Source organism: Myxococcales bacterium (genome assembly GCA_022184915.1).
Taxonomy (GTDB): Bacteria; Myxococcota_A; Polyangia; order Fen-1088; family Fen-1088; genus JAGTJU01.
Window position 1 is genome coordinate 287,902 of the sequence record JAGTJU010000002.1, and the last position, 57,671, is coordinate 345,572.

General features: G+C 65.0%; 47 protein-coding genes (2 of these 47 only partly in view). 23 read left to right on the forward strand and 24 right to left on the reverse strand.

The annotated features are described in order from the left end of the window. Positions 1 to 637: the 3' portion of a WYL domain-containing protein gene (locus tag KA712_08805; protein ID MCG5053043.1), read on the forward strand. Its footprint begins 98 nt before the window's first position; only the last 637 of its 735 coding nucleotides appear in the window; its start codon lies off the left edge, out of view; it ends in the stop codon at positions 635 to 637. Positions 638 to 664: 27 nt separating this feature from the next. Here KA712_08805 and KA712_08810 read toward each other — a convergent pair whose 3' ends face one another. The 5 genes from KA712_08810 to KA712_08830 form a co-directional block, all read right to left on the reverse strand. Beyond that, positions 665 to 2,284, reverse strand: a complete 1,620-nt coding sequence (locus KA712_08810; GenBank protein MCG5053044.1) for an ATP-binding cassette domain-containing protein — start codon at positions 2,282 to 2,284, stop codon at positions 665 to 667. 144 nt (positions 2,285 to 2,428) lie between these two features. Then, entirely contained in the window at positions 2,429 to 4,786 is a 2,358-nt protein-coding gene (locus KA712_08815; protein MCG5053045.1) for an MMPL family transporter, read from the reverse strand. A 49-nt stretch (positions 4,787 to 4,835) separates the two neighbouring features. Next, positions 4,836 to 6,119 (reverse strand): hypothetical protein, encoded by a 1,284-nt coding sequence (locus tag KA712_08820; GenBank protein ID MCG5053046.1) that lies wholly within the window; start codon positions 6,117 to 6,119, stop codon positions 4,836 to 4,838. 3 nt (positions 6,120 to 6,122) lie between these two features. Next, positions 6,123 to 6,899 (reverse strand): outer membrane lipoprotein-sorting protein, encoded by a 777-nt coding sequence (locus tag KA712_08825; protein MCG5053047.1) that lies wholly within the window; start codon positions 6,897 to 6,899, stop codon positions 6,123 to 6,125. A 112-nt stretch (positions 6,900 to 7,011) separates the two neighbouring features. After that, positions 7,012 to 7,719, reverse strand: coding sequence for a TetR family transcriptional regulator (locus KA712_08830; GenBank protein MCG5053048.1), 708 nt, complete (start codon positions 7,717 to 7,719; stop codon positions 7,012 to 7,014). A gap of 129 nt (positions 7,720 to 7,848) precedes the next feature. On the opposite strand from KA712_08830, the gene purL reads away from it, so the two are divergent. The 4 genes from purL to KA712_08850 all read left to right on the forward strand — a co-directional run bounded on the left by purL (position 7,849) and on the right by KA712_08850 (position 15,342). Further along, entirely contained in the window at positions 7,849 to 11,724 is a 3,876-nt protein-coding gene (purL, locus tag KA712_08835; protein MCG5053049.1) for a phosphoribosylformylglycinamidine synthase, read from the forward strand. A 161-nt stretch (positions 11,725 to 11,885) separates the two neighbouring features. Then, positions 11,886 to 12,959 (forward strand): class II fructose-bisphosphate aldolase, encoded by a 1,074-nt coding sequence (fbaA, locus tag KA712_08840; protein MCG5053050.1) that lies wholly within the window; start codon positions 11,886 to 11,888, stop codon positions 12,957 to 12,959. A 248-nt stretch (positions 12,960 to 13,207) separates the two neighbouring features. Next, positions 13,208 to 14,920, forward strand: a complete 1,713-nt coding sequence (locus KA712_08845) for an ATP-binding cassette domain-containing protein (GenBank protein ID MCG5053051.1) — start codon at positions 13,208 to 13,210, stop codon at positions 14,918 to 14,920. 50 nt (positions 14,921 to 14,970) lie between these two features. Continuing rightward, complete coding sequence (locus KA712_08850; protein ID MCG5053052.1) at positions 14,971 to 15,342, forward strand: Hpt domain-containing protein; 372 nt, start codon at positions 14,971 to 14,973, stop codon at positions 15,340 to 15,342. 1 nt (position 15,343) lies between these two features. On the opposite strand, the gene KA712_08855 is transcribed toward KA712_08850, so the two are convergent. From KA712_08855 to KA712_08875, 5 genes are all read right to left on the reverse strand, one after another. Continuing rightward, on the reverse strand, positions 15,344 to 16,714 hold the full coding sequence (locus tag KA712_08855; protein MCG5053053.1) for a DUF1552 domain-containing protein: 1,371 nt from the start codon (positions 16,712 to 16,714) through the stop codon (positions 15,344 to 15,346). Positions 16,715 to 16,760: 46 nt separating this feature from the next. Continuing rightward, positions 16,761 to 18,515 carry a DUF1592 domain-containing protein gene (locus KA712_08860; GenBank protein MCG5053054.1) on the reverse strand — a complete coding sequence of 585 codons (1,755 nt, stop codon included), beginning with the start codon at positions 18,513 to 18,515 and terminating at the stop codon, positions 16,761 to 16,763. Between the two features lie 238 nt (positions 18,516 to 18,753). Continuing rightward, a complete protein-coding gene (locus KA712_08865; GenBank protein ID MCG5053055.1) occupies positions 18,754 to 19,773 on the reverse strand; it encodes a pirin family protein in 1,020 nt (339 codons plus the stop codon). Between the two features lie 93 nt (positions 19,774 to 19,866). Continuing rightward, positions 19,867 to 20,007, reverse strand: a complete 141-nt coding sequence (locus tag KA712_08870; GenBank protein ID MCG5053056.1) for a hypothetical protein — start codon at positions 20,005 to 20,007, stop codon at positions 19,867 to 19,869. 56 nt (positions 20,008 to 20,063) lie between these two features. Then, the gene (locus KA712_08875) at positions 20,064 to 20,207 is read right to left on the reverse strand and encodes a hypothetical protein (protein ID MCG5053057.1); all 144 of its coding nucleotides are present in this window, start codon (positions 20,205 to 20,207) and stop codon (positions 20,064 to 20,066) included. Positions 20,208 to 20,237: 30 nt separating this feature from the next. On the opposite strand from KA712_08875, the gene KA712_08880 reads away from it, so the two are divergent. After that, the gene (locus KA712_08880; GenBank protein ID MCG5053058.1) at positions 20,238 to 21,452 is read left to right on the forward strand and encodes a hypothetical protein; all 1,215 of its coding nucleotides are present in this window, start codon (positions 20,238 to 20,240) and stop codon (positions 21,450 to 21,452) included. A gap of 52 nt (positions 21,453 to 21,504) precedes the next feature. Here KA712_08880 and KA712_08885 read toward each other — a convergent pair whose 3' ends face one another. From KA712_08885 to KA712_08900, 4 genes are all read right to left on the reverse strand, one after another. Beyond that, positions 21,505 to 22,794, reverse strand: a complete 1,290-nt coding sequence (locus KA712_08885) for a DUF1552 domain-containing protein (GenBank protein MCG5053059.1) — start codon at positions 22,792 to 22,794, stop codon at positions 21,505 to 21,507. Continuing rightward, positions 22,791 to 24,983 carry a DUF1592 domain-containing protein gene (locus tag KA712_08890; GenBank protein ID MCG5053060.1) on the reverse strand — a complete coding sequence of 731 codons (2,193 nt, stop codon included), beginning with the start codon at positions 24,981 to 24,983 and terminating at the stop codon, positions 22,791 to 22,793. Before KA712_08890 ends, KA712_08885 begins: the two co-directional genes overlap by 4 nt. 118 nt (positions 24,984 to 25,101) lie before the next feature. Next, the gene (locus KA712_08895; protein ID MCG5053061.1) at positions 25,102 to 25,602 is read right to left on the reverse strand and encodes a hypothetical protein; all 501 of its coding nucleotides are present in this window, start codon (positions 25,600 to 25,602) and stop codon (positions 25,102 to 25,104) included. A gap of 139 nt (positions 25,603 to 25,741) precedes the next feature. Further along, positions 25,742 to 27,835 carry a sodium-translocating pyrophosphatase gene (locus KA712_08900; GenBank protein MCG5053062.1) on the reverse strand — a complete coding sequence of 698 codons (2,094 nt, stop codon included), beginning with the start codon at positions 27,833 to 27,835 and terminating at the stop codon, positions 25,742 to 25,744. Between the two features lie 142 nt (positions 27,836 to 27,977). Between KA712_08900 and KA712_08905 the strand changes: the two genes are divergently transcribed. Together KA712_08905 and KA712_08910 are read left to right on the forward strand one after the other, a co-directional pair. Then, positions 27,978 to 30,056, forward strand: a complete 2,079-nt coding sequence (locus KA712_08905) for a response regulator (protein MCG5053063.1) — start codon at positions 27,978 to 27,980, stop codon at positions 30,054 to 30,056. A 62-nt stretch (positions 30,057 to 30,118) separates the two neighbouring features. Further along, positions 30,119 to 30,586, forward strand: a complete 468-nt coding sequence (locus tag KA712_08910; GenBank protein MCG5053064.1) for an META domain-containing protein — start codon at positions 30,119 to 30,121, stop codon at positions 30,584 to 30,586. A gap of 8 nt (positions 30,587 to 30,594) precedes the next feature. Here KA712_08910 and KA712_08915 read toward each other — a convergent pair whose 3' ends face one another. Continuing rightward, positions 30,595 to 30,948: a phage holin family protein gene (locus KA712_08915; GenBank protein MCG5053065.1), complete on the reverse strand. Its 354-nt coding sequence runs from the start codon at positions 30,946 to 30,948 to the stop codon at positions 30,595 to 30,597. A gap of 319 nt (positions 30,949 to 31,267) precedes the next feature. Here KA712_08915 and KA712_08920 point away from each other — a divergent pair, with 319 nt between their 5' ends. The 3 genes from KA712_08920 (at position 31,268) to KA712_08930 (ending at position 34,883) form a co-directional block, all read left to right on the forward strand. Then, positions 31,268 to 31,972 (forward strand): D-alanyl-D-alanine carboxypeptidase family protein, encoded by a 705-nt coding sequence (locus KA712_08920; protein ID MCG5053066.1) that lies wholly within the window; start codon positions 31,268 to 31,270, stop codon positions 31,970 to 31,972. Positions 31,973 to 32,274: 302 nt separating this feature from the next. After that, complete coding sequence (locus KA712_08925) at positions 32,275 to 33,144, forward strand: superoxide dismutase family protein (GenBank protein ID MCG5053067.1); 870 nt, start codon at positions 32,275 to 32,277, stop codon at positions 33,142 to 33,144. Positions 33,145 to 33,401: 257 nt separating this feature from the next. Then, positions 33,402 to 34,883, forward strand: coding sequence for a hypothetical protein (locus tag KA712_08930; GenBank protein MCG5053068.1), 1,482 nt, complete (start codon positions 33,402 to 33,404; stop codon positions 34,881 to 34,883). Between the two features lie 24 nt (positions 34,884 to 34,907). Here the strand turns inward: KA712_08930 and KA712_08935 are convergent, their stop codons facing one another. Continuing rightward, positions 34,908 to 35,729 carry a hypothetical protein gene (locus KA712_08935; protein MCG5053069.1) on the reverse strand — a complete coding sequence of 274 codons (822 nt, stop codon included), beginning with the start codon at positions 35,727 to 35,729 and terminating at the stop codon, positions 34,908 to 34,910. A 1,168-nt stretch (positions 35,730 to 36,897) separates the two neighbouring features. Continuing rightward, positions 36,898 to 37,668: a PEGA domain-containing protein gene (locus tag KA712_08940; protein MCG5053070.1), complete on the reverse strand. Its 771-nt coding sequence runs from the start codon at positions 37,666 to 37,668 to the stop codon at positions 36,898 to 36,900. Between the two features lie 347 nt (positions 37,669 to 38,015). Between KA712_08940 and KA712_08945 the strand changes: the two genes are divergently transcribed. From KA712_08945 to KA712_08960, 4 genes are read left to right on the forward strand one after another with little or no spacing between them, the layout of a single operon-like run. After that, a complete protein-coding gene (locus tag KA712_08945) occupies positions 38,016 to 39,092 on the forward strand; it encodes an Ldh family oxidoreductase (GenBank protein ID MCG5053071.1) in 1,077 nt (358 codons plus the stop codon). Positions 39,093 to 39,127: 35 nt separating this feature from the next. Next, a complete protein-coding gene (locus KA712_08950; GenBank protein MCG5053072.1) occupies positions 39,128 to 39,934 on the forward strand; it encodes an alpha/beta fold hydrolase in 807 nt (268 codons plus the stop codon). Further along, positions 39,931 to 41,277: an Nramp family divalent metal transporter gene (locus KA712_08955; protein ID MCG5053073.1), complete on the forward strand. Its 1,347-nt coding sequence runs from the start codon at positions 39,931 to 39,933 to the stop codon at positions 41,275 to 41,277. The genes KA712_08950 and KA712_08955 overlap by 4 nt, the downstream gene beginning before the upstream one ends. Next, positions 41,274 to 42,053 (forward strand): SDR family oxidoreductase, encoded by a 780-nt coding sequence (locus tag KA712_08960; protein MCG5053074.1) that lies wholly within the window; start codon positions 41,274 to 41,276, stop codon positions 42,051 to 42,053. Before KA712_08955 ends, KA712_08960 begins: the two co-directional genes overlap by 4 nt. A 59-nt stretch (positions 42,054 to 42,112) precedes the next feature. Here the strand turns inward: KA712_08960 and KA712_08965 are convergent, their stop codons facing one another. Then, positions 42,113 to 42,772, reverse strand: a complete 660-nt coding sequence (locus tag KA712_08965; GenBank protein MCG5053075.1) for a hypothetical protein — start codon at positions 42,770 to 42,772, stop codon at positions 42,113 to 42,115. Between the two features lie 18 nt (positions 42,773 to 42,790). On the opposite strand from KA712_08965, the gene KA712_08970 reads away from it, so the two are divergent. Next, on the forward strand, positions 42,791 to 43,249 hold the full coding sequence (locus tag KA712_08970) for a pentapeptide repeat-containing protein (GenBank protein ID MCG5053076.1): 459 nt from the start codon (positions 42,791 to 42,793) through the stop codon (positions 43,247 to 43,249). A 147-nt stretch (positions 43,250 to 43,396) separates the two neighbouring features. Here KA712_08970 and KA712_08975 read toward each other — a convergent pair whose 3' ends face one another. After that, on the reverse strand, positions 43,397 to 45,001 hold the full coding sequence (locus KA712_08975) for a cardiolipin synthase B (protein ID MCG5053077.1): 1,605 nt from the start codon (positions 44,999 to 45,001) through the stop codon (positions 43,397 to 43,399). A gap of 179 nt (positions 45,002 to 45,180) precedes the next feature. Between KA712_08975 and KA712_08980 the strand changes: the two genes are divergently transcribed. Beyond that, positions 45,181 to 45,681: a GNAT family N-acetyltransferase gene (locus KA712_08980; GenBank protein ID MCG5053078.1), complete on the forward strand. Its 501-nt coding sequence runs from the start codon at positions 45,181 to 45,183 to the stop codon at positions 45,679 to 45,681. A 12-nt stretch (positions 45,682 to 45,693) separates the two neighbouring features. Here the strand turns inward: KA712_08980 and KA712_08985 are convergent, their stop codons facing one another. Next, the gene (locus KA712_08985; GenBank protein ID MCG5053079.1) at positions 45,694 to 45,885 is read right to left on the reverse strand and encodes a SlyX family protein; all 192 of its coding nucleotides are present in this window, start codon (positions 45,883 to 45,885) and stop codon (positions 45,694 to 45,696) included. 202 nt (positions 45,886 to 46,087) lie between these two features. Here KA712_08985 and KA712_08990 point away from each other — a divergent pair, with 202 nt between their 5' ends. The 6 genes from KA712_08990 to KA712_09015 all read left to right on the forward strand — a co-directional run bounded on the left by KA712_08990 (position 46,088) and on the right by KA712_09015 (position 52,609). Further along, positions 46,088 to 48,376 carry a DUF839 domain-containing protein gene (locus KA712_08990; GenBank protein ID MCG5053080.1) on the forward strand — a complete coding sequence of 763 codons (2,289 nt, stop codon included), beginning with the start codon at positions 46,088 to 46,090 and terminating at the stop codon, positions 48,374 to 48,376. A 104-nt stretch (positions 48,377 to 48,480) separates the two neighbouring features. Beyond that, positions 48,481 to 50,277 (forward strand): hypothetical protein, encoded by a 1,797-nt coding sequence (locus tag KA712_08995; GenBank protein ID MCG5053081.1) that lies wholly within the window; start codon positions 48,481 to 48,483, stop codon positions 50,275 to 50,277. 78 nt (positions 50,278 to 50,355) lie between these two features. Next, positions 50,356 to 50,586 carry a DUF2892 domain-containing protein gene (locus KA712_09000; protein MCG5053082.1) on the forward strand — a complete coding sequence of 77 codons (231 nt, stop codon included), beginning with the start codon at positions 50,356 to 50,358 and terminating at the stop codon, positions 50,584 to 50,586. After that, on the forward strand, positions 50,544 to 51,131 hold the full coding sequence (locus KA712_09005) for an RNA polymerase sigma factor (GenBank protein MCG5053083.1): 588 nt from the start codon (positions 50,544 to 50,546) through the stop codon (positions 51,129 to 51,131). Before KA712_09000 ends, KA712_09005 begins: the two co-directional genes overlap by 43 nt. Further along, entirely contained in the window at positions 51,128 to 51,385 is a 258-nt protein-coding gene (locus KA712_09010) for a zf-HC2 domain-containing protein (protein MCG5053084.1), read from the forward strand. The genes KA712_09005 and KA712_09010 overlap by 4 nt, the downstream gene beginning before the upstream one ends. Positions 51,386 to 51,601: 216 nt before the next feature. Next, positions 51,602 to 52,609, forward strand: a complete 1,008-nt coding sequence (locus tag KA712_09015; GenBank protein ID MCG5053085.1) for an energy transducer TonB — start codon at positions 51,602 to 51,604, stop codon at positions 52,607 to 52,609. 14 nt (positions 52,610 to 52,623) lie between these two features. On the opposite strand, the gene KA712_09020 is transcribed toward KA712_09015, so the two are convergent. The 4 genes from KA712_09020 to KA712_09035 form a co-directional block, all read right to left on the reverse strand. Further along, positions 52,624 to 54,897, reverse strand: coding sequence for a TonB-dependent receptor (locus KA712_09020; GenBank protein MCG5053086.1), 2,274 nt, complete (start codon positions 54,895 to 54,897; stop codon positions 52,624 to 52,626). After that, positions 54,894 to 56,300, reverse strand: a complete 1,407-nt coding sequence (locus KA712_09025; GenBank protein MCG5053087.1) for an HTTM domain-containing protein — start codon at positions 56,298 to 56,300, stop codon at positions 54,894 to 54,896. The genes KA712_09020 and KA712_09025 overlap by 4 nt, the downstream gene beginning before the upstream one ends. Then, positions 56,293 to 57,510, reverse strand: coding sequence for an imelysin family protein (locus tag KA712_09030; GenBank protein ID MCG5053088.1), 1,218 nt, complete (start codon positions 57,508 to 57,510; stop codon positions 56,293 to 56,295). The genes KA712_09025 and KA712_09030 overlap by 8 nt, the downstream gene beginning before the upstream one ends. A gap of 90 nt (positions 57,511 to 57,600) precedes the next feature. Next, positions 57,601 to 57,671 carry the 3' portion of a hypothetical protein gene (locus KA712_09035; GenBank protein ID MCG5053089.1) on the reverse strand. It continues 1,177 nt past the right edge of the window, so the window shows 71 of its 1,248 coding nt (coding positions 1,178-1,248); its start codon lies off the right edge, out of view; its stop codon occupies positions 57,601 to 57,603.

Here is a 57,671-nt window from a genome sequence, read left to right on the forward strand (position 1 = left end):
GCGCACGATCCACCGCGACCTCGCCCGGTTGCGGGCGCACGGCGTCGCCGTCGTGACCGAGCCGGGCCGCGGGGGAGGCCTTCACCTCGACCCCGAACTGTCTTTGCCACCGGTTCGGCTCGACTTGACAGAGGTGATGGCGCTCGTGGTTGCCGTGTCCCTGGCGCAGCAGGACACCCTGTTGCCGCTCGGCAAGCCGGCGCGTGCGGCGCTCGCAAAGCTCGTGGCCACGTTGCCGAAGGCCCGGTCCCGGGAGCTCTCTCGCCTGCTGTCGCGGGTGGTCGTGGGGCAGGGGGCTTCCCCGCGGGTGGTCGCCACGCTGACGCCGGTCGACGCGCGCACGCTGGACGCGTTCGAGCAGGCGTTCTTCGGGAACCACCGTCTCCGTTTCCGCTATTGCGACCAGGCCGGAAAAACCAGCACCCGACGTGTAGAGCCACACGGGCTGCTCTTGCAGACGCCGGCCTGGTACCTTTTGGCCTTCGACATCGACAAGGGCGCCGCCCGCACGTTTCGCATGGATCGCATCACGCAGGCGCAGGTCGAAAGCACCTGCTTTACGCCGCGCTCCCTGCAGCTGTTCGAGGCCACCTTGAAGGAGGTGGGCGCCGCGGAGCGGTTGAGCGGTCGCCTTTGACCGCGGCGGCCGTGGCCACGGTGTCGATCAGGTCCGGTTCACGGCCCGCCCCACGCGCGCCAGGCGGTCGGGGTGGGCAAGGTACTCCGGGAACGTCATGTACATGTCGTAGTGTTTTTCGCCTGCCAGCTCGAGCACCCTCTGCGCGAGGGACTCGACGAACTGTACGTCGTGGCACGCAAAGACCATGGATGCCTCCGTTTTGAGGAGTCCGTTGTTGAGGGCGGTGATCGATTCCAGATCCAGGTGATTTGTGGGCTGATCCAGCAGCAGGCAGTTGGGATCTTGCAGCATCAGCCGTGAGAACATGCACCTGACGCGCTCGCCGCCGGAGAGCACGCTCACCTTCTTGTGCGCATCGTCGCCCGAGAACAACATGCGCCCCAGAAACGAACGAATGAACGTCTCGTCTTGCACGTTCGGGGCGTACTGGCGCAGCCAGTCGATCACGGATTTTCCGCTGGTAAAGTACGCGTTGCTGTCCTTGGGGAAGTACCCGCGGTGCACCGAACGCCCCCAGGTGACACTGCCAGAATCGGGCGCTGCTTCGCCCGACAGCACCTCGAGCAGGCTCGAGACGGCGCGATCGTCGCCGACCAGCGCCATCCGCTCTCCGCGTCCGAGCGAAAAGCTGAGGTTCTTGAACATCACCTCGCCCCCCACGCTCCGGGTCAGGCGTTCGACCGTAAGAACCTCCTTGCCCAGCTGCCGTTCGGTCTTGAATTGGATGAAGGGGTACTTGCGTGACGAAGGCCTGATGTCTTCCAGGGTGATCTTGTCCAGGAGGTTTTTGCGCGACGACGCCTGACGTGACTTCGAGGCGTTGGCGCTGAACCGCTGGATGAAGGTCTTGAGCTCCTTGATCTGCTCTTCCTTCTTTTTGTTGGCCGCTGCACGCTGTCCGAGCGCCATCTGGCTGGTCTCGTACCAGAACGTGTAGTTACCCGTGTACAGCGTGACCTTGCCGAAGTCGATGTCGGCGATGTGGGTGCACACCTTGTCGAGGAAGTGGCGATCGTGGGAGACCACCACGACCGTGTTTTTGAAGTTCAGCAAGAACTCCTCGAGCCACAGGATCGAGTCCACGTCCAGGTGGTTCGTGGGCTCGTCGAGCAGGAGAATGTCGGGGTTGCCGAAGAGAGCTTGCGCCATCAGCACCCGCACTTTTTCGCCGTCCGAGAGCTCCTTGACCAGGCTGCCGTGTTTGTCGGCTGCGAGGCCAAGTTCACTCAGCAGCTTGGCGGCCTCGGATTCGGCGTTCCAACCGTCGAGATCGGCGAAGGCCGCCTCGAGCTCGCCCGCTCGTGTGCCGTCAGCCTCGCTGAACTCGGGCTTGGCATAGAGCGCCTCTTTTTCCCGCATGATCTCGTAGAGGCGCTTGTGCCCCATGATCACGGTCGCCAGGGCAGGCACCTCGTTGAACGCGAAATGGTCCTGGGAGAGCATGCTCATCCGCTTGTCGGGGGGAATGTTCACCTCGCCCGCGGTCGGCGTGAGCTTGCCTGCCAGGCACTTCAAGAAAGTCGATTTTCCCGCGCCGTTGGCGCCGATGAGGCCGTAGCAGTTCCCGGGGGTGAACTTGGCGTCCACCTCTTCGAAAAGGACCTGGCTGCCGAAGGAGACCGAGAGACGTTGGACGGTGATCATGAGCGGTGGAGGTGTTTACGCCACCGCACCAGGTCGTTCAACGCGCATGTGCTCTCGTTTACATCGAAAGGCGGCGGCGTGAGCTCGTCTGCTTACGCCGCGTCGCATTGTTCTTGGGCCGCCCGGAGGGCCCAGAGCCTCGCCTCAGGCCGCGATGGCGGTTGCCGGTGTGGTGGCAGCGGCGGGGTCTCGCGCGGTGACCAAGAGCAGTGCCGGCAAGAACACGAGATCCACGACCAGGGCGGTGGTCAAGATCACCGCGGTCATGATCCCAAAGTAAACGTTCGGACTGAAGCTGCCGAAGGCCAAGGTCCCAAATCCCACCACCAGAACCACGGTGGTCACGGTCAGCGCCTTGCCGGTTTCCGAAAACACGCGCACGAGCGCCGCCCGCGGACCAAGGCCCTCGCTCACGAAGCGCTGAAAGTTGGCCATGATGTGAATCGTGTCGTCCACCGCGATGCCCAGGCAGACGCTGCAGACGAGTACAGTGCCAAGGTCGAGGTCGTGTCCCAGAAAGCGCAGGACCGCCCCGCCCACGATGAGGGGAATCAGATTGGGGATCATCGCGATGACCCCAAGGCGGGCTGAGCGCAGGAACACGGCCAGGAGAACCCCCACCGCCACCACCGCCAGGAACACGGATGTGATGAAGGACTCCACCACGTAGCGGTTCATACCTTGGTAAAGCAAGCTCTTGCCGGTGACGTGAGCTTCGAGGCCCAGCGCGCGGGCCCGGTCTTCCATCTCGGCCGCCCGGCGCATCCACGTCTCCGAGTCCGTGATGCCACTCAATACGGTGATGCGAAGGGCGTCGTTCTTCACCGTCATGCGGTCGTTCAAGTCCTGGCCCTGGGGAAGCCCCATCGTGTAGAGGAAGAGCTCTTGCGCGACGGTCTCACGGTCTGCCGGCAGGGTGTAGGCGCCCTGGGCGTTGGCGTTGAGAGCGCGGTTGGTTTGGCGAAGGATGTCGACCACGGACACCGTGCGGACCATGCCCGGTATCTTCTGGATGTCGCGTTCGAGGCGCTCCACTTTTTTCAGAAAAGCGGGGTCTTTGATGCCATCTTCGGCCCCTGCGGAGACCACGAGTTCGAAGGCCTGTTGGTAGCCGAGATGCTCCCTCATGAAGTCGCTGGCGTCCCGCAGCGGGTAGCCGGGGCTGAAGTACTTATAAGGATCGGAGTTGACGCGGTTGCCGAAGGTCAGTGCCAGGGCAGCCACCGTCAGCAAGCCGGTGCCCATCACGATGGGCCAACGGCTTCGATGAACCAGGGCGACGAAGCCACTCGCCCAGAGGCTGGACTGTTCCCGCGACGTGGCGGCCGAGACGTTTCGCCGCGACCAAGAGGGCAGGACAACAATCAGAGGGCCGAGCAGGAGGTAGGTCAATACCCACGCCACGAGCGTTCCCACGCCCGCCAGAATGCCAAGGCCAAAAACCGGCTTGAGCTCCGCCGTAAGGAAGGAGAAGAAGCCCACCGCCGTCGTAAACGACGTCATGAAGGTAGGCCCAAAATTCTTTGCCAAGGCCTCGAACGCAGCCTCTCTGGGACCGAGCCCTTCGGCTCTTCGCCGATAGAACGCGGCCAAGATGTGTACCGAATCGGCGATGCCCACGGCGATGAGGACCTCGGGCAAAACCGAGGTGACCACCGTGACCTCGATACCCACCAAGCCCGCGAAGCCAAAAGCGGCGACGGTGCTGGCTCCCACCACCACGAGCGGCAGCACGACGCCTTTGCCGCCCCGCAGGGCCAAAGCCAGCAACAACACGATGAGGCCCACCACGATGGGGATCAGGGTCTGGAGATCCTTTTCGCTGCTCTCCTTGAACGAATGGTTCACGGCGGGGCCGCCCGAGATGTGAAACACGTGGTCTCCAGACGCCAGCTGCCCGATCAGCTTCCGGGTCTCGCCCACGATGGAGGCGGCGTCCGAGGGCGTCTCGAACGCCGGCTTGATGCGGGCGTGCAGCACGGCCGTCTTTCCGTCGCGGCTCACGAGGTAGTCAGGGACGGTTTCGTGGGCCAGCGCGATCCGGCGTCGTTCGGCCACGAAGGCCGCATCGTCCGCGCGCTCCGCCGGAAGCAAGTCCTCCACCGCGATGTCGTCGCCATCGGCATGAACCCACTGAAAGTTCGTGAGGGAATCCACCCGGATCACCTCGGGGATCTGCCAGAGGCCCGCCGTGAGTTGCCCGAGCAGTTTGGTGGATTCGGCGTCGAAGATGCCCGACGGGCTGTGCACGATCACCATGTGGTCGTCGTCGTTGCCGAAGCGCCGCTCAAAGGCATCGAGCCGCTTCATGAGCGGGTTGTCGCGCTCGAAGAACGCGGTGTGATCGAAGTTGGGTTTGATCTGGGGCAGGCCCACCGCCAGGCCGGCCAGGATCACGAAGGCGATTCCCAGGGACTTCCAGGGAGCAGACGTCACGAAATGGGCCACGCGCGACGCGAGGCTCGAGGGTGCTTTGAAGGCGTTCGGGGATTTGTTGGACATGGCGTTCGTCTTCCTTGTTTGGTCGAGACGGGTGGTTTGTGCCGATGGCTCAGAAGTATCGGTTCAGGTTCAGGAACAACTGGTGCGCGCCGTTCCAGCGCTCGAAGCCCACGGGCGCCCCTGGGACCTTGGGCGGCACGCGCAGGATGCGCAGACCCACGCTGAGGCCGAAGGTCTCGCCGAGCCGCTGGCTCATGCTCGCGGACACGAGAAACTCTTGCGGCCGCTCGACGTCCACGAGAACACCCACCAAGGCGGTGCGGCTGCTTTCGTCGTTGGCCGAGAGCCGGTAGCCCACGAAGACGTCGTTTTGAAACAGCTCGAGCTGTCGCCTTTGCTCTTTTTCAGGGCCAAACAGCACCTGGCCTTCGGTGAGCCACGTGCTGTCGGCACCGCTTTCGTGCGTGAAGGTGTACTCGAGGCCCGCGGCCACGATCGTGTGGTCCCGCTCGGGAAGCGGGCCGCCCGGGTTGTCGCCCTCGGCATCGCGGTAGCGTCGGTGCACCGCCTCCACCTTCACCATGACGGGGCCAAGAACGTGGGCGTAGGTGCCAGCCACCTCCGTGGCGTATTGGAAGAGGGGACGCACTTGTCCCGTGAGGGCGTCGGCAACGACGAGTGGATGCAGACGATCCAGGTGTTGCAGCACGTGCACGCCGAAGTCGGCATCGCCCAGGGTTTGGGTGAGGCGTGCCGCCCACTGCATCCCCAGGCTGTCGTCGGTGAGCGCCCCGCCGCGATCGAGATACATCGCTTCCCCCAAGGGTAGGCCGGGCGGGACGAGGGACAGCCGTGATCGCACGGAGGGCAGGCGCGAGCCTCCGTGAACGGGGAGGGCGTACACCGCCACGTCACCTTGAAACAAGCGGACCCGTAGCTGTGCCATGGGCTCGCCGAGTTTCTCGAAGCTCTCGGGGTTGCTGTCGAAGTTGCGGCTGTTGAACACATCCGCGGGATGGAACGCCTCGAGCGCCGTCCATGTCACCATGTCCACGCCCAGTCTCAACCGGACGCGCCCGAGCCGGGCCTCGGCCCAGGCCTCTTCGGCAACCAGCACGCTGCGCAGGCGATCCAGCCCATCGTGCCGCGTGAACACGCGCAGACGGGTCGAGACGCGCTCCGCCTCAGCGTCGACCTGTAAGCGCCCGGCGGCGGCGATGCCCGCTTCCTCCGTGGCTTCGATGTCGTCGGGCAGGAAAACACGGGTTTCGGTGCCCAGAAATCCCCGGCTCTCGAGCTCCGCCCCGCGGGCCACGCCGGCGTGCACCGCCGCCAGCGTGGTGAGGGTCAGGATCCATCTCAAGGCCGCGCGTGCCACATACCGCAACCGCATGGGTCAGCCCTCGAGCTCGCTGCTCTCGAACGCCGAGGCGGGCGGCGCCGTGCCGAGCGTGCGCTCCGACCAGACGAGCCGCGACGACTTTTTCGTCTGGTGATTCACCGTTTCGATGGCGCCCGCACGCCAGAACTTGCCGTACTGCTGGTAGTTCGAGAACGTGGCCGTCTTCAGCAAAACGCCCTTGCGATCGTAGTACTCGATCTTGAGCGGGTTCTTGTACGTCTTGTCGAGCCACAACACCTGCCGGCTGTACCCGCTGTTGCTATCGACGGGCACGCGTTCGACCTTCCATACGTCTCGCCCGCCGAGGCTCTCGTCGGCCAGGTGCTTGTGCGTGTACTTTTCCACCTCCTGGCTGCCGAGGTCTTCATAGGCAAACTCGCTACCCATGAAGGAGCCCGCCTTGTTGCGGCCATTGATGCGCTTGGTGCGCTTGATGGCCGGCAGGTAAAGCCACTGGTCGTCGTCGTCGCGCTTGTGTGACCACGTCAGCATGCGTGTGCCCTTGACGTCCGCGGGCCATGCGAACTCGACACGCGATTTGTCGCCGTCGCTTTCCTCTTCGCGCGTCTCGGAGGTCATGCGACGGGTGGTCCGGTCGCCGTGGGCGTTGACGAGCTCCATGTCCATGCGGGCCCGCTCGCCGCGAAAGCCGCTGTTGGCCTTGTCGACTTCGCGCGCGATCTCGAGACCTCGGGCCTCGGGGCTTGGGGCGGCCTCGGCCGTGGCGGCCAGAGGAAGCAGCAGAATGAAGGGGACAGTCAGCGGGTGCATCGGGCTCTCCTGGTTGATTGGTGAGTGTTTACTTATGATTGGAACGTTTTTAATGTGTGAACGTTTACTTACTAAAAGGAGCTAGCGAAGGCCTCGGCAGGGCGGCGCCGCTTCAGTTTTGCCCGGGCGCGCCCGCGGCCAGGAGCCGGAAGGCTTCTGGATTGAAGTGGGCCGCGATCGCCTCGTGGCGCACCCCGATGCCCCTCAGGGCAAAGCGGGTCGTCGCATCCTGGAGGGCTTCTCCTGCCACGGGCAGAGGCTGCACCGGGGGGGTGACCAAATAAAAAGAGGACAGGCCGAAGGCCAAGTGATGGGCCAGCCAGACGCCCACGTCCGGCTCCGGGGCGTCCGGAACCAAATCCCCCGCCGCGCGGGCGCCGTGCCAGCAACGGGTCAGCTTGTCCACCCAGGGAGCCGAGGCCTGCTTCAGGAATCCGCGTGCGAAGTTTCCCGTCTCGAGCAGGCTGCGCAGCAGCAGTTGTTTGGTGGCCCGTTGGGCCTCCGATACGGAAGGCCCCCCTGAAACACGGCGCACCACGAGATAGACGGCCAACACCAAGGTGCTCGTCGTGTCGGGCAGCCTTCCGAGCCGTTCCACATCCTCGGCGTTGCCCGCGAGGCAGGTGCACTGCACCTCCGCGAACAACGCATCTTTACTGGGAAAATGGCGGTAGAGCAGGGCTTCGGAGACACCGGCCGCTTCGGCGATTTCGCGCGTTTTGACGCCCTCGAGGCCTTTGGCAGCAAAGAGCGGAATGGCCGCGCTGAGAATCGAGGCACGACGCTCGTCCGCGTCCATCTTTTTCGCTGCGGGAACCATGAGCTGTTCTCAATGTAGAAGTAAGCGGTTACTTAGTCAAGGGGTGTTCCGCTCCTCCTCATCCTGAAGTCGCGCCAAAGGCCGTGTCCCGCGCTTGAAGCGGCTCGGCTTTTCCGCCACTCTCACGCCGTGTTTGCTCTCCCTGGCAATTCCGCGTTTTCGGCCGCCCGTCTGGCCAAGCAGCTGGCTCGGGTTCAGGCCCAAAATCCGGAGGTCACGGGCCTCGACGCCCGTTTCATCCATCTGGTGGAGCTTCGCGCCGAGCTCACGGCGGAGGACAGGGCCACCCTCTCCCGTCTTTTGCACTACGGCCCCCGCGAGGAGCTGACGGAACGCGAGGGGGAACGGTTCTGGGTGTTGCCGCGCTTCGGCACCATATCGCCCTGGTCCTCGAAGGCCACGGACATCGCCCACCTCTGCGGGCTTGCGGGCGTGCGCCGGATCGAGCGAGGCATCGCGTACACCGTCGTGGGGCGGATCATGGACCGCCCGTCGCTCGAGGCCAGCCTTCATGATCGGATGACCGAGGTGGTGATCGACGCCATGGAGGACGCGGCCCGGCTGTTCGCGCATGCCGACCCGCGGCCGCTTGCCACGGTGGACGTGCTCGGCCAAGGCCGCGCCGCGCTCGAGACCGCCAACGGCACGTTGGGCTTGGCCCTGGCGCCCGACGAGATCGACTACCTCGTACACAGCTTCGTGCAGCTCGGGCGCAACCCCACGGACGTGGAGCTGATGATGTTCGCGCAGGCCAACAGCGAGCACTGCCGCCACAAGATCTTCAACGCCGCGTTTGTCATCGACGGTGAGCCGCAGCCGGACTCGTTGTTTCGCATGATCCGACGCAGCACCGAGGCGAGCCCCAAAGGCGTGCTGTCGGCCTACAAAGACAACGCCGCCGTGATTGAAGGCTCGGAGGGCGGCCGCTTTTTCCCGCATCCCGACACGGGCGTCTACGCCGCTCATCGCGAGCCGGTGCACATCTTGATGAAGGTCGAGACGCACAACCACCCCACGGCGATCTCTCCCTTTCCGGGGGCGTCGACAGGCTCAGGCGGTGAGATCCGGGACGAGGGGGCGACAGGCCGGGGCTCGAAACCCAAGGCAGGGCTGGCGGGCTTCTCCGTATCCAACCTGAGACTGCCCGAGGCGCTGCAGCCCTGGGAGGCCGAGTACGGCAAGCCCGCACGTATCGCCTCTGCGCTCGACATCATGCTCGAGGCGCCGCTGGGCGCCGCGGCCTTCAACAACGAATTCGGACGCCCCAACCTCACGGGCTACTTTCGTACCTTCGAGCTGGAGGTGCCGGGCGTCAACGGGCCCGAGGTCCGGGGCTACCACAAGCCCATCATGCTGGCGGGTGGCCTTGGCAACATCCGCGCCGGGGACGTCGAAAAGCAGGAGATACCGCCCGGCTCGCCCCTCATCGTGCTGGGCGGGCCCGCGATGTTGATCGGCCTCGGCGGAGGTGCGGCTTCGTCGATGGCGCAGGGGGCCTCGCACGAGGACCTCGATTTTGCTTCGGTCCAGCGCGACAACGCCGAGATGGAGCGGCGCTGCCAGGAGGTCATCGATCGCTGCTGGGCGCTGGGTTCCGACAACCCCATCCTGTCCGTGCACGACGTGGGCGCGGGGGGACTCTCGAACGCCCTGCCTGAGCTCGTTCATGGCAGCGATCGGGGGGCCGTGTTCGAACTGCGAAAGGTTCCCAATGACGAGCCCGGCATGTCTCCGCTCGAGATCTGGTGCAACGAAGCCCAGGAACGCTACGTGCTGGCCGTGTCGGCGAAGGGTCTGGCACGCTTCGAGGCGCTGTGCCAGCGTGAGCGCGCCCCTTACGCGGTGTTGGGGGTGGCGACGGCGGAAGGTCACCTCACGGTCAATGACAGTCACTTCGGCAACAAGCCCATCGACGTGCCGCTGGGCCTCATTCTGGACAAGCCACCGAAGATGGTTCGCAACGTCACGCGGGCCGAGCCCAAGCTGACGCCTGTCGCCTTTTCCGGTGTGGACGTGGCCGAGGCCGTGCAGCGCGTGCTGCGCCTGCCCACGGTGGCAGACAAGACCTTTCTCATCACCATCGGCGATCGCTCCGTCACGGGGCTCGTGGCGCGCGACCAGATGGTGGGGCCTTACCAGGTGCCGGTGGCCGATGCGGCGGTCACCGCGACGAGCTTCGACACGTACGCGGGCGAGGCCATGGCCATGGGTGAGCGCACCCCGTTGGCCCTGGTGAATGCCGCTGCCGCCGCGCGCATGACCGTGGCCGAAGCGCTGACCAACCTGGCGAGCGCGGACGTGGCCACGCTTGGTCAGATCAAGCTCTCGGCCAACTGGATGGCCCCCGCGGGGGCGCCCGGCGAAGACGCCAAGCTCTACGAGGCGGTCAAGACGGTGGGCACCGAGCTCTGCCCCGCCCTGGGGATCGCGATCCCCGTGGGCAAAGACAGCATGTCCATGCGCACGGTGTGGAGCGAAGCAGGCACGAGCAAAGCCGTCACGGCGCCCCTGTCCCTGATCGTCAGCGCCTTCGCACCCGTGGCAGACGTGCGCAAGACCTGGACGCCTGCCTTGACGTCTGGACCTGAGCCCACGCGTTTGCTCCTGCTCGACCTGGCCGATGGGCGAGAGCGCCTGGGCGGTTCAGCGTTGGCGCAGGTGTTTGGTCAGCTGGGCAACGAAGCGCCTGATCTCGATGATCCCGAGCGGCTCACCGGGTTCTGGCTCGCCCTTGCAAAGTTGCGCGCGGGCGGGCGCGTCTTGGCCTACCACGATCGCTCCGACGGAGGGCTCTTCGTCACGCTCGTGGAGATGGCCTTCGCGGGCGGCGTGGGACTCTCGGTGTCGGTGGACGAGCTCCAAGGCAGCACGCTCGGCGCGCTCTTCGCCGAAGAGCTGGGCGCGGTGGTGCAGGTCCCCCTGTCCGCCGTGGCCGAGGTCCAAGCGGCGTTTGCCGGTACGGGCGTCAAGGTGCGGGATGTGGGCACGCCGCTCCCCGAAGACCGCGTCGTCGTTCAATCGGGTGGCCAGGTGATCTTCGAGAGCTCGCGCTCCGCCTTGCGGGCGGCATGGTCAGAGACCACCTTCCATATGCAGAGCCTGCGGGACGATCCCGCCTGCGCGGAAGAAGAGCAGGCCGAGCGCACCGACGCCTCCGATCCGGGGCGCAGCGCGCGGCTCACCTTCGATGCCGCTGCCGACGTCGCAGCGCCCTTCATCGCCACGGGTGTTCGCCCCCGTATGGCCATCCTGCGCGAGCAGGGTGTGAACGGCCAAATCGAGATGGCGGCCGCCTTCGATCGCGCGGGGTTCGAGGCGGTGGACGTGCACATGAGCGACATTCTCGAGGGTCGAATGACCCTGGCGTCGTTCAAGGGCTTGGTGGCTTGTGGCGGCTTCTCTTACGGCGACGTTTTGGGGGCAGGAGAGGGCTGGGCGAAGTCGATCCTGTTCAATGCGCGGGCCCGCGACGTGTTCGAGGTGTTCTTTCGCCGGGCCGACACCTTTGCGCTCGGCGTGTGCAACGGCTGCCAGATGATGTCGAACCTGCACAGCCTCATTCCCGGTGCCGAGCTGTGGCCGCGTTTCGTGCGCAACCGCTCGGATCGCTTCGAGGCCCGATTGCCGCTGCTGCGTATGGAGACGACGCCGTCGCTCTTCTTTGCGGGCATGGAAGGCTCGCAGCTTCCGATCGCTTTGGCCCATGGCGAGGGCCGCGCCGAGTTCCGTGACGAGGGCCACCTTCAGGCGTTGGAGTCTGCGGGACTGGTGGCGGCGCGCTTCGTGAACAACCGAGGCGCCGTGGCCACGACCTACCCCGCCAACCCCAACGGCTCCCCGCAGGGGATCACCGCCGTCACCACCACTGACGGGCGTGTCACCGTCATGATGCCGCACCCGGAGCGGGTGTTTCGGACGGTTTCACTCTCCTGGCATCCCGAAGGGTGGGGCGATGACAGCCCCTGGATGCGCATGTTCAGGAACGCGCGCGTCGCCGTGGGGTGAGCAATCCCTCCGGCAGAGGCGAAACGGTCCCGCAACGCGAGGGCCACTCCTGGGGCCCCCGTGGCGCCGGGAAAAGTGGCCCCGGATGCATTCGGCGCGTGCGCGGAGGGGGCAAAAAATGATATGCACCAACCCTACACCCCCAAAAAGAGCAAGCTGACATGCAAAAACTGAAGTTGAAGCCCGGCGTCATCACCGGAAACGCCCTGACCGAGGTTTTCGATTACTGCCAGAGCGTGCCCTGCGCGCTTCCCGCCGTGAACGTCATCGGCAGCAACTCGATCAACGCTGCCCTCGAGTCTGCGCGCCAAGCGAAGGCGCCCATCATCATCCAGTTCTCGCAGTCCGGTGCCCAGTTCGTGGCCGGCAAGTTCCTCGACAACGGCAAGCAGCAGGCTTCCATCGCAGGCTCCGTGGCCGGTGCGGCAAACGTGCGCCACCTGGCCCAGGCCTACGGAGTGCCCGTGATTCTGCACACCGATCACGCCGCCAAGAAGCTGTTGCCCTGGGTGGACGGCATGCTGGAAGAGGGAGAGCGCTTCTTCGCCGCTCACAAGGAGCCGCTCTTCTCGTCGCACATGCTGGATCTGTCCGAGGAGCCCCTGGACGAGAACCTCGAGATCTGCCGCCACACGCTGTCGCGCATGGCGAAGCTGGGCATGACCCTCGAGATCGAACTCGGCGTCACCGGCGGAGAAGAAGACGGCGTGGACAACAGCGACGTCGACAGCTCGCGTCTCTACACGCAGCCCTCTGAGGTACTCAAGGCGTACGACGCGCTCTCTGCGGTGGGTAAGTTCACCGTGGCCGCCTCGTTCGGCAACACGCACGGCGTCTACAAGCCCGGCAACGTCAAGCTGCGTCCCGAAATCCTCCGCAACTCGCAGGACCACATCAAGGCCGAGCGCAAGACCGGGGACAAGCCCGTTCACTTCGTGTTCCACGGCGGCTCGGGCTCGACCCCCGAGGAGATTCGTGAAGCGGTCTCCTACGGCGTGGTGAAGATGAACATCGACACCGACACGCAGTGGGCCTTCACCCGCCCCATCAAGCAGTACATGGACAAGTACGACGGCTACCTCAAAAGCCAGCTGGGCAACCCCGAAGGCGAAGACAAGCCGAACAAGAAGCAGATCGATCCCCGCGCCTGGCTGCACCTCGGTGAAAAGGCCGTGGCCGAGCGGCTGGTCGAGGCGTTCAAGGACCTGAACGCGTTCGGTCAGTTCGACTTCTGAGCCCACGCAGGGCTTGCATGGGAGCGACGAAACGCTCCCGCTCGTAAATGGCGCCGAGGAGCCCCCTCCCGGCGCCTTTTCGAGTTTTGGGGCCGACGCCCTACCGGGGCCCCTCGTGCTCGTCTGACGCACGGGAAGCTGGCGTCCAGGCATTCGGTGCATCAACCTAGGGCCGCGTGGCGCGTAAACGATCCAAAGTTCCTCCCGAAGATCGGGCTCGCAATCCGAAGCTGTCGCTTGCGCGTCTAATGACGTTGGCCAAGCCCGAGTGGCGTCGCTTGGGGTTGGGTACGTTGTTCCTGGTGGTCGGTAGCGGCGCGTCTTTGGCCTTTCCTCAAGGCATCAGGATGGTGATCGACCAGGCTTTGGGGGGAGCAAGGGCGCAGTCCCTGGATCGGGCGGCTTTGCTGATGGCGGTCATAGCGCTCGTTTTTGGGCTCTCGATCGCCTGTCGTTACGTGCTCTTCACGGTCGCCGGGGAGCGCATCGTGACGAACCTTCGTCTGCGCCTATACCGTTCGATCCTGGACCAGGAGGTGGGCTTCTTCGACGCCCGCCGCACCGGTGAGTTGACGAGCCGCCTGTCCTCGGACACGGCCGTGCTGCAAAACGCAGTCAGCGTCAACGTGTCGATGGCGCTGCGAAGTGCCGCGCACGCCGCGGGCGGCATCGTATTGCTCCTCATCACGTCGCCCCTCCTTACGGGGATCATGTTGGCCGTGGTGCCCGCCGTGGCGATGGGCGCGGTGGTCTACGGTCGACGCGTCCGCAGCTTGGCGCGCGATGTTCAGGACGCCCTGGCCGGCGCCAGCGAGATCGCCGAGGAGAGCATTGCGGGGCTTCGCACCGTGCGCTCGTTTTCGGCCGAGCCGAAGGAGGCGGCGCGGTACAGCACTGCGGTCGAGCGCGCGTTCGTGTTTGCGCGTCGCCGCATCTTTGCGGGGGGCACCTTCATGGCGGTCGCTTCGTTTGCGGCCTACGCCTCGGCCGTCCTCGTGTTCTGGTACGGCGGCCGTCTCGTGGCGTCCGGCGGCATGACAGTGGGACAGCTCACCTCGTTTCTGGTCTACACCCTCATCGTGGCGTTCGCGCTGGGTGGCCTCGCTGACCTCTGGGCCGACTTCATGCGGGCCGCGGGGGCCGCCGAGCGTGTCTTCGACCTGATGGAGCGACAGCCTGCCATCCCGCCGCACGGAGGTCTCGTGCTCCCCGCCGTGCGCGGAGAGGTCGAGCTACGCAACGTCAGCTTCGCTTACCCCACGCGCCCGGACGTCGCGGTGTTGAGCGGCCTCGACCTGCGTCTGTCGCCTGGCGAGATCGTGGCCGTGGTGGGACCTTCGGGGGCCGGTAAGTCCACCGTCGCGGCGCTCATGACGCGGTTTTACGACCCCGGCGCAGGAGACGTTTTGTTCGACGGACACGACGTGCGGAGCCTGGATGCCCGCTGGCTTCGTCAGCGCATCGGCGTGGTTGCGCAGGAGCCCGTCCTGTTCTCCACCAGCATTGCAGAGAACATTCGCTACGGGCGCCCTGAAGCCTCTACCGAGGACGTACAGGAAGCCGCGCACGCCGCCAACGCCCACGACTTCGTGCTGCGCTTCCCGCAAGGGTACGACACCGCCGTGGGCGAGCGGGGTGTACAGCTCTCCGGGGGACAAAAGCAACGCATCGCCATCGCCCGCGCGCTGCTCAAGGATCCTCGCCTGCTGATCCTGGACGAGGCCACGAGCGCGCTCGACGCCGAGAGCGAACACCTCGTGCAGGAGGCGCTCGAACGACTGATGAAGGGACGGACGACGCTCATCATCGCGCATCGGCTGTCCACCGTGATGCGCGCCGATCGCGTGGTCGTGCTCGATCGCGGCCGCGTGGTGCAAGACGGCCCCCACGCCTTGCTCGTCAAACAAGACGGAATTTACCGTCGTCTCGTCGAGCGCCAATTTGCAGGCGGCCCTTCTTGAGTTACGATATCTACACACTGTTCCATTGCGGAACGCCAGAGCTGAGGGGGTTGAAGGTGGCACGAGAGGAAGACACGATCGTCGACGAGGCGGCGTTGTTGGACGCCATGGGTGGCGATTGGGAGACGGTGCATGCCGTGGTGCGTACCTTCACCCGGGCTCTCAAGGCTTACCGGCTCGAGTTGAGTGAGACAGTAGCCCGCGGTGAGCCAAAGGCCATTCGCGAGGTGGCCCACAAGCTCAAGGGCACTCTTGCCAACCTCAGGGCACCAAGCGCCCGCGCCTTCGCCGAGGCTCTGGAGCTCGCCGCTCAGGAAGGACGCACCCAAGAGTTCGCGGCCCTCGGCGCGTCCCTCCTCTCAAGCATGGGCGCAGTGGAGCGGGTGCTCTCCACGGAGCGCTTCTTGGGCTCCGACGCGTAGGTCAGGCCAAGCCGGCGAGGGGGCCGGTGCAGGCCTCGGGCGCGCCGAACGAGTTGATGTTGACGCCCATCCCATTCGCGAGCGACACGAACAGATTGCTGTGTGGGGTGCCGTTCAGCTTCAAGTGGCGCCCGGTCCTGATCGCGCCGCCCAGGCCACCCACGATGGTCCAGCGGTGGTCGTTTTTGTCGTGGCCGCCGCTGGCGATCTGGCCCGTCCAAACGATGGCTGAGTTGTCCAGGGCTGTCCCGTTCCCTTCGGGGATCTCGTCGAGGGCCTTGGCCAAACGGGCCATCTGTTTGAAGTAGTTGGTTTGTGAGTCTTGCACCTTGTCGACGCCAGTGCCGCTGGTCTTGTCTGACGTCTGGTGGCAAAGGTCATGCTGATTGTTGACGCCGTCGATGGGAGGCATGCCGACCAGCAAGGTGAACACCCGGGTCATGTCACAAGCCGCAGCGATCTTGATGAGGTCGAAGTTGACGGCGGCGCGGGCCTCGTAGTCCGCCCTGTTGTTGGCGTACTCAGCGTTCGACGGCGTGGTCCCCGGCTTGTTGCAGGCGGCGCCCGCCTCGAAGCTCGAACCGCCGCTGCCTGGCGCAGGAGCCAAGCGCAGCTCCAGATCGCGAATCAACGTCGCATGGTGGTCGAATTTGTCAGCCTGCTCTTTGGGAAGCCAGGAAGGCAGGCTGGCCTTCACCGAGCCGTACTCGCGCGCCAGGAAATCGAGCACGCTCCTGCGCCGACCCAAAGCAGGGTCGGCTGCGGGCGTTCCGGCATCTCCACCCGGTTGTCCGCCAGGCTTCGTCCAGCCCGCGGGGAACATCTTCTTGAACAAGGTGTCGGCCGTCTCCGTCGACTGCGTGAACAGCGTGTTGGCCTTGGTGTGCACGGGCGTGCTCTCGAGCGTCACCTTCGAGCCGTTTGTGTTCGAGCCTTGCACCGTGTGGACCAGGAACTTGAAGGGCGTGATGATGCCCTTCTTCGCAAGCTCTTCCGACAGGAAGTAGTCGATGCTGGGGCCACCGGCCCGGTCCTTGACGGAGCCTGGCTTCGCGCTGGTGAGCGCATGGATGTTGCCGCTCCAGTGCCCGTTGCTGCCGCCACCGAAAAGCTCGTATGACTTGAAGTTGAGTCCATCGAGCAAAACCGTGCGAGCCTTGAAAGGCTCGAGCGGCGTCTGAAGGGGTCCAAACGAAAACGAGCCCCCGCTGCTCTGAGGTGTCCACAGGGGCCTCAAGACGCCCTGAATCGTGAAAAAGAAAATCACCCTGCGGGGACCTTCTGCAGCGTGAATGCGTGGGCTCCGCAAGAAGGGCAGCAAGTGAGCGGCGGCCCCGGTCCACTTCATCGCCTGGCGCCTGGTTGTCAGCATCGTCCTCATGACATCCTGCTTTCGTGGCTATAGATAGCGTTGGGGTTCAGTCCACGCGGAAACGACGGAAGGCTTCGCTCTTCACGATCGATTTTACGATGTCGCTCATCGAGCCCGCTTGGCCGCCGACCTCTTGGATCACAGGATCGATCACGCAAGCCGCATCGGGCTCCACCGTGCGGCGTGAGAGGTAGGTCGCCCAGTGCGAGACAAAGCAGCGTTGCACGGACGCGCTGTTCGCCAGCCGCTCGGACAGCGATACGGCACCATCGAACGTGCCGTCGAGGTCGACCGTGTTCACGATCGTGCCGGACGCGTCGAGCTCCTTGGTGACGCCCTTGACTTTGACGGTGTCGCGCCAACGGCCCACGGAGTCGTAGTGCGAAAAGGCAAATCCGAACATGTCGAAGGCCAGGTGGCAGCCCCTGCAGCCGTCGACCTCCTCATGGAAGGTCTCGAGGAACTCGCGCTCGGTCATGGGCGCCAGGTCATCTGGGATTTCAGGGAAACGTGCGACGATGTCGGGGGTAGGCTGCGGTGGTTTGTTGCACACCAAGCGGTCGGAGACGAAGAAGCCGCGGCTTACCGGGTGGTCCGTATCCACCTTGGCGTGCTGGGCGAGCCAGCCGGCCTGGGTGAGCAAGCCCGCGCGACGGTCAGCCTTCAGTTGGACCTGGGACAGGTTGCTTCCATTCGCCGAAACGCCCTCGTACACCGGGGCTGTCGTCTGGTTGATGAACCCGTCGCGGCTCGTGAGTAGGTCGGCCACGGAGCCCCCGCGGTCCCAGAAGACGTGCGAGACGAAGCGGGTCAGGCCGTCCCGAAGCCCCTGCTCGAGAGCGTCGCTGTATTCGATGCCCTCCGGATCGCGTGCCAGGTCCTGGAACGTATCGAGGTGCAGCCATTGGCTGTGAAAGTTTGCGACGGATTCTCGTCCGTTCGCCGAGTCCAAGAGCCGCTGCACCTGTTCCGTCAGTTTCGATGGGTCGTCGAGTGCCCCCGCCTCGGCCGCGCTGATGAGCTGTGCGTCTGGGGGTGCGTCCGTGAGCACGAGCGCCAGGCGCGTTGCCAACTCGTTCTGGGTCAGGCGGCGCACCTTGTCGTCTCCCGAAACCGGCTCGCCCACCTCCGTCACGTAGAGGAATTGAGGGGCCTGTACGAAGGCCTCCACCACCATGCGCACGGCGTCTTCGTAACCGTGGGCACCCATCGACTCGTCGAAAAAGCCCTTCCAGCGGTTGGCCTCGTCTGCCGTCAAAGGGCGCCGGAACGCCTTTCGCCCGAAGTCGGAAATGAAGTCGTGACCGCACTTCTTCTGGGCCGCGGCATTGGAGCCCGAACACGATGCCACGGACGTGGCCTGCATCTTGTCCGTCAACAGCCGCGCGCTGCTCTCGAGAAGCGTGATGTCCTCGAGGGTCGTTCCTTGCCCCGCAAAGTTGGCGAAGCCGTCCACGTAGGCCTCGCTCATGCCTGAGACGTCAGGAACCGTGCGGCCCGTCAGCAACGCCTTGACGGCGCGCTGGTATTGGCGTGCGCTCAGGCGGCCCACGAGAGGCTTGCCCAAGGTGGCCTGGTCGCCGCTGCAAACACTCGGGCTGGGGCCTCCCGTGCCACCGGTACCGCCAGGAGCGGGCCCGGGCCCCCTACCGCCGGCGGCTCCGGGTTCGTCGTCGTCCGGGGGCATGGTCACCCCGTCACCGCCGATCTCACCCGAGCAGGCTCCGAGGAGGCTCGCCAAACTGAGGCTGGCGGCACACAGACGTAAGATCGACTTGTTGTGGGGGTACCTAAACTTCACGGTAGTCCTTTCCCCTTGGGAGGAGGAGAGCCCAGACCTACAGTCTAGCGTGTGGGCGCATGGCGCAACACCGCAATCTTTTCGTGTGCGCCGGCCAACACCTGCAAAGACCTCGTTTCCCGCCGTGGCACCCGCGGACCCGCTCCAAAGGCCGTGCCAAGACCTTACAATTGTTAATCTTTTTCTAGATCCTGACAAAAGGCAGACCAAGCGCAACCCTGCCTGCGCAGGCGAACTCTCAGGCGTGATCGAAGCGGCCGTCGACGTGGCGGGCGAAGCGTCCGGCCTCTTTCGGGTGCACGGGGTCGTCCACGGGCCAGGGCCACCCACCGAAGCCGGTCTGTCGGTAATCGACGAGAGCCTGCCGAATCTCCTCCTGGGTGTTCATGACGAAGGGGCCGTGTTGAACCACGGGTTCGCCGATGGGGCGCCCCTGGAGCACCAGCACCTCGGCTGCACCTGCGCCCGTGTTCACGAGAGGCAGCGCTGCGTCGGCCCTCAGGTCGGCGCCGTGTTGGGGCGGCAGGGCGGTTCCGTCCATGTCGAGGTCGCCCCCTGTGAAGAGGTAGAGGGTGCGGTTCACGCTTCGGCTCGCAGGGGGCAGCACGAAGGTGGCGCCCGGGTCCATCCGCAAGGTCCAGATCGCCACCTCGGCCTCCTTGCGGCTGGCCCACGAGCGTGGCGGCGGCGCGGGAGCACGGGAGTCGCCCAGGCTGCCGGCGATCACGGTCACCTCGGTCTTGCGCCCGCGGGCGTCCACGTTCTGCCTGCGCGGCACCTGCCGGCTCCAAAGCATGGAGAAGTGTGGTTCGGCCATCTTGTCTGCGGCGGGCAGATTCAGCCAGATCTGGAAGAGCTCGAGCGGGTTGCGGTGATCGGAATGGACGAGCGGGAACATCTCGGCGTGCACGATGCCCTTACCGGCGGTCAGCCACTGCACGTCACCATGGCCAAAGCGGGCGGTGGCGCCGAGTGAGTCCGAATGGTCGACCAGCCCCTCGCGCACGATCGTGATCGTTTCGAAGCCCCGATGAGGGTGTTGGGGGAAACCGGGGACGACGTCGCCGTGGTACATCCGCCAGCCCTCTTTGCCTTCGAAGTCTTGGCCGAGGGTGCGACCTGACAACGAGCTGGCCGGCCCCAAGCGGGCGTTGCCGGCCGGGTACTGGTCGTCGTGATGGACACAGAAGAGAAACGGATCGGCTGTCTCCCAGGGGAATCCCAGCTTCCGGACGCGAAGAACGGCTTTCGAGGTCATGGGCGCCTTTCGAACGGGCCGGGCGTGCGCGCCCGTACCATGCCTGCGTAGATGCCGGCAGCGCCCGCTGCGTTACGGCGGCGCAGTCCTGAATCAGTCCTTGCGCTCGAAAGGCAGCTTGAAGCTGGACGTCAGGGAGGACACGGACTCGAGCACCCTCACGAGCTCAGGTCCGCAGTTGACCAGACGGACCTCGCCGCCGCATCGGGCGGCGTGAGACTTCAGGTTGGGCATGAGGCTGCCCCTGTCGTGAGCGATTCGCGCAGCCGACCTTCCAAGGCCCGCAAGGTTTACGCAATTGTGGCGGCTTTCGGTTCGGTGGGGAACGGGCGTGCGGTGTAGGCCACGTTTAGCCCTGCGCCCGGCCACCCCGAACAGAGCCAGAGCCGGTACGAGATCTGCAGCGCCTTGGTGTTGACGCGGGTGCTCGACATGCGCGGCCGACCAAAGCCGAGGAGAAGAAGATGATTGGGAAGCGTCAGATACTCGACCTTCAGGAACGGCTCGCACGCTACGAACCGCCGGTGCTGTCCCTCTACGCCACCGTGAACCCGGCGCGCCCCGAGGTGACCCCTCAGGCTGTCCTCATCCGCGTGAAGAACGCCTTGAAGCGAACGCCAGGGCTGCCTGAGGCCATGGTGTCCCGTGTGCTCACGTTTTTCTCCGGCCGCACGCTTGGCAGTCGTTCGTTGGTGCTGTTTGCCGACGACAAGCGCATGGATGCGCTCGAGTTCGAGGTGGAGTTTTTGAACGACACATCCACAGACGCCGTGGAGATTCACTTCGGAGAGCCGTACTTCACGCCTTTGCTCGTTGCGGCCGACCGCTTCGAGCCCTATCTCATCGTGCACGCCGATCGCGATCGGCTGCGTACCTTCGAGCTGCACATGGGGCAGATCGAAGAGCTCTGGAGCGCCTCCCGGGACACCATCGCCGAAGAGGAGGATTCCCTCGAGCCCTCGCAGCGGCGCATGTCGGCGGGCCTGTCGCGGAGCGGGGGCCCGGACGCGCGGAGCCCGTCGACGGCGGGTGTGGCCCGGTCCGGGCCCGACTTCCTGGCCGACCGGGGCGGCGCCGCGGACCAGCTTGCCCGCGAGCACGTTCGCCGCGCCCAGGAGCGCTTCTACAAGGGGAACGTCGAGCGGCTCTCGCAGGCAATCGAAGAACGTGCAATCGGCCGTGTGATCTTGATGGGCCCGGGACGAGACCCTCATGTGTTGCTTGCGCAGCTCCCCACGACGCTGTCGGAACTCGTGGTCGCCGTGTTGCCTTCGCTGTCGAGCGCGAACGGAGCGCCTCGAGAGGTGTTGGAGCGGGTGCGCGACAAGGTGGAAGAGGTCGAAGCGGAGAAGGAAATCGACTTGCTCTCGCGCATCCGCGAGCGCGGCTTGTGGGGGCTCGACGAGTGCCTCGCGGCGCTTCAGCAGGGACGCCTGCACACGGTGGCCGTGCCCGGCGACCTTCATCAGGACGTTTATCTCGATCCCCACACGCGCTTCGTCAGTTTGGGTGAGTCCACCGCGAAGGCCCTGGCCGACGATCCGAAGAAGGCCGACCTGGCCGATCTGCTTCCGGACCTGGCTCGCGCGGGCGGGGCACGCCTCGAGTTCATGCACGAGGAGGCGCAGCGCCGGCTCATCGAAGAGTTCGGGGGCATGGCGGGGCTGCGCCGATGGTGAGGCGTAAAGGGGCGAAGGGCGTCAGAACAAGCCTCCAGCCCGCGCCGTGCGCTCAGGCGAGCAGGGTGGACAGCAAACCCGTACTGTCGGCCAGCTCCGTCCTTGGCACACCGACCGCGGCCAGCGTCGTCAGCCAGAGGTTCGCTAGGGGCGTTCCCGGGGCGCAGCGCACGTGGCCGCGGGGCCGGATGCGCCCCGCGGCGCGCCCCGCGAGCAAAACCGAGAGGTTTTTGTAGTCATGCTTGTCGCCGTCGCTCAGGCCGGAGCCGAAGGCCACCAAAGTGTTGTGTAGAAGGCTGTGCCCCTCCCCGTCGCGGACGGAGGCCAGGCGCGAGACCAAATACGCAAACTGCTGCACGTGAAACGCGTCGATCTTGCCCAGTTTGTCTTGCGCGTCTTCGCGGCTCGCGGCGCTGGCGTTGTGGGAAAGAGGGTGATGGTTTTGCCGATTGGGAAACACGCCCTGGTACAAGCGAGGCGAATCCCACCGCTCGGGGTCGAAGAGCCACGTGGCCACCCGGGTCGTATCGCTTTCGAACGCCAGCACCAGAAGGTCGGCCATGCTGCGCAGGTAGGCGCCCCGATCTTCGGGTGCGTGCGCGGGGGGCACTGCGCCCGCGGGCCGCCTGACGCGGGTGGCTTTTTGCAGGCGCGCTTCCAGCGATCGCACGGAGGACATGTATTCCTCGAGCTTGTGGCGATCTTCGACGCTGGCTTGCCTGTGCAAAGCGGCACTCTCCTGCAAGAGGGCGTCGAGCACACTGGCCGACCCGGGCGCGAAGGCCCCCCCTCCGAAGAGCCGGTTGAACACGGCCCGGGGATCTTTTTCCGCGTCGGCGGCCTGACCCGGTCCGTACCAAGACAGGGCCTCGAAGTACCGGCTTTCCCTGTTGTCCTTGAAGTCGTTGCACGAAAGCTCGAGGGAAGGCAACGGGGTTGCGCTTCCGAGCTGCGCGGCGGCCAGCTGATCCACCGTGGTGTTCGTGGGGTAGGGACCATCGAGGGGTTCCGTGGGTCGTGAACTGGTAAGCCAGCACGACGCCGCCTGGGCGTGCACCTCGGTGCCAGGGGCGAACGCTCGATCGAGACCGGTGAGCACGGTCAGGTGCTGCCGCACGGGCGCGAGCGGGGCGAGCGAGGGCGGCAGGTCGAAGGTTGCGCCGTCTCGGCGGGGTGTCCACGTATCTTGTCTGACGCCGTTGGGAACATAGACGAAGGCGAGGCGGACCGGGGCACGACGCAAGGGTTTTGCCCAGGCGGCGCGGGGGGCGAGGCTCGGAAGCCAGGGCAAAGGAAAAACTGTGCCCGCCGCGCGCAGAAACGATCGCCGCTTCACATTCAAGGGCTGGTCTCCGTCAGCACGTGCCCGGGGCCGATGGGATCTTCGACAAGGCGAAACGGCTGGCTCTCTACGAGCGCGTGAATGATGTCCTTGAGCCTGTAGCCGCCGGGTTCCGTGGCAGCGACGATGGCTTCGATGGCACTGTCGTCGGAGGGCGACACCGGCCGCCCCAGGGCATACGAAAGCAGATGTTCGACGAACCCGCGCACGAAGTCTCGCGGCCGCAAAAGAAGCTGGTCCTTGAGACCCACCGGTCCTTCCCCCTGCCGACCATCCGGCAAGGTGAACGTGGCGTCGATGGGCTGTCCCGCCTCACTGACGACAAGGCCTCCCACACCATCGAAGCGCGCCAGAGCGAACCCCAGGGGATCGATGCGCGCGTGGCAACCCGCGCACGCCGGATCGCGACGGTGTTGTTCGAGCCTGCCCCGAAGCGGAAGACGCTCGTGGACGCTCGGGGGCGCTTCCACAAGCGGAGGCACCGCAAACGGCGGGGGCGGCGGTGGTCTGTTGAAGATGGTCTCGAGCAACCACACGCCGCGCTTGACGGGGCTCGTTCGGCGGGGGCCGGACGTCAAGGTCAAGGTGGCTCCCGTCGTCATGACGCCCCCGCGCTCGCGAGAGGGCAGCGTCAGCCGCATCCACACGGCGTCGTTCCAGACCTTCGGCAGCTTCGTCGGGGGTTTGTCCGGCGGTGCTTTGCGCGTGGCCTCCTCCTGCAAGGCGGCCTCGACGCGCCGGCGTTCGGTCTCGAGTGTAGGCGAGGCGGCCTCGGCAAGGCCGTAGTGACGGGCGAGCCTCGCGTTGACGTACGTGTAAGGGGCGTCGAGCAATTCGAGCACGCTGCGGTTTTCGACGAGAACCGTCTCGAAGAGCAACAACGCCTCGAAAGCCATGGGGCCCGCCAGCGCGTGTTTGTTGAGAGGCCCCCAGTAGTAGCCCGGGAAGGCGCTTTCGTCGGGCCGGGCGCCCGCCAGCTTATCGAGGCCGAGCCACTCGAACGCGAACACCTCGGCCAGCGCTGCCACCTTCGGATCGGCGAGCATGCGATCCACCGCGGCGCTCAAGCCTTCCGCACTTCCGAGCCGATCCTCGAGCGCTGCTTCGCGCAGCCGCGCGTCCGGCAGGGTGCTCCACAAGAAGAACGACAGGCGGCTGGCCACCTCCCATCCATCGAGGGCACGTGGCTGGCCGGGCGTGACCACCGGTTCGGTGCGGTACAGAAAACGTGGCGAGGCCAAGACCGCCACCGCGGCCTGCCCCATGGCCGCCTCGAACGAAGCTCCACGCTGCCGGGCCCGCGCGAACACCCGCAGATAGGGCGCCAGCGGCGTCTCGCCGGGGGGGCGCCGGAACGCCTGGCTGGCGAGGACTTCGAGGCGTTCCTGGGCTGTCGCAACGCTGGCGCTTGCGGGTGCCACTGGCGCCAAAGCGGCGCAAAGGGGGCCCTGGCCCAACGGATGCCGCAGCAAAGTATCGACAAGAGCCTGCATGAGCTCGAAGGTCCGCTCGAGCATGAGCGGCGAGACCCCGAGCGCGTCTGCCTGATTCGAAAACCCATGTTCCGCGCGCCGGTCGACGGGCAGTCCAGCCACCCGAAGGAGCGGCTCGTGCGCTTTGGCGACCCCGGTCAGGGCGAAGAGCGTGGGCAGGCGCCCGCTGTCGGGCTGAAAGTATGCATCGGGTGGTGGAAACGGGTGATTGACCGAGACCACGTCACCCAAGTGGCCGATGAGGTCCTTGAGGGCATTGTTGAACTCGATCCGCGTGAGACGCCGCGCCACGGCTCGCCCCGGTGTGGGCCGCGCGTGGAGCGCCAGTTGGTGCGAGGCAAAGGCCACGAGCTGGTCCCGCTCGCCGGGTGTGGGCTGTCGGAGCTCCTCGTCCGGCGGCATGTCACCCGTGGTCAAGGCTGCGCGCACCCTTTGCCACGCCCGGGCGGCACCTTCGGGTGCGAACGGGCCGATCAGCGCGTCCAGATCGAACCCACCGCGTTGACGTTGCTCGCCATGGCAGGGCGCGCAGTACGTGGCGAGCAGCGCATGCGGCGCTTTCGCCTCGGGCGCGGCCTCGGCTGCGTCACTCGTGCGGGGCCCCACGAAGGCCGTGATCACCCCCAGGAGGGCCACCGCCCCCCATGCCCGGAGGGGCACACGGCGAGGGCGAGCGACGGGGAGCTTGGAGGTCATTCGAGCGAGGGCGATGCCTCCGAGCCTTCGCCAGGGGCCGAGCAACCGAACTTGACAGGTATCAGGTGATCCCGGGCCGCCGGGGCTCGTGGCCGCGGGCGGGTGACCGAGGACACGTCTACAAAGCGGGCCACCGCGGGCCGGTCGAGTAGCGGGCCCCCCGCCGCGTGCCGTTCTGAATCAGGATCTTCGCGGCCACCATGTCCTTCAGCCGAAACGTGGCTTGCGTCGACGTGAGGTTGAAAGCCTCGCGAACGTCGACGTTGGTGATGAACCCGCGCCGCTGGATGAGCGCCTGGAGCCGGGGGTAACCGTCGTTGGGCAGATTGGGCAGGAGGGGGGGCACGGGGGCGTCCGGGTCCTCGGGAAGGGTCCCGCGGGGGGCCTTGCGCAGGTGGGGCGGCGGCTGCAGGAAGGCGTCCGGGAGCACGGGGGGATCCAGGGGGCGCCGGAACACGCCGCCCGACTTGGCGACGAGATCATCAAGAGCGCTTGCGCCCTCGAGAATGCCCCTGACCGTCCGCTGAATCGCGGAGAAGGCCTCGACGAGCGCCGTGCTGGCATCCACGGGATTTTGATCGAACGACGCGCCGTAGGGCGAGGTGGTTTGTTCACGCATGTCGCGGCTGAGATTGAGCCACCAATCGCGAGCGAGCAAGTGTGATTGTGGTCCCTGACCGGGCAGAACGCCCGCGCGTCGGGCCCTGTGGGAGGCCGCCGTCGCCCGTGGGCTCTTGGCCGAGCGCCCGGCGGCAGGGTCAAAGGAACAGAGGTCCGAAGATGACCGAGACGATCGCCATCAGTTTCAGCAGGATGTTGAGGCTCGGCCCCGAGGTGTCCTTGAAGGGATCCCCCACGGTGTCCCCATGGACGGCCGCACGATGCGCGTCGGAGTGTTTGCCGCCGTGGTGACCCGCCTCGATGTACTTTTTCGCATTGTCCCAGGCGCCGCCTGCATTGGCCATGAACACGGCAAGCAGGAAGCCGCTCAACAAGGCGCCCAAGAGCAGCCCCCCAAGGGCATAGGGTCCGAGCAGCGCGCCCACGGCGATGGGTGCGGCCACGGCCAGCACACCGGGCGCCACCATCGCGCGCAGGGCGCTTCGGGTCGAAATGTCCACCGCGCGGGTCGAGTCTGGCTTGACACCTGCCCTCCCTTCCCGAAGCCCGGGTATCTCGCGGAACTGGCGCCTCACCTCCTCGATGATGGCGCCCGCCGCCTTGCCTACCGCGTGCATGGTCAGCGCCGAAAAAACGAAGGGCATCGTGGCACCCGTCAGGGCACCGACGAGCACGGGGGGGTCGAGGAGGTTCAAGTTTGTAACGCCCGTGGTGAATCCGTACGCCGTCATGAGTGCCAAGGCGGTGAGAACGGCCGATCCCACCGCGAACCCCTTGCCGGTCGCGGCGGTGGTGTTGCCGAGGGCGTCGAGGGCGTCGGTTCTCTGTCGCACGTGCGGCGGAAGGTGCGCTTGCTCTGCGAGCCCGCCCGCATTGTCTGCCACGGGCCCGTAGGCGTCGGTGGCCAGGGTGCTGCCCAGCGTGGCCAGCATGCCCACGCCCGCCAGCGCGACCCCGTAGGCGCCCGCCAGGAAGGACGTGAGCCAGATGGCGGTGCCCAGGATCAGAGCGGGCAGGGCAGTGCTCGCGAAGCCTACGGCCACGCCGGCGATGATCACCGAGGCTGCGCCGCCGGGAGCCTGTTTGGCGATCCATTGCACGGGGCGGTACTCGTACGACGTGAAGTACTCGGTTGCCAGCCCCACCGCCTCACCGCTCACGAGACCCACCCCCACCACGGCGAAGAGCTGCCAGGGCAGCGGGCTCCCGAAGACGAGGAGGGCCGTGCCTCCCAGGCAAAGGAACGCTGCCAGGAAGATGCTTCGCCGCAGCGCCCACATGAGCTGCTTCATGCCCGCTTCGGGGCGCGTCCGGACGGCGCCGATCGCCGCAACGGAACCCAAGATGCCGATGGCCGCCACGGTCATCGGGAACCAAGCGAGCCGTTGCTGCCACAGCTGGGCGCTGATGCTCGCCTCCGCAGCCCGGGTGAGGCCCAGTGCCACGGCGCCCGGTACGACCAGCGTGAGAGCTGCGACGAGGCTTCCCACGTACGACTCGAACAGATCAGCACCCATGCCCGCCACATCACCAACGTTGTCGCCCACGTTGTCCGCGATTACGGCGGGGTTGCGGGCGTCGTCTTCAGGCAGATCGGACTCGACCTTGCCCACGAGATCCGCGCCCACGTCCGCCGCTTTGGTGAAGATGCCCCCGCCCACGCGGCCAAAGAGCGCAATGGTGGACGCACCGAACGCAAAGCTAGCCAGCACACCCGTGTGCTGGAAGACCATCCAGAAAACCGTCACACCCAGAAGCCCAAACCCCACGACCACGAATCCCATCACCGAGCCGGTCGCAAAGGCCACGCGAAGCCCTTCGTTGAGGGTGCGATCGCAGGCGTTGGCGGTGCGTGTGTTGCCTTGGACGGCGACGTTCATCCCGATGAAGCCCGCAAGGCCCGATGCTGCGGCGCCCGCGAGGTAGGCCAGCGCCCGCCAGGGCCCTGGCGGAAGCGGCGCATCGGGGCTGCGACGGGCGGCCTCCGCAAGCCCCGGGCTTTGCAAGACATCGTAGTCGATGAGGGCCCCGAGCAGCGCCGCCACCCCCAGCGCGAAGAGCGACAAGACGGAGTATTCCCGGCGTAAAAACGCCATGGCGCCTTGCTGGATCAGGAGCCCAATCTCCACGACGAGTCCCTCTCCGCGGGGCTTGCGCAGCAACCAACGTGTGGTCAGCGCCGCCGCCGACAATCCGACGAGACCGCTCGAGATGACGAGGACGTTCTGCATGGTCACCGGGCTTTCTTTCGGGGTGAGGTTCTGCTGTGCGAAAGCAAGTCTCAGGCCAATGCGCGAGTGCCTGACACACGTCCGAGGTGGCAGCCGCCGCGGCCCCCTGCGAAGGGACCGTCGTACGTGGTACCTCTTCTAGGTGGGTTCGAAAGTCGTGTCTGCGGAGGGGCCCCCCGGGGAGAGCCAACCAGGGGAGGGATCCGACGCCTCGCCCAACAGGTCGGCCATTTTGGACGCGCAAAGGCAGCGGCTGGCCACCATCCTGACGCAAGCCCCTGCTCCGGTCAGTGTGCACGCAGGGCCAGAGCACGTGTTCACCTTCGTGAACGCAGCGTTCGAGGGCTTGGCCGGACGCCCCCTCCTGGGCCGAACGATGCACGAGGCGTTTCCCGAGTGCAAAGGGCAGCCGAACTTGTCGATGCTGCACGAGGCGTACGAGATGGGCATGCCCCTCGAGGGGAAAGAGGTCCCGCTCGAGCTCACCCATCCCGATGGTCGCAGGGAATCGCTCTACTTGAACCTGAGCTATCAACCTCTTCGCGACGCCCAGGGACAGGTCGACGCGGTGGTGAGCTTCGCGATGGACGTCACCGCGCAGGTGCAGGCGCGGCGACACGCCGAGGCTCTTGCGATGGCCCTGCAGGAGAGCGATGCCCGCTACCGGGCATTCGTCGCACAAAGTACCGAGGGCATATGGCGGGTCGAAGTGGACGAACCCATCGTTGTCGCCCTCCCCGAACGCGAACAGATCGAACTCATCTTCGCGCGGGGCTACTTCGCCGAATGCAACGACGCCATGGCGCGCATGTATGGATACGATCGTGCGGAGGCGCTCATCGGGAAACGGCTGCGCGACCTGCTCGTGCCCGATGACCCTCGGAACCATGAATATCTGGCGACGTTCATCCGCGCGGGGTACCGCCTCGAGGGGGGCGAGTCGCACGAAGTGGACAAGGACGGTCGTCCGCACGTCTTCGAGAACGCGCTGGTGGGCATCGTGGAAAACGGGCGACTGCTTCGGGCATGGGGCACGCAGCGGGACGTGACGGCGCAGGTCGAATCGCGCCACCGGGCGGAGGCGGCCAGCCGAACGAAGGACGAGTTCTTCGCGATGCTGGGTCACGAGCTGCGTAACCCTTTGTCACCCATCTTGACTGCGCTCGAGCTGATGCGGCTGCGCAGTCCCAACGCCTTTTCGAAGGAGCGCGCGATCATCGAAAGGCAAGTCAAGCACGTCGTTCGGCTCGTGGACGATCTGCTCGACGTCTCGCGCATCACCCGGGGAAAAATCTCGCTCGAACGGAAGGTGTTGGACTTGGCGGATGTGGTCGCGAGCGCGGTCGAGCTCGCAAGTCCACTTCTCGAACAGCGGGCTCATCGCCTTTCCGTAGAGGTCGCGCACGGCTTGTTCGTCGATGGCGACGGCATGCGCCTCGGTCAAGTGTTCGCGAACCTGCTCACGAACGCAGCCAAGTACACGCCCAGCGGAGGCGACATCACGGTGACGGGGGAGCGCCGGGGCGAGTGGGCGTGCGTCACGGTCGCGGATTCCGGCATAGGAATCCATCCCGATATCCTGCCCCGCGTGTTCGACCTGTTCGTGCAAGAAAGGCAGTCGTTGGATCGCTCTGAAGGGGGCCTGGGCTTGGGTTTGGCGATCGTGCGCTCCCTCGTGTCCCTGCATGGGGGCTTCGTCGAAGCGGCGAGCCCCGGTCTTGGGCAGGGCAGCGCGTTCGTGGTCACTCTGCCTTCGGCGCCCGCCGAGGGACGAGGTGTTGCGCCTCCCCTTTCCCTCACACGGGGGCGCCGGGGCGCGCACTACAGGGTCCTCGTGGTCGATGACAACGAAGACGCGGCGGCCATGCTCGCGGATGGCCTTGGCCTCAGTGGACACGAGGTGCAGGTCGCTCACGATGGTCCCTCCGCGCTCAGCTTGGCGAAGTCTTTTCGCCCCGAGCTGGGCCTGCTCGACATCGGCTTGCCCGTGATGGACGGCTATGAACTCGCGCGCTTGCTGCGCGCCGATCCCACGCTGCGTGACATGCGTCTCGTGGCTGTGACCGGATATGGGCAAGCCAAAGACCGCAGTGCTGCCGTGACGGCGGGCTTCGACGACCATGTGGTCAAGCCCGTCGACCTTGCCAGATTGGAGCTTCGGCTTGCCGCCCTGATGGACCGCTTTGCCGAGGCGCCAGAGGACGAGACCTCCGGTGGTTGAGCAAGCCCTCACGTGGCACCGCTCGTGCATCGGTCAAGGCCGCCGGAGGCACGGAGGAGGCGATGGCTGCGAGGGTCGTATTTGGGGTCATGTTGGCGTCCGCAGGTTTGTGGCTCTCGTCTGAGGCCTGGCCGGAGCCGGGCGGTTTGACTCTTCCCGCGGACGCCGCACCCTCAGGGACCTGTCCCCTCACTGACCAACGCTGGAACCTCGTCGAGCTCGCCGAGCGCCCCGTGGGCCCCGCTGTGGCGGCAGGCCCACCGGTCCAGGTTCTGCTCGAAGCCGACAGCGAGCGGGTGGGTGGGTTCGGGGGCTGTAACCCCTTCGAGGGACGTTACGAACGGGGTACCCATGGTGAGCTGCACTTCCACGGCTTGGTTGTTTCGCTCATGGTTTGTGCGTCCAGCCCTGATGAAGAGGCGTTTCTCCGTGCCCTCGCGCACAGCGACCGCTTCGATCTAGAGGGCGGGCGCTTGACCCTCTGGGGTGCCGACGGTGCTCCCCTGGCGAGGTTTGTCGCCGCAGAGTGAACGCGGCTTCAGACCTGCCGCAGGATCGCGTGCACCAATCCGTTGACCAGGGTGATGATGCCGGCCGAGAGCCACAAGGGCTTCGCACTTTTCAGTTCAAAGTCCTTGATCAAGAGGTCCGTGACCCACAGCAGAACCACGTTGATGAGCAGGGGATAAACCAAAAAAAGAAGCCCGAAGGACAGCAGCGCTGGCAAAACCAGGAGCGCCGCGATCAACCACCCGCCCAAGACGTTGAGCAGGCTGAAGACGACGGCTACGATGAGCGCCGTTCTCTTTCTCTCGACCCGGACACCCGGCAGGAGCATCTCGAGCAGCAACACCGTGGCCGCCAGCGCACCCAAACGAATCAACGTGTCCATGCGGGGAGTCTAGCAGGGCGCGCGGGTCCCCGACAAAGCGTTCGAGGCGCGAGGAGGTCCCGGTGCGCTCGCGAGCGGAGGCGGTTCTGCAAATGGTCGAAATTCGGATGGTCATACCGGCATGAACGCCGCCGACCACTTGAATAGGGCCTGGAGGGGGGGCCTCGGAGTGGGCGGTGCTCTCTGGGAAGGTGTTTTCTTTGACCCAAGTTGTTCCTGTTCGCGTTAATGTGACGCTGTGAACAAGGCGGTACCAAGCGCATCTGCAGTCGGGGAAACTGACCTCGACGAAAAGGTTCGTGCGTACATGATGGCGGCTGTGAGCACGCTTCGGGGTGGACAGTCGGAAGTGTTGGACGCAATCGAGCGCATAGCTGCGTTCATGAAGCGGCATGCCCCCGATAGAATGCTTCCAACCCAGCTGTTGGCCGTGAGGAAGTACTTGCGGAGCAAGCGCCGCGGCGCCAATCTGGAGGCCGTTTGGTCGTGGACAGACGAGGAGATAGAGATTCAGAAGAATCTCGAGCCTACGAAGTCGCTCTACGAAGAGGCCGCAAAGGTCCAGGCGAACTTCAGGAAGGCGAACCCCGACTACCACCTAATCTTGTCACCGGTGCGCAGCTTGGAAAGGCAAATTCGGCTGTGGGGCAAGAACACCACGGTAGGGAAGGCGGGGGCCAAGCTGTTGGTGGACATGAAATCGGCTCTTTCCGAAGACGATTACCCAGCCAAGCCAGATGACGGAGAGTCGGTATGGATTTTTTCCGAGGCGCTTCGAACGCAGGCAGTGGCGCCCGAGCCCACGAGCGCCGCGCCTGGAACGTCCGACCACGGTCGCGGCAAAGCGGTAGATTTCGTGGTGATGAAAGGCGCAGCCATCGTTGCTCCCATCCGCTCATCTGCTGTCCACTCGATTTGGAAGAAAGATGGCTGGGAAGACAAACTAATCGCGGCGTGCGCTGGGACGAAGCTGGTAGGTCCTCTCAAGCACCCCTACGAGTCTTCGCACTGGTGGCTAAAGTGAGTGGTAAAGCCTTGCGGTGTTTCTTTAATGTCGCTTCCGTGGCAGCGCTCGCGTGTTGTTGGTCCTGGACGCTTCAAGGTTGCAAGAAGTCTCTGAACGACCCGGCATCAACCAGGTCCCCGCGAATGACCCCGGCTCTCGGGCCCGGTCGCGCGGTCGAACCTCCGGAATGGACGCAAGCCCCTGACCTTTCATCCTTGCCGAATGAGGGGCAGAAGAGCCAGAGCAATTCGAGTGAGCGGGATTCCTTGCAGCCAATCGGGACATCAGCTTTCTTAGCGCCCGAAGGGGATGCGCGCGCTATGGGTTTGGCGCATTTCCAGGACACGACGGCAGGGCTACGGGTTACCGTCGCCATCCAGGGGCTCGAACCCGGAATCTACTTCCTCCGTGCCGATGAGTTCTTCTACGGTCCTCGCGAAGGGGATACCTGCTCTGACTCTCGAAAGATAAAAGAGATCGGTGGTCAGCCCGTCGTTTGGCTGCTGGGCCCACTCAAGGCGGACAGAGACGGCGTAGCGCGCCTGGATAGGCTCTACGCTGGAATCGGTCACGATGGGCACCCCTACAGCGCGCCTGCGCAGGCTGTCTACAGCCGAAAAGGCCGTTTCGTAAGCGTCAAAATGAAGGAGTTTCGACTTGCTGGAAGAAAGCTCACCCTGCACAAGTGGAACGCTGACCAGAAGTCTTCCCCAAGTAACACGATCTCGTGCGCAATCCTCCACTTTGACCGCACGTTCGGCGAAGCCACTTTCAAATCTCTGCCTGGGCAGGACATCGAGGGGACCGCGTATTTCGAGCAAGGGGAAGACAACCGTGCCATGCTCGAATTGGAGCTTTCGAGGTTGAAGGCTGGGAAGTATCGGTTGGTTGTCCACGAGTTTTCCGATTGCGACAATGTCACGGGCGCCGGGGTGGGCGAACCGTATCAGCCGGAGAATTCTCAGCTAATTTCAGAACCCAATTATAGCTGGCCCTTGAAACAGGGTGATCTGGGAACCTTCTCAGTTGGTGAAGAGGGAACCCTCAAACAGAAGAAGATTTTTCAGCATCCGCTCACGAGCGGCAGCCCGCACATCATTCGCGGTCGCGCCATCGTCGTAGAGAGGCTCGCTGATGCTCCCCACGGGGAAGCCACACGCGTCGGCTGTGGTATTGTCACTGGCTTCTAGGGAAAGACTCCGCTCGACGGTCAAGCCGTTCGTCGCGCGCACGGACGTGTGAAGGGCGTCGGCCTTCGGCGGCACATGGAAGGGCGGGCCACCCCACCCCCACGCGCTAGAGCGTCGAGCCAATGTTGATCGCAGCCACAATCTGCAGCCAAGTCCCCTCGGCGTTTCGATGAACGTCGGGCAATTGCGCTCTCATTCTGCGCGCGGGATCACAAATGGGGCTTCGACGGACCGGTCTCAGCTCGTAGGATAGGAGAATGCTTCCGAAAGTTGCGGGACGCCGCAGTCTGCTCAAACAGTCCGTCGCGGGACTTGCCACCCTTTCGCTCGGCGCCCGCCGCACCCACGCTGCCCCGCCGCCGCCAGGTCGCCTGTTTCTGGGCACGCTCGTCGAGCCCGCGCACATGTACGAAACGGGGATCGCGAAGGCCCTGGACGAAATGCAATCGCTCGTGGGCATCAACGCCGTGATGACCTTCACGCATACGCATACATCCCGACAGTACCGCCCCCAGCACGCACCACAGCGGGATGAGGCCGGTCGGCCGCTCACGGAGGTCTGGGTCAAAACCAACCCCAAGTACTACGCAAGCCCTGCTCTTCAGGGCAAAGACCCACAGGCGCTTTATGCGGACCGCGACATTCTCGACGAGATGCTTGCGGAGGCGAAGCCGCGAGGGATGCAAGTGTATGCGCGCATTTTGGAGCCTTACGTCATCACGGGCGCGATCCCGGGGTTCGAGGCGTTCGCGCAGGTCGACCTCCATGGAAAGAAGACGAATCAGGTTTGCTTCAACAAGCCAGGGTACATTCGGTACTGGCGTTCCGTCGTCGAGGATCTCGTGCGCGGCCATCCGGAGCTCGATGGGTTCAAGTTCGGCCAGGAACGTGCTGCGCCGCTGTTGGGCGCGCTCGGCAAAGACGCGCCGGGGACCTGTTTTTGCCCTGACTGTCTGGCCATCGCCCGCCGCAAGCACATCGATGTCAAGAAGGCCAAGGCGGGGCTCGAAGCCCTTCAGGCGCTCGGTCGTCAGATCCGCGAAGGCCGCCGGCCCGTGGACGGAAACTTCGTTACGTTTCTGCGCGTCCTGACCACATACCCCGAAGTGCTCGCGTGGGAGCGCATGTGGATGGAGTCTCGCGAGGAGCAGCGCCGCCGCATCTATGCCCAGATCAAGCGACTCAACCCGAAGGTTCAAGTGGGATGGCACGTGGACCATGGCATGACCTGGGACCTCTTCATGAGGGCTTCGTGGGACTATGCCGACATGGCTCAGCATGCCGATTGGCTGAGCGTGGCCGTGTACTTCGACAGCATGGGACGCCGCTCGCAAGGTCACTTCGAGCGCAACTACCAGAAGATCTTGTTTGGCGATGCACCCGAGTCTTTGTCCTACCCCATGTATCTCAGCATGCTGGGCTATGACCCCAAGGTCGAGCCAACGCTCGAGCAGCACCGCAAACATGATACCGCCTTCACCTCAGACTACGTGTACCGCGAGAGCCTCCGCGCCGTGCAGGCGGTAGGGGGGAAAGCCAAGGTCTACGTCCGTCCCGGCTTCGACATGCCCGGGTACGACTGCGACGTTCAACCCAAGCAAGCCTACGATGCCGCCCACAAAGCGCTCGAGGCCGGGGCCGATGGGCTGTGGTGCGGTCGCGAGTGGAAGGAGCTACAACCCAAGAACGCTCAGGCGTTCGGCGACGCCGTCCGCGACTGGCTCAAGACGCGCGCGTGACGAAGGGGGCTCTTCCCAACGCGCTCAGGGAAGCACAGCTCGAAAAATGCTGCTTGCTCCAGCGGTGTCTTCGAAAAGACCCGCTACGACTTTCCCATCATGCGACACCCCTCCCAACCAGGCAACCTTCCCCGGAGGTAAGGTTACGTTCGCTCCCTCAAGTGCTGCCTTGATCGAGATCGCGGCTCTACCTCGCACCAGCAGTGACGGAACCCTTTCGAGATCACCCACCAAAACGTCACCGCTGGCGCTGCAGCCTGCCAGATTAGACCAGTTTCCCGGCAGTTTCTCGATACTTGCAGCTGACCATCGAATGAGTTCAGCTCCGGCAACACCACCGAATCCGTAGACAACACTGGCATCGTTGTTGGCTAAAGTCGCAGCGCCACCAGGCCAGAGAACTTCGACCTTGTTGGCTGCCCAATCCCAGCGAATAGCACTGCCATTTGATTGAGTTCCGACGGCGTACCGGCCGTCTCCGGACAAGCGGGCCAGCTCGCTGCCCGGGAGCTCTCGAAAGGAATCTTCCTCCCGGTTCCACACCCGCGGAACCTCATTTGTTTTTCCGAGAACCCGCAGAGCGTCGGACGAAATGTGGTTCAGGTAAGTAGGGATGCCCTGACACGAGAAACAATCCGGACCGCAGCGACAGTCTACGAGTCCTGTCCCTCGTATCCAAAGGCCGAAGAAGCTTGCGAGTACCGCGCCGTCGGCGCTGGCCCCTCGGGGTATGTCGGCCTGTTCGTCGAAATTGGGCAGCTTTTCTAGTGCGCCGGTCTTGGACCAGCGAAGAGTCGGTCCGTTTCCGTACCCAAACAGAACTTGACCGTCGCCCGAAATCACCACGTGCTCCAGTGGGGAAGCATTGCCTGCCGTGGGAATGATTGAAAACGTTGGACATTCCTTTCGACATGAACCGTTGTCGCACTTGACGAACCCTCGAACGCCGTCGCACGCGGAAATGCAGTTTCCAGAGACACAGGATACGACGGTGCCTTCCTGCATGATGGAACACTGTTGTAGCTCCCATCTACCCGAAGCGTTGCATACCTCTCGAGTACCGTTAACTACGCTGCACCGAGGCGGCATGCCGGGGCTGCACTCGGGAAAGCATTGGCCGTTTGCAGTGTTGCAGCCGTGTGTGCATGGCACGACCTTGTTCAGGGACAAACACCCGTTGGCCAGGCTACAATCCGTCGAACTGCTACCATCGCATCGTACCCCTACGCTTCCTCCGCACTCTTGTGGTGAAGTCGGGCATGACGGGCACACTGCCCGATTCGTCGTCTCTGTGACGCACCCGCGTCCTCCTGGGCAGACCTGCGGCTGAGTCGCTTCTCCTTCGCTTCCACACAGAACGAGTTCTCCAGTGGCGCTGCATGTGGTCGTGCCGGGCTCGCAGGTGCCCACGCACGTTCCGCTTCGGCAGACACCGTTGCAGGTGGTTTCCGCGCCCCACTCGCCATCGACGCATGCCTGTCGCGTCCGGTCTCCACTGCATGTGGATTCACCTGCGCTGCAGGTCGGTTGAGACGCGTCATCCTCCACGGGGCCTCTCGCGTCTCCAGTATCGACGGCGCTACTGTCCAAACGAGGGTTACCGGGGGACCCGTCAGGGTTGGATGGTACGAAGTCGCTCTGTCCCGCCCTGGCACAACCAGCGTCCAGCAGTCGGCGCAGGACCACCGCCTTGCCGGCGTTGCCCTGAATAGAGATGGGCGTGATGCGGACTTCTACAGATTCCCCTTTGCGGTATTCGGCAAAGTCGAGTTCGATTGGGACACGAGGGCACGTCGCTTGAACCCGCACATCGGAACTCTTGAGAACTTCATTTCGCCAAACCGACAGCAAGAAGTGTGATAGCTGAGTCTCCGGAATCTCTACACTTGAACAGTCGATCTCCAAGTAGAGTGTGTTTGGGCGGCAGGATTCCTTCGAGACGCATCCAGCCCACCACATCAGAAGGAGCGCGAAAACAGGCACGACAATTCCATGCACTGCGAGCGGATCCCGATTAGGGGCCAACTGGAATGGTCTGTTCGACATTCGGATACTCCTTGCCTCCAGCCAAAAGGAACGCAGTCGCAACCCCACCGGCGACAGCTGCCGCGCCCACCCACCACCAGTAGTGCGAACGATCGCTCCGATTGTCTGCTGACGACTCCGGGGTTGAGGGGGGGCCGCCGCTCTCAGGAGTCGGTGAAGCGGACACGTCCTCCGCTGACTTCGGCGCGAGATTGATGGCGAGCGTAGTGGGGCTGCCGGTCCTCAACTCGACGTCGTGGACAGCATCGTTGAAGCCGTCGTGTGAAACTCGCACGGTCAGAAGGCCAGGCGGGAGGTAAAGATTGCCAGTAGAGGGGAGCTGGCCTGCGTATTTCGTACCTGCAGTCACGTTTGCACCCGCCGGAGTGCCCTCGACAGCAAGAACAGCCAAGTGTCTTCTAGCTTCGTCCAGCGACTCTTCCAGGGTTTGACGATACCGAGAAACCCATTCGTCTGAACGCGCTTCCAGCGCGACTGCAAGAAACTCCTCTGCGGATGTCCAATTTGAAAGCGCAAGCTGACACAGGCCTACCTGCGCCGAGGCCCTGGGTGTGTGTGACATCCGATACGCCGCCTCGAATTTCGCAAGAGCTTTGACATTGTCCCCTTGCCTACGGAGTTCCACCCCCTGGCGAATCAAGATTTCGGCTGGGTCGCAGTACGCATCCCGGGGAACGACTAGGAGAGCTGCGAACAAAGACGTGAGACCGAGGATTATGTTGCCTGGAATGCGACGCATGCTGGATCACGCCTTGATGTGGGCACGGCAAAATACCAAAATTTGCGTGTGGCGTCCGGAGTTTCTCTACCGCACCTCCCGCCGTCCTACCCCTGCGGGCCGGCCACGGCCCACAGTGGCGCACAAGGCTTCCTCCTCGCCCCGTCGGGAAACATCTCCCCGTTTCATGACGCGGAGCGACCTCTTCGGGGCCCGCGATGTGACCCTCAAGCATCGGTCTCGGCGTATGCCTGAACAGTTGACACCCCTCAACCCAAGCTGCCCAGGTTGGGGCACCCGCGCCTGCGACGAATCCTGGACGACAATCCTATGGGATCTGGGCGGCAGTTCGGTTACTTAAGTGACACATGGCGCTTTACCCCGGCATCGAAAGTGAAACCCGCGTTCCGCTCGCCGCCCTTCGGAAGCTCGTCACGGAGATCTTCTCGGCCGCTGGCATGTCCGCAGAGGACGCGGCGTCGCTGTCCGACTCGCTCGTCTTCGCAGATCTCTATGGCGTGCACTCGCACGGTACATTGCGCGTGCCGGAGTACGTCGATAAGGTCACGATCAAGGGCGTCAATCCGCGCGGAAAGCCACGCGTCGTGAAGGACGTGGGTGCCATCGCGGTCGTCGACGGCGACAACAGCATGGGGGCGATCGGTGGCGCGTTCGCCATGCGGCTGGCCATCGAGAAGGCTCGTGCGCTCGGTGTGGGCGTCGTGGCGGTACGAGGCAGCAATCACTGCGGCGCCATGGACTACTTCACCCGCATGGCCGTGGAATCCGACATGGTCGGGTTTGCGACCACGAACGCTTTGCCCACCATGGCTCCCTGGGGGGGCACCGCGAAGATTCTGGGCATCAACCCGCTTTCGATCGGTGTGCCAGCGGGACGCGAGCATCCGCTGGTGCTGGACGCGGCGTTCTCGGCGTCTTCCCACGGAAAGATTCGCGTGTACCACCAGAAGCGACAACCCCTGCCGGAGGGTTGGGCCTTCGATCGGGATGGCGTTCCCACCACGGACACGGCCGCCGCCATCGAAGGCTTGCTGCAACCCATTGGCCAGTACAAGGGGACCGGCCTTGCCCTGATGATGGGGGTCTTGTCTTCGCTGCTCTCCGGTGCGGCTCTCGGGACGGAGCTTGGCAACATGGTGGACGGTCCCACCGCGGGCCTGGATGGCCACTTCTTCATGGCGCTCAACGTGGGAGCGTTCGAGGACCTCGCCCGGTTCAAGGAGCGGGTAGATGGTGTGGTCCAGCAAATCGAGACCAGCCGACCCGCCACGGGACAGGATCGGATCTACGCGCCCGGTGGCGTGGAAGCCGCCATTGCTCAGCATTACCGTGCCGAGGGCATTGCGCTCAACGACGAGACGCTCGGGGGCCTCGTGGCGTTGGCGCGAAGGTTCGGGCTTGCCCTGCCGGCCGGCCTCTCGTGAGCGTTCCCTTTCTCCAAAGCCGCTGAGCCAGCGTCATGGCCATCTTGCCGTCCACGTTGCGCAGCTCGACTCTGGGTCAGGATCCGAGTGGCTTGCGGTTCGTTTCGGTCGAAACCACCGCGCTCGGCGGGCGGGGCCAGGCCTGCTTTTTCGTGCCCGATGCGGAGCGGCCTTTGCCCCTCGTGATCCTGCTTCACGGGGCCTACGGATCGTGTTGGGACTGGGCCACACGGGGGGGCGTGCACGTGGCGGCGGCGCGGGCGATGGGCCGTGGCGCCTTGCCGCCCATGGTTTTGGCGATGCCCGGCGACGGAGGCGCGGGAGCGAGCACGGGGTACTTCCGGCAAGAACATGCCGATTTCGAGGCGTGGGTCATGGACGAGCTCGAGTCCCTGTGCGCCTTCATTTGTCCGCAGGTGCGTGGCACGGAGAGGTTCATCGCCGGGTACTCCATGGGAGGCTTCGGGGCTTTGCGCCTGGCGGCCAAATACGAGGGGCACTGGAACGCGGTCGCCGCGCATTCGTCCGTCACGGCGCTTTCGGACCTGCCGCCGTTTTTGGACGCGGCCTCTTGCGCCCCAATGCCCCTCGATCCTCGTGACGCCGACGTTTGGCCCTGGTTGGAGGCGGCCGGCCCTCGTTTGCCTCCCTTGCGTTTCGACTGCGGCCGGGATGATCCGCTGCTGGCCGCGAACCGGGCGCTTTCGGACAAGCTTCGCGTCACGCGCATTCCTCATACCTTCGAGGTTCACCCCGGAGGCCACGATTTCGATTATTGGTCTGAACGCATCCCCGATACGCTCAGCTTCTTCGCCACACACACGAAAGGGCCCTCTCGATGAATCGCAAGGATGCCACGGTTCTCGAGCCGCCCCGGAAGTTCTCGGGCATGGTCCGGCACTGGGGCCCGGGCCTCGTGCTCACGGCCTCGGTGGTGGGCTCGGGGGAGGTGATCGGGGTGCCGGCCTTGGGCGCCCAGGCAGGTTTCGCGGTGCTGTGGCTCGTCCTGGTGAGCTGCGTGGTGAAGCTGCCGCTTCAGATCACCATCGGCCGCCAGGCCATTCAGACGGGGCGCACCACCTTGCAGCTGATTGATGATGTTCCCGGACCGCGCTGGGGCGCTTCCTGGTTCATCTGGTGTTTCTTCGCCACGCTGGTGCTCGCGAACCTGCAACAGGGGGCGATGATCGCGGGCTGTGGCCAGGTGCTCACCTTGCTCGTGCCCGGCATCGACCCCAGGGTGTGGGCTGGTGCTTTGGTCGCCTTGACCATCGCACTCTTGGTGCTGGGCAGCTACGGGCTGCTCGAGCGCTTGTCGACCATCCTGGTGGTCAGCTTCACCTTGGCCACCGTGGTGTGCGTGGGGTTTTTGCAGACGACGGACTACCACATGGCGCCGCTCGAGGTGCTGGGAGGGCTCCGGCCGCGGCTGTCACGCGAATACGTGGGCCTGGCGTTGGGCGTGTTCGCCGTCACGGGCATCGGAACGACCGAGATCGTGCAGTATCCCTACTGGTGCCTCGATAAAGGCTACGGCCGTCATGCAGGCGTGTTCGATGGCTCTGAAGCCTGGTACCGGCGCGCCCGCGGCTGGATTCGCGTCATGCATGCCGACGCGGCTCTCTCGATGGTGGTCTACACCCTCATCACGGTGGCTTTCTACAGCTTGGGCGCTTCGGTGTTGCACCGGCTGGGTGAACGGCCCGAGGGCATGTCCATGATCGCCACGTTGTCACGCATGTACACGGAGACCTTGGGCGTCTGGGCCTTCGCCGTGTTCGTGATGGGCGCGTTTTTCGCGCTCTACTCGACGTTGCTGGTCAGCGTGGCGGGCAACACCGTCATGTATCTCGACGCGCTGTCGCTCATGGGCCTGCGCCGTCTGCAACAGCCGGCGGTCAGGGAGCGCTGGCGGCGTGCGTTCGTCATCTTGCTGCCTCTCGTTCAGCTGGGGCTGTTCTTCGCCATTCAGATGCCCGTGGCCATGGTCAAGGTGGGTGCCCTCGGGCAAACCATCATGCTTCCCATTTTGGCCGGGGCGATCGTGTACATCCGTCACAAAAAACTGGACCCGCGCCTTGCCCCTTCGCGCTTGACGGACGTTCTATTGTGGGGGGCTTGCGTGCTCATTGCCTGCGTGGCGGGCTACGGCATCTACGTATCGGCCACCGGAGCGACATCATGAACATGAAAGACAAAGTGGTTCTCATCACGGGCGGTGGCTATGGCATTGGCCGGCAGATCGCGCGGGCTTTCGGTGAGGCGGGGGCCTTCGTCATCGTGGCGGCACGCTCTTTGGAAAAGCTCGAGTCGGTGGCGGCCGAAGTGAAGGCGCAAGGAGGGCGTGCCCGGGCCGTCGCGCTAGACGTCACGAGAGCCGAAGAGGTGGAGCAGCTCATCGCCGACGTCAGCAAGACGCAGGGCCAGCTGGACGTGCTCGTCAACAATTCCGGAATCGGTGGCCCTACGGCACTGGCGCGGGACGTAAGTTTGGAGGAGTGGACCCAGACCCTCGAAGTCAACCTCTCGGGCGCGTTTTACTGCGCCAAATACGCCTCGAAGGTCATGATTGACCGGGGGCAGGGCTGCATCGTCAACATCGGCTCGGTGGCGAGCCGTATCGGCTTCGCGCATCGCACGGCGTACGCAGCGTCGAAATGGGGCCTACTCGGCCTCTCTCACTCGCTTGCGGCGGAACTTGGTCCCTACGGGATTCGCGTGAACGCCGTACTGCCCGGCCTCGTCGACGGAGAGCGCTTTGGCGGCGTGATGGCCAACCGGGCCAAGCTCGAGCAGCGCTCGAAAGACGACGTGCTTGCTGGCATGGTCGCGCAAACCCCGCTCAAGCGGCTGGTGAGCGAGAAAGAAGTGGCCGACGCGGTTCTCTATTTGGCCTCCGACGCGGCGTCGGGAATCACCGGCCAAGCGCTCAACGTCTGCGGCGGCTTTCGTATGCAGTGAGCACCGGCCGCCGCGGACTCGTGCGCTCCGGATCCCGGCCGGAGCGCCGCTGGTCAGGCTTACTTCTGAGGGCAGCCGATGCGCTTGTTGTCGACGGCCACGTCGTCGATCCACATGTTGAGGGGGCTCGTAAGCCCGTGAGCATGACGCCAGCCAAAGGTCACGACCGTCGTGGTCGGCACCAGCAACTGTTCGCCTGTCTCATCGTCTTGGCAACCCGTTCGGTTATGGGCGGGAATCTTGCTGTAGCTGAGCGGACCTATCTTCGTGCCATCCACCCACACCTCGTGCAAATCGCCCTGTTCTTTGAGGTGATACTCCACGCAGGCCCACTTGCCGGTGGGAACGGCCTGGCTCGTGTGGTTCCAGCAATCGGCGAAGCTGAGGTCGTTTTTGAGGCCAATTTGGGTCTCTTGCCACTCGTGAGGATGTCCGCCGATGCCTGTGGTCGCCCTCACGATTTTGTTTTGGGTCTTGGCAACCAAGCTCCCCACGGCGCGCAGATACGTCCAGTGCATCTTGTTGGTCCCGACGGGCTTGCTCTCGAGGTAAACCATCATGCGCATGTAGGCGTCGGGAAGTTGCGAAGGCAAAGGGTCCAGTCGGAAGGAGCCTTCGGCGCCCATTGCGGCCACGGGCACGTTGATCTTGACCGACTTGCTTCCGGAGAAGGCTCGCGTGTCGTCGACGAGCACCTTGGTACCACCGTTTTCCTCCACCTTGAAACCTTCGGGAGTTTGCCCCTTGGCGGTCTTCTCGAAGTCGTCGCAGAGCAGGTTGGTCGTGCACGTCTTGACGGGGGGGGGAGGCTTTCCGCCTGTGCCTGGGGTGGTGCCGCCGGTGCCCCCTGCGCTTGCCGGTGTGCCGCCGCTGCCCCCTGCGGCGCCGCCGCTACCCGAGCCCGCCGTGGGCTCGCCGGAGCCACCCTCACCGGAGCCACCCTCACCGGAGCCACCCTCACCGGAGCCACCCTCACCGGAGCCACCCTCACCGGAGCCGCCCTCACCGGAGCCGCCCTGGCCGGAACCACCCTGGCCGGAACCACCCTGGCCGGAACCACCCTGGCCGGAACCACCTTCGGCCTGACCCGAGGTTCCCCCCTCGCTGGGTTCGTCGTCGGGATCTGTTGCCGGCGTTCCCGCGCAGGCGAGAAGGAGTGCCAGGAGGCTCGGGACCCCGAACCTTGCAACGCCTAGTCTTGAACTACCTGAGACCATATCGGAGCGCATTTTAGCCAGTGTACGTCTTTTTCCCCGGCCTGGCACCTGCCTCCAATTAAAAAAAACGCCTCCGCGACTTGACAAAACGGCCCGGTGCGTTGTGCGTTTTTCGGCGCCCGGCTGTCACTGCGGCTCTCGCGACGGGTTTTGCGTTACGCCCATGTTGGCCGCTGGGGGACTCGCGGGGGCCGACTCTTCGCGTCGGTCCTCCGGTTCGAGGTCTGCATCCTTTTCGCGGGCGCGCTCGGCGCGCAGCCGGAAGGCGCGCCAGATGAGGGCCCCCCCCACCCAGGTCGCCAGCGCGGCGACCGGGATGGCCAGACCATAAGGCCAGATCACGGCCAGCGCGGCCAGGGCCAACAGGGTGAGTCCTGACAACAGCAGCACCTGGCTCTCCGCGGCGCCGAGCACGCGATGGTTCGAAATCGCGGCACCCACGGCGTTGGCGATGCGAATCGCTCCGGCCGCGGCCGTGGAGCCTTTGGCCCGCGACTTCCCCCGACGGCGCTCGCGAGGCGTTGCGGGGTGCAGCACGGCTTTCCGAACGGCACGTCGCCACCGCTTGTACGACAGCAGCACTTCGGTCGAGCGGGTCAGGTCTTCCAGGTACATCTGCTCCATCGCACGCGCCACATCTTCGTCGTCGATCGCCACGTCCAGCTCGTAGTTGCCGAGAAAACTGGCGATGTTCAGGTTCGACGAGCCCACGCGGCTCCAGCGACGGTCCGCCACCGCCGTCTTCGCGTGGATCATGGGCCCGTTCCACTCGAAGATGCGGACACCGGCCTCGAGCAGGGGACGGTACCCGGCCCGGGACAGCGACCGCACGAGCGGCAAGTCGGTCGTGTTGGGCACCAACAGACGCACGTCGACACCGTCGCGCGCGGCGGCCCGGAGCGCTTGCACATAAGGTGCGACGCCCACGAAATACGCATCCGTCAGCCACAGTGTTTGGCGCGCGGCCGCCGCCACCAGCTGATCCATGCGGAAGAGCCCCGCGGTGTTCGGGGCCCCCGCCAACACGCGCACCGCCACGTCACCTGCAGGGCTGTGATCCTCGGACGTCGGGCGTTCGGCTTCGGGGATCGGCGTGCCGATGGTGCCCCAGACCTCGGCGAAGGCGTCTTCCACGGCCATGACGGCAGGGCCCCGAATCTCGAGCCCCGTGTCGCGCCACGATTCAGTTCCCTTCTGCGGATCTCCCTGCCAGCGTTGGCTGATGCACAGGCCCGACACGAAGGCCACGTTCGAATCCACGCTCACCATCTTGCGGTGATCACGGCTCAACCAGCCGAAGGGGCTATCGAGGCGCGGCGGATTAAAGGCCCGGAGCTCCACGCCCGCCTCGGTCATCTTTCGCCAGAACTTTCGGGAACTCGTGGGCCAGCTGCCCAGCCAATCCCGGACGACCCGCACCTTCACGCCGGCGCGGGCGCGGCTGCAGAGGGCCTCGGCGAACGCGTTGCCCACGTCGTCTTCGGAGAAGATGTAGTTCTCGAAGTAAATGGACTTCTGAGCGCTTCCGATGGCGGCGAGCCAAACCGGGAAGTTGCCTTCGGCGTCCTTCAGCAAACGAACGGCGTTTCCTGGAATGAGGGGCGCGCCGCTCGTCCGAGAGAGCACTTGATCGGCCGATTGGCGGAGCACCCGGCGGAGTTGAAAATCGGAGAACTGCCCCGTCTTCAGCCGCCGCCGAGGCTTGTCGTTGAGGTCGACCGGTTCTCGCATGGTGGGGACTTCCAGCGAGTCTAGTGTGCCCAGGCGTCTGGGCCTAGGGGCACCGGGAGATCCGCTGCCTGCGCGGCGTCGCGGGGCCGCTCCAGGCGCCGGTTGGTCCTCGGTGGCCGGTGGACCTCAGGGCGTCGAATCCCCGGGACGCTGCCTTCGAGGTGCGTCACAATGCCGCTATGTCGATGTTCCGCATTCGTGCCGCCACCTATGCCGATTTGCCGGCGTTGGGGAGGCTCGGGGCCCGTTTGGTCCGAAGTCATCATGCGTTCGACGCCCGCCGCTTCATCCAGCCAGGAGATGACGTCGAGGCGGGATACGCCCGCTTCCTCGAGGCGCAGCTCGGCGGAGCCCGGGGCGCTGTGCTGGTGGCGGCAGGAGAAAGCGTCGAGGTGGCGGGATATGTCTACGCCTCCGTGGAGCCACAGTCGTGGAAGGAGCTGCGGGAGGAGGCCGGATTCATTCACGACGTCGTTGTGGATCCTTCCTTTGAAGGACAAGGTCTTGGAGCCGCCTTGGTCGAGGCCGCCGCGGCCTGGCTGGAGACCCAGGACGTACCGCGGATCATTTTGTGGACGGCCGAAAACAACCGTTCGGCCCAGCAACTATTTCTGCGTCTTGGGTTCCGCCGCACGATGATCGAGATGACCCGAGAGAAGGGCGGCCGGCGGGGGACATAAAGGCCCGGGTCCTCAGTAGTGGGGAGGGGGCTCGTTGGGCGGCGCCGCGAGCGGCTCGCCCTCGAGCACGGAGGTCCTCAGCCGCTTGACCTCTCTTTCCAGCGCTTCCACGCGGAAGGTGAAGACGCGGACCACCTCGTCGAGGTCGGCAATCAACCGCTCCTGGTAGGCGATGCGCTCCTCGAGTTCTAGCCTGTCGGACATGGCAGCCAGCCTAGCAAGGGCCGGCGCGTTCAGCGCCGGCGTGTGTGGGTGCCTGTCACGTGTCGTTCGATTTTCGGTCATCGAGTCGTTTCAAAGCTGACACCGTGCGCCGCCTGGAAGATCGCCAGAATGCGCCCCAGCAATGAAACCAACCGGAGGCGAAATGAGACGAGTATCTCGACTGACGCAGAGTGGCCGCGCCATGGCCCTCACGACCGCACTTGCCGTGGCGGCGTGTGCGGGGGACAAAGGTGATCCAGGCCAGATGGGCGATCCCGGACTGGCAGGCCCTGCAGGTCCCGCCGGCCCCGCCGGCACTCAAGGCCCCGCTGGCCCTGCAGGAACGCCGGGCGCCGTCGGCGTGATGGGCACTCCCGGCGCCGCAGGAACTCCCGGCGCCAACGCGCTCAACAGCGACTCCTTGGTCGACCTGGGTTCGCTGTCGGGCATGGTCGCCGTGGTGGCGCAGGGTGAACAGTCGATTCCCCAAATGGTCAAGGGCCTCGTCTCTCGCTACAAGGCCGACCCGGCCACGGCGCCGGGCTTCCCGTTGGCACCGGCCTCCACGGACACGGTCCGCGCGCTCAAGGGCCTGCAAACGAACGTCGTCGTGCGCTGGCTCGAACCCCTGACCTGGGACGACGCGGCTGCCGAGAAGGATGGGAAGGTGACGCCGCGGTTTGGTGACAACAACGACTTCATCGCCTTTTTCGGCGACGCACCGAACGGCGCTCTGGGCGGCCTCTACAGTGGAAGCAGCAGCTCCGGGTGGTTCTTCGTGAACCACGAGTACGTTTCGGGCAACATCGCGGGCGTCAACACGCCTCCCTCGGGCTCGTACACGAAGCTCGGGCGGTGGATGAACAAACGCGGGCTTCTCGACTTCGACGTGACGGCCGGGGCCAACTGGACCCAACCCGAGGTCGACAAGTTCGTCGTGGCAGGCAAGCGGCAGATTGGCGCGTCCTGGATGCGCGCGGTGCAGGACCCTGCCACGGGAACCTGGGTTCTCGACCGCGCTGCGCAGAACGTTCGTTACGACGCGACCAGCAATACCCGCATCAAGGTCACCGGCATGACGCTGTCGTCGGGGAACACGGACGACGCAGGGATGGCGTTGCCTGCAGGCGTGGTTGCCGGAACGGGCAACAACTGCTCAGGTGGCCACACGCCCTGGGGCACCGTGCTGAGCGGTGAAGAGAACGTGCAGGACTACTACGGCGACCTCGAGGACTGCTGGTCTGGCAACAACACCTACGTCCCCGGCGGCGTCTGCGATGCAGGGAAGAACATCGTCTTCAACGTCGCCCCCACCGCAAGCAGCGAATTCGGGCGGGCCTCGAAGGGCAAGCACAACCGTGACTACTACGGCTACCTCGTCGAGTTCGATCCCGGAAAGTCCGCCGATAAGGCGTACGACGAGATGGGAGACGGACATCAAAAGCTCGGCAGCTTTGGTCGGGCCCGCTGGGAAAACGCGTCGGTGGCCACGGACAACACGTGGAAGCTCGTTCCCGGCAAGCCGATCGTCATCTACGCGGCCAGCGACCGCCGGGGTGGCCGGCTCTACAAGTGGGTGTCGAAGGACAACTATGTCGCAGGCATGACCCGCAAGCAGATTCGCGACCTCCTTGCGGCCGGCGACAGCTACGTGGCCCACTTTGCAGCCCTCGACAACAACACGGGCAAGACGATCAACGGTGGAGCCACGCCCACCTCGACGGCCCCGGGCTCGGGCAAGTGGATCCGCTTGAGCGTCGACAACGTGGCCGACGACGCGCCCAACGCCGCCGCACTCGGCATGCCTGGTACCAAGGTGGGCGCTGCCCTCAAGAGCCAGACCTGGAACGATCTCGGTGGTTTCCCCGACGACAACACCGTTCGCCAGAGCTTGTTCACGGCCGAGCACAAGATCGGTATCAAGGAGCTGAACCGTCCCGAGGACGTGGAATGGAACCCCTTCGATTCTCGCCTCTACATCGCCTTCACCAACCACACGGGCAACAACTTCCTGTTCGCCGACGGCAAGCTCGACAAGCGGGACAACGCCGCCAAGCGGGGTGAGACCATGGGTGAGGCCGAGAACCGGCGGCGAGACTCCACGGGTTCGGTGTTCGCGCTCGAGGAAGACGGCGGTGACTACGCCAATCTCGGTACCTTCACGTTCTACGCCGTCTGGTTGGGCGACAACAAGCAGGGCGCGTTCGATGCAGGCGCCCCTGACAACTTGGTGATCGATCCGGAAGGGAACGTTTGGTTCGGAACGGACGGCAACCCGAGTGTGAACGGCCTCCAGGGCGATGCACTTTACTACCTGGACCTGTCCGCACCGCTCGAAAACGGAACCTTCCGAGGGTACCGCGTGGTCGCGGGGCCGAGCGACTCCGAAGCCACGGGCCCTGCGTTCACGCCCGATGCGCGCACCTTGTTCTTCAACGTGCAGCACCCCGGTGAGTCGCGCTACAGCAACTGGCCCTGGTCGCAACCCTGAGGTGAGCGCGAACTGAAGCTCAGGGAGGGAAGGCCCGTTCACCGCCGCTGTGTCAAAAACGCAGCGGTTGTGAGCGGGTCTTACTCGTTTTTCGAGGAGGATACATGCAGCCTCAAATGAAACGCCGCCTGCTCGTGATGGTTTCAGTGCCCGCAGTCATCGCCGGAGGTTGGCTCTTTCTGCAGTGTGGGGGCGTCGAACGGGGGATGACACCTGACGAGGGGCCCCCCGGTGACCGCGCGGACGGCGCCGCAGCGCAAGCCGATGCCACCGGGCGCGACGCCCTGGCGTCAATGGATGCAGCAGATCCCTCCGGCGACGCTTCGGCGGGGGCACGGGCGCAGAGCGAACGCCCTCACCCCTTGGCACGTGCCCGGCAGACACGGGGCCGGATCGGCAACGTCGAAGCGCTCATTCCACCGCAGTGCTACACGAAGACGGACGGTGCCTCGAATCCTTGTTGGACCTGCCATACGGAGTCGCGCTTTCCGAACCTCATGAGCGACTGGCATCTCCAAAAGGAGTACGCGTTTAGCGAGGTGGGCGAGACGAATCACTGGTCGAACCTGTTCGTCGACAGGTCCCAATGTACGAGCGCCCTCAGCGACGAGACGATTCTCGCCTATGTCCGCGAGGACAACTACGAGCCTCTGCGGCAGGCGCTGCAGGACCCGGTCGGGTATGCCGGGTACCGGCCCGACCTCGACTTCGCAAAGGGCTTCGACGAAGGAGGATTCGCGCGCGACGGCAGCGCGTGGCGCGCCTTTCGCTACAAGCCGTTTCCCGGCGTGTTTTGGCCCACGAACGGGGCCACGGACGATGTGATGCTCCGGTTGCCAGAGCCCTTCAGGCAGCGCGGCGGTGAATCCAATCTCGAGGTGTACAAGGCCAATCTGGCGATCCTCGAGGCGTCGTTCTCCTCCGATCCCGCCGTGGCCGACAAGGCCATCACGTGGCCGACCGAGAACCTGGATGAGCGGTTGGTTGGTGCCGACCTCGACGGTGACGGTCGGCGGCAGATCGCGACGAAGCTCGTGGGGTTGCCGAGCTTCTACCTGGGTGACGCCCACGCCGTGCCTGTCAGGCGCTCCCTTTACCCACAAGGCACCGAGTTTCTTCACTCCGTTCGTTACATCGATCCCGACCAACCGAACCTCATCGCGCGGCGGATGAAGGAGCTGCGCTACTCGAAGAAGCTGTACGACGTCGAACGATGGAAGATCCTCTCGAACTACGAGCGCGAGATGAATGAACGCGAGGAGGGAAAGCCCCCCGTCGTGCAAGGGGATCCCCTGACGGGCATGGTCAACGACTTCGGTTGGCTGTTACAGGGATTCATCGAGGATGGGGACGGGCACCTGCGTTTGCAAACGCACGAGGAGCAGCTGTTCTGCATGGGGTGCCATACGAACCTTGGCGTTACCCTGGACCAGAGCTTTTCGTTCCCCCGCAAAGTCCCGGGAGCGGCCGGGTGGGCTTACCAGGACCTGAGGGGGATCCCGGATGCCCCGCAGCTGGGTCACGCGTCGCCCGAGATCTTGACCTACCTGCGTCGCGTGCGGGGCGGAGATGAGTTCCTGGCTAACGAAGAAATGTTGGCGAAGTTCGTACCGGGGCAGCAAGTGAACGAGGCCGAGGTGTTGCGTGCAGCGCCGGGAGGGGATCGAAGCATCGCGGATCTGCTCGCGCCCTCGCGCGCACGCGCCCTGGCGCTCGACAAGGCTTATCGTTGTCTCGTCGAAGCGCAGACCTTCGAGTTGGGGCGCGACGTGGTCTTGAAGCCCGCCACCCGCATCCATCGCAAGATCGAGGCAACGTCCACCGGTTTGTCGGAGGCGGGATTGGTGTTCACCGATGGGGCTCTTCGGCTGGACTGGCGGGGCGCAGGCTTCGGCCTGTGAGGGAATCTTGAAAAAACGACGAAGGGGGTGAATCCTTCGGTGGCCTGGCGGCTCTTGGGGAGTGAAGGAGCACTGACCATGTCTATCAAGATCTTTCCGAAGAATGAACACACCCTCGAGCGCGCGGCCCGCGTGGGCTTGGGGCTCGTCCTGCTCAGTCTCACGCTCGTGGGGCCCAAGACCAGCTGGGGGCTTTTGGGGCTCGTGCCCCTCGCCACGGGCCTTCTCGGAAGCTGCCCGCTCTACACGCTCTTGGGGATCAGTACGTGCCGCTCGAACCGATCGACACGCGCAGCGACGAGGACCTGATGAGCGCCATCGCCGAGGGGCAACACGAAGCCCTCGGCGAACTGGTCACGCGGCACCAAGCGTCCATCTTTCGCCTGGCGAGCGCCGTGACGCGTGATTCGACTGCCGCGGAGGATGTCCTGCAAGACACCTTCCTGGCCGTTTTGCGAAGCGCGACCACCTACCGGGCGGGGGGGACGGTCAAATCCTGGCTCTTCGCGATCGCGCGCCGCGCAGCCTGGAAGGTGGGGCGAGGTGTCGCGATCGAGAAACCTTGCGAGCACACGTTGCTCGAGGATCTGGGACGGGCCGCCGGTTGGGGCCAGGAGGGCGGGGATGCGGAATCCATCGCGGTGGCCAACGAAGCACGCCGAACGCTGCGAGACGCCTTCGAGACTTTGTCGGCCGACGACCGCGAGGTGTTGGTGCTTCGCGATCTCGAGGGGCTCGCGAACGAGGAGGCGGCACGGGTCCTCGGCATCGACGTTCCAGCGGTCAAGAGCCGCATCCATCGCGCACGCTTACGACTGCAGGCGGCCTGTCTGGCCGGGAAAGAGCAGCCATGAGGACTCCGCGACACATCGGTGGCTTGGATTGCATGGAAGTGCTGGCGCAGCTTTCGGCGTACCTCGAAGGGGATCTGTCGCCCGTGGATCGTGGCCGCGTGGAGGCCCACGTATCGGCCTGCGACGTCTGCGCGCGCTTCGGAGGCCAGTTCGCCGAAGCTGTGGCGCGTCTGAAGGCGCAGATGGGTCCGCCCGCCGCAGTGCCCGAGGACGTTCAGGAGAGATTGAGGCGGCGCTTGAGGAGCAGCGGCTGATCAACCCTCGTCCGCACCGCCCCCCATCCCCTAAGTGCCTAGAATCCCGGCGTTAACGGGGGCCGCCCGCAGATTGTTGGGGAAAGTGCGGTTTGGAATTGAGAACGATTGTCAGTTTCGTACAATGAGGCTTCGGTTTCCCACCAGGCCTGCGGCGTGATTCTTTCGTCCACCGTTTCTCGTGACGCTCCGGCAAGTCCGGCTGAGGGCTCCCTCATGCCCGGCGTTCCGGAGACCGAACCCGTTGCTCAGCCCCAGGCTCCCGAGGCGGTGAACGAGGAACGCCCTTGCGCCTCTTGTTGCTCCGCCTCGCACGCTGCCACGGGGGCGCTCGAGGAACCCGAAGGCGACGTCGAGGGTGAGGCCCCCTGCCTCGTTGCTCCTGGCCTCGCTGCCGCCGAGCCGTCTGCCGCCGAGCCGTCCTCCAGCCGGGCTGCCCCTGGGGGATCCCAGGCGTTTTCTGTTTTCCTGGAGGCCAGCCGGGGGGGGCGACCCAGCCGGCGCAGTGTGAGCTGCTGGGCGTTGGCGGGTGTTCTTCACGTCGCGGCGCTTGGTTATGGGGCTGCCCAGGCGATGTGGCAGGTGGACGAACTGTCGCCCTCGAAGCTCAAGGTTTCCCTGCTGGCCTGGTCCGAGGCGCGCCCTTTGCCGCCGCCCCCACCGCCTCCTCCCCCCGCTGCGGCCTCGTCTCCCTCCCAGCCGCGGCCTAGCGAAGCGGAGCCCCAGCCCCGTCCCGCACTCGTGCAGCCCCAGGACGAGGTGGTGGTCACCGAACCTGAACCGACCGCGGGCGCCTCCGAAGGGGGCGTCGAGGGCGGGGTCGAGGGGGGAGCGGTGGGGGGCGTCGTTGGGGGCGTGCTGGGTGCCCCCGCGAGCGACGCCCCGCCGGCGGCGCCCCCCGTGGTCGCCCTGACGGCCTCCGAGCGTGAACAGCTGGTAGCGCGATACCTCACGGACGTGCTCGATCGGCGCTTGAAGGCCCACCTCTTCTACCCTCCGGAGGCCGAAGAAGAAGAGCTCGAGGGCACGGTATGGGTGAGCGTGATTATCGATGGCCGCGGGCAGCTGGTGTCGGCCCACGTCGTGCGCGGCGCGGAGCTTGGCGTCTTGACCCGCGCCGCTTTGCAGACGGTTCATCGGGCGCAGCCTTTCCCCGCCCCGCCCGCCGCTTTGGGCAGCCGGGTCGAGGTGCGGGTGCCGCTGACGTACCGGCTCGAGGGCTGAGCCGCGCCGCTCGCTCAGAAGGTCCAGCGTGCGCCCGCTTGCACCCAGCGTGGGGCATTCGGACGGGCCCCGAACGGCCGGAAGGACACGATGGCGGCTTCGTCGAGCGCGTTACGGACTTGCAGGTAGATCTGGGCGTTTCTCGGCAGGTTCAGGTGCGCGCCTGCATCGATCACGGTGAGGTTGTCGGTCTTCGCCACGGCCAGCTGGCTGGCGGGCGCGTCGTACATCTGGCTCACGTGAAGGAGCGACAAGGTGAGGCCCCCGAGGGGGCGCTCCACACCGGCGGTGACGCTCAGCTGGTGGCGAGGAACGTAGGGAATGTCGTCCCCGGCCGTGACGCTGCCGAAGATGGGGTCGTTCGAGGCGAAGCTCTCGAGGAACTGCGCGTGCGTGAAGGTGTACGCCAGGACCAAAGGCACGGTCGTTTGCCCCCGCCGATACTCGGTTTGGCCGAACACCTCGAAGCCCCGGATGCGTGCGCCTCCGGCGTTGGTCTGGTTGCCCACGTCGGCATCCAAACAACCCGACGACTCCGTACAAATGGCGGTCAGGTTTTCGTACTCGTTCCAAAACCCAATCACCTCCGCGCGGTAAAGGCCGCGCTCGTAACGCAGGCCCGCGTCGAAGTTGGTGCTCTGTTCGGCCTGAGCCGCCAGGTCGCGGGGTGAAGGAGGTGAGTAGCCTCGGTGCACGCCGGCCACCACGGCCAGCCCCCGGCTGAGCTGGTAGTGAGCACCCAGCCCGGGCAGGAACACCGCGTCCTCGTTGTCGATTCGTGGCTCGTTGCTGCCCACGCGGCGCGGACGAAACTGCGAGCGAATCAGCTCCATGCGGAGTCCCGGCTTGAGTGTGAGCTTGCCGAGCTCGAGCTCGTCGCCCGCGTAAAGCGAGACGGCGAGAGTTCGTTGCACGTCGTTTGCCGTGGTGGCAAAGGTGTCAGGCACGAGCGTGAGCACGCCGCCTACGAATTGATACGTGTTTTCGGTGTGCACCCGGGCCGCTTCGTCGTGGTGAAGACGGGCCGCAAACTCGAGCTGGTTGCGGTACCCGCCGATGTGCCCGCGCAGGTGACCGCGCGTCTGGATGCCCTGCGAGACGAAGTCGCGATCGTTGGGCCCGATCAGCAGCCGTTGGGAGGCAAAGCCCGCCAGGTCGGTGTTGCGGAGGGCGTTGTAAAACCCGATGTTCCTGGGCGTGGTGGGGTTGCGGAGCACGTCCACGATCTGTGCAGTTTCGAAGCCGTTTATCTTGTTCCACACGCGCGACAGGTCGTGCCGGTACGCCGTGGTGACGAGGTCGAAGTTTCGGTTTTCGATCTCGTAGCGAAGCTCTGCCTGCGTGCGATGCCATTCCATGTGGTCGAGCTGGCTGGCCGCGTAGCGCCGCAAGGGCTTGGCGCGAAAATCCGCGGTGGTCAACCCCAGGTAGGTCTCGTTGGAGGTTTCGTCCGAGTAGCCGAGCTTCGCCCGCAACGTGTGGGTCGTTTCTGCGCCCGGGTTGAAGAGGTAGCGTGTCTTCAGCATCCATTCGTTGCGAGAAAACCCCGTATCGCCGCCCCCATCGAGCTCCTTGAAGCCATCGGTGCGGAGGTGCACGCCTTCGAGCAAAAAACCGAAGTGCCGAAAGCCGGCACCCACGTGGGCGTGGGCTTTGCCATAGGCGTACTGCCCCGCCGCCAGATCGATGCCGCCTGCCCATCCCGTGGGCAGGTCTCGTGTGCGCACGTTCACGGCCCCGGCCACGGTTTGTGGGCCGAAGGCGATGCTTCCGGCCCCCTTGATCACCTCCACGTTGGTCATCCGTGTGATGAGTGGAAAGAAGTAGGCCGCGGGAGCCGAGTAGGGCGCGGGCCCGAACAGCACGTCGTCCTCGAGCAAGGTGATCTTCTTGCTGCGGTCGGGATTCACGCCGCGCGTGCCGATGTTGGGCCGCAGGCCCAGCCCGTCTTCCTGACGCGTGTACACGCCCGGGACCTGGTTGAGCACGGCATGGGGATCGTCTTGATTGAGCCGCTCGAGCTGGCCTTCACCCACGCTGTGAACCGAGGTGCGCTTTTCGCGATGCCGCCTCTTCCCCACCACCGTGAGCCCGTCGGACACGGCTTCCACCTTCGGGGGAGGTGCTGTCTGGCTGTCGGTGGGCTCCTGTGGCGCGGTTGGTTCCGGCGCGGGCTGCGTGGGGACAGACTCTGTCGGGGTGTCCTGGGCGCGCGTGGGCCGCGCGAAGGCCAACGAAACGACGAGCAGCGATGAAGTGGCGAGGCGAAGGGCGGTGGGCGTGGTCATACGGGGTTCAGCTTGAGGGGGAGGGTTCGAGGTGCGGGCAAGATCCAGGCGGCGGGCGCCAGGCTGTCGGACACGCCCACCAGGTCGACGCGGGGATCGATCAAGGGAGCGCCGGGGCGCCCGTTGAGCGAGACCCAGGCATCGACTCTGACCTCGACGTCCGGGTAGCCGCGGGATTGAAACTCGTGGGCGATGTGCTTGCCGAGTTGAAGGATCATGTCGGGTTGCGAAGACATCTCACGGGCCTGCAGAGCGGTGAGGTACTTTCGCGGGCTGACCTGCCAGGTGCGCCCGACCGAGGGCGAGTGAACTCTGTATGTGACGCTGCCGTTCTTCTCGCGCACCATCACTTTCCAGGAAAAGCGCATGCCCTGTTCGTGCCAAAGCACGTCTCCTGGGTAGAGATGATGCCGGAGCGGAACGAGGATCTGTACGAGACCATAAAGACCCGCGACGACCACGGGCCAGCGGCGCTGCACACCCAGTGGCGCGGCTGCGTCTCGCAGGGGCGGGCGAGGGCGGTCGAGACGAAGACCTGGCCGCTTCGTCACGCGCGCGAGCCATCCGGCGAGGTGTCGGGGCCAGCTCGACGAGAAGAACACGAGCGCGCTCGTCACCATGATCGCCGGGAACATCCCGATCGGGAAGAGCAGCCTGGTCATCACGTGGAAAAACAACACAACGGCGTAGGCGGCAAGACGTGTGCGCCTGTGGCTCAAGAAAAAAACGACGCTCGTGTCGAAAAGGAAGCCCGCCCAGCTAAACGCGTACCATGCCCAGGGCTGCCCCAGCCAAGGTCCGATGAGCGGGAGGTCTACCCGGGATGACAACCAGATCGAAAGGGGCTGCGCATGAAAAAGCCAGTCCGGTTGCGCTTTGGCCAACCCGGCGTACACATAAACCACGCCCACCTGCAACCGCAGAAGAGAGGTGTACCAGGCCGGAAAGCTCTGCAAAGCCAGTTCGGGTCGGCGCCGCACGTCGAGCGACCAGGCGCGGTGCAGGGGCAAAAAGCACATCAGCAGCGCCAGCAGACTTACGAGGTAGTAGTGGTTGAGATAGTTCGTGATGTCGATGAGCTCTGCGTAGCTGAACGCCACGAAGAAGAGCACGATGGCCACTCGATAAAAAAGCCCGAGGGCGATGAGTGCCGCCAGGACGGTCATCGCCGCGTAGTGAACGTACATTCCCCAGGCGGGCCAGGGCTTGACCCAGGGCGCGAAGCTGAATGTAAAGAAAAAGCGCGGCTCGACGAAAAAGTCGTCCACCCAGCCGGCCGTGAGGAACCGGAGGCTGGCGAAGCACATGAGCACCCCAAAGACGATGCGAAGGGCTGCGAGCGCCGCAACGTCCGTGGGGCGAAAGAGCTGGCGCGTCCACCCGCCCGCAGGCGCTTCAGTCATTGTCGGTGGCTACGCTCATGGGAAGGTTCAGGTCGAGGACCGAGACGAACTGGGCTTTCATGAGCCGCGCCAGCGTCGTGAGCTGGGTGTGGGCCTCCAAAACGAGTGCCCGCTCGTTGACAATGGCCGTGGCCAAATCCGGGCTCTGCAGCGTTGCCAAGGCCTGCTGGCTGGCCTTGAGGGCTTGGTTCATCTCCTCCGCCAAGGCCCCGGCTCCGCGCGTCCACAAAAGCTGGTGAAAGCCGGGGCCCGCGCCGTCCAGCGCGCAGCCGGAGTAAAGGCGCTGGAACCCGAGCAAGTTGTTGATGACGTTGCTCTTGCTGGCCAGCGCAAAGTTCGATTCGTAGAGGCTCGTACAGCCGCTGCACTCGGTGATCCCCAGAGCGGGCCCGAGCTTCATGTCCTTGGTTTCACTCTCCACGTAGAACAGGGCGTCGCTGAGCGCGTTCAGGGCCATCTTGAGTGAATTGTAGGGAGGCGCGGACGGCGTCTGGACCTTCGCGAGGAAGTTCCCCCCGGTGGGCTCCCAGGCGGTTTGCAGCGCCAAGGACGAGGTCAGGAGATCATTGCCGAGCACCTGCGCGTAGGCAGCTCGCTTCTGGTCGAGAGCGGCGGCGTCGAGAAGAGCCCAAGGTGCTTGCACCAAGGCGTCGGTGGGCGGACATGCGTTGGCGGTGTCTGTGAGGAAGAGCAGGGTCTCGAGGGCGTCGAGCCCGCGTAAGCTCAAGTTGCTCGCGAGCACCGCGGGGTTCCCGTAGAGGTCGCGCGCCAGGGCACTTTCCACCTTGCAACGGTCAACGGTGGGCCAAGAGTAAATGGTGACGCGCAGGTCTTGGCCCCCGATCACGTTCTGGGTGGCGGCGGGCCCGAACTGAAAGGCCTCGAGCTGCTGCCAGGTGGCCATCGCGTTTCGCCACGCTTGCTGGGCGTTGACCCGCGTGGGGGCATCGAGGGGGGCGCCCGCCCATGCGTCCAAGGCCACTTTGAGGGCCCCCGCCTCCGTGGCGAATTGGCGGGCGAGGCCCAGGTTGCAGACGCCTGCGGCGGCCAGCACCTCCTGCGCCGTCGTCGGCGCGAGGCCATCGGGCAAAGGCGTTGCGTCCATGACCGAGGCGTCGAGCCCCGTGCCGCCGGGCCCATCGTCGTCTTTGCACGCGGGCAGCAAGCAAAGCATCAGGAACGCAACCGAAAGCAACCGCAATTTCGTCATGTGAACCTCTGTGTGGCGCATACCGGACGGAGACCCCGCACGCCACGTCGGATCTTGGGGCGACGTGCGGGGGGTGAAAAGGCCGCGGGCTCAGTAGTTGACCTTGAAGCCCTCGACCTCGGCGTCCGTGAACCCGTAGACCGCTTTGATGAGTGCCACGG

Bases quoted from the DNA above. Each gene is read 5' to 3' on its own strand.
- KA712_08980 (MCG5053078.1), top strand. From the start codon at position 45,181: ATGTCGATGTTCCGCATTCGTGCCGCCACCTATGCCGATTTGCCGGCG.
- KA712_08815 (MCG5053045.1), bottom strand. From the start codon at position 4,786: ATGTCCAACAAATCCCCGAACGCCTTCAAAGCACCCTCGAGCCTCGCG.
- KA712_08820 (MCG5053046.1), bottom strand. From the start codon at position 6,119: ATGCGGTTGCGGTATGTGGCACGCGCGGCCTTGAGATGGATCCTGACC.
- KA712_09025 (MCG5053087.1), bottom strand. From the start codon at position 56,300: ATGACTGAAGCGCCTGCGGGCGGGTGGACGCGCCAGCTCTTTCGCCCC.
- KA712_08855 (MCG5053053.1), bottom strand. From the start codon at position 16,714: ATGCTGACAACCAGGCGCCAGGCGATGAAGTGGACCGGGGCCGCCGCT.
- KA712_09015 (MCG5053085.1), top strand. From the start codon at position 51,602: ATGCCCGGCGTTCCGGAGACCGAACCCGTTGCTCAGCCCCAGGCTCCC.
- KA712_08985 (MCG5053079.1), bottom strand. From the start codon at position 45,885: ATGTCCGACAGGCTAGAACTCGAGGAGCGCATCGCCTACCAGGAGCGG.
- KA712_08945 (MCG5053071.1), top strand. From the start codon at position 38,016: ATGGCGCTTTACCCCGGCATCGAAAGTGAAACCCGCGTTCCGCTCGCC.
- KA712_08960 (MCG5053074.1), top strand. From the start codon at position 41,274: ATGAACATGAAAGACAAAGTGGTTCTCATCACGGGCGGTGGCTATGGC.
- KA712_08950 (MCG5053072.1), top strand. From the start codon at position 39,128: ATGGCCATCTTGCCGTCCACGTTGCGCAGCTCGACTCTGGGTCAGGAT.
- KA712_08930 (MCG5053068.1), top strand. From the start codon at position 33,402: ATGCTTCCGAAAGTTGCGGGACGCCGCAGTCTGCTCAAACAGTCCGTC.
- KA712_08940 (MCG5053070.1), bottom strand. From the start codon at position 37,668: ATGCGTCGCATTCCAGGCAACATAATCCTCGGTCTCACGTCTTTGTTC.
- KA712_08865 (MCG5053055.1), bottom strand. From the start codon at position 19,773: ATGACCTCGAAAGCCGTTCTTCGCGTCCGGAAGCTGGGATTCCCCTGG.
- KA712_08915 (MCG5053065.1), bottom strand. From the start codon at position 30,948: ATGGACACGTTGATTCGTTTGGGTGCGCTGGCGGCCACGGTGTTGCTG.
- KA712_08975 (MCG5053077.1), bottom strand. From the start codon at position 45,001: ATGCGAGAACCGGTCGACCTCAACGACAAGCCTCGGCGGCGGCTGAAG.
- KA712_08830 (MCG5053048.1), bottom strand. From the start codon at position 7,719: ATGGTTCCCGCAGCGAAAAAGATGGACGCGGACGAGCGTCGTGCCTCG.
- KA712_09020 (MCG5053086.1), bottom strand. From the start codon at position 54,897: ATGACCACGCCCACCGCCCTTCGCCTCGCCACTTCATCGCTGCTCGTC.
- KA712_08900 (MCG5053062.1), bottom strand. From the start codon at position 27,835: ATGCAGAACGTCCTCGTCATCTCGAGCGGTCTCGTCGGATTGTCGGCG.
- KA712_08990 (MCG5053080.1), top strand. From the start codon at position 46,088: ATGGCCCTCACGACCGCACTTGCCGTGGCGGCGTGTGCGGGGGACAAA.
- KA712_08925 (MCG5053067.1), top strand. From the start codon at position 32,275: ATGGGTTTGGCGCATTTCCAGGACACGACGGCAGGGCTACGGGTTACC.
- fbaA (MCG5053050.1), top strand. From the start codon at position 11,886: ATGCAAAAACTGAAGTTGAAGCCCGGCGTCATCACCGGAAACGCCCTG.
- KA712_08880 (MCG5053058.1), top strand. From the start codon at position 20,238: ATGATTGGGAAGCGTCAGATACTCGACCTTCAGGAACGGCTCGCACGC.
- KA712_08810 (MCG5053044.1), bottom strand. From the start codon at position 2,284: ATGATCACCGTCCAACGTCTCTCGGTCTCCTTCGGCAGCCAGGTCCTT.
- KA712_08870 (MCG5053056.1), bottom strand. From the start codon at position 20,007: ATGCCCAACCTGAAGTCTCACGCCGCCCGATGCGGCGGCGAGGTCCGT.
- KA712_08895 (MCG5053061.1), bottom strand. From the start codon at position 25,602: ATGCGTGAACAAACCACCTCGCCCTACGGCGCGTCGTTCGATCAAAAT.
- KA712_08890 (MCG5053060.1), bottom strand. From the start codon at position 24,983: ATGACCTCCAAGCTCCCCGTCGCTCGCCCTCGCCGTGTGCCCCTCCGG.
- KA712_09030 (MCG5053088.1), bottom strand. From the start codon at position 57,510: ATGACGAAATTGCGGTTGCTTTCGGTTGCGTTCCTGATGCTTTGCTTG.
- KA712_08845 (MCG5053051.1), top strand. From the start codon at position 13,208: ATGACGTTGGCCAAGCCCGAGTGGCGTCGCTTGGGGTTGGGTACGTTG.
- KA712_08875 (MCG5053057.1), bottom strand. From the start codon at position 20,207: ATGTCGAGCACCCGCGTCAACACCAAGGCGCTGCAGATCTCGTACCGG.
- KA712_08825 (MCG5053047.1), bottom strand. From the start codon at position 6,899: ATGCACCCGCTGACTGTCCCCTTCATTCTGCTGCTTCCTCTGGCCGCC.
- KA712_09010 (MCG5053084.1), top strand. From the start codon at position 51,128: ATGAGGACTCCGCGACACATCGGTGGCTTGGATTGCATGGAAGTGCTG.
- KA712_09000 (MCG5053082.1), top strand. From the start codon at position 50,356: ATGTCTATCAAGATCTTTCCGAAGAATGAACACACCCTCGAGCGCGCG.
- KA712_08995 (MCG5053081.1), top strand. From the start codon at position 48,481: ATGCAGCCTCAAATGAAACGCCGCCTGCTCGTGATGGTTTCAGTGCCC.
- KA712_08955 (MCG5053073.1), top strand. From the start codon at position 39,931: ATGAATCGCAAGGATGCCACGGTTCTCGAGCCGCCCCGGAAGTTCTCG.
- KA712_08910 (MCG5053064.1), top strand. From the start codon at position 30,119: ATGGCTGCGAGGGTCGTATTTGGGGTCATGTTGGCGTCCGCAGGTTTG.